A 55,907-nucleotide genomic window follows, 5' to 3' on the forward strand; every position below is an offset into this window, starting at 1 on the left:
AGTTCCAGCCCGGACCCGACGTCGCCAGCCGGTGGGAACGCCGCGCGGCATGCGACGCCTACGAGATCGTGCTGCGATGTGTCGGCCTTCCCGGACTGCGTGACTGGCCGTTCGCGGCGACCCCGACCAATGATTCCTTGACCGTCGGCCAGACCACCCCCTACGAGCACGCGGTCGTCAACGCAGACCCACCAGTCGTGTTCGTGGTGGACGCGGACAGCGCCGAGGAGCGCTTGTGGACCCAGCTGCTCGGCGACGCGATCCGCACCGGGTTGACCGAGCTGGCGACCGCGACGGGCGGCGACCTTGCCGCCGGGTGGCGGGCGTGGACCAGCGCCATCCCCGACGCCATCTGCGTCACCTTCTACGCCTTGCCGGCCAACGCGCAGCAGGCGGTAAAACTGCTCGCGTTCGACGGGATCACCGCTCACCTCGGCTACGTACCGCCCGCGAACCTGACCGCCACGCCGCCGATGCTGCACCAGCAGCTCGGCGACGTGCTCTGGTGCCTGCTCGTCACCACGCTCGCCGCCCGAGACCAGCAGACCACCGGCAGCCACATCGTGAACGCTGCCACCGCGGCAGCCGAGCACGACGACGCTCGCCACGCCGGCGAGGCGTTCCAGCAGGCATGGGCGCAGCTGCCCCTCACCGCGACGTTTCACAGGACGTCGTCCGCGCGCCGTCCAGCCACCCGAGCCGTCGCGGCCACGCTGAGCGAAGGGGCCCGCGCACGAGCGCAACGGTCCATCACGAGCTATATGGCCGGCCGCATCAGCCTGGACACGCCGGTTGACGATCTTGACCAGGTCCTCCTCGGCGAGGTCGCAGCCGGCACGGTGGAGCTACTGCTCGATGAGCTCTCGCAGTTCGGGTCAGCCGCAGCGTTGCGCACGGCCGCGGTCGCCGTCGAGCGCCTCTGGGCCACCCGGACCCGCACCGACGACGATCGGGTCCTGCGACGCGCCTTGGGCTATCCCACGGAGTCCGCCGTCGACGACGTCGCCGTCGGGAACATCGTGGCCAGCCGCGCGGCCGACCTGCTGACCGAGGCGATCGCCGGGCACTGCCCCGAAACCGGGCTGGCCATGGACCACCGGGACTGGCACCGGCTGTTCAACCTCGCCGCCGTGCTGGTCCATCTCCTCGGCAGCCGCGACCAGGCACGCGCCGGCATCAGTTCCGACGGCCACACCGACGCCGAGGACCGCGACCTACCGTTCTACGCCGAGCGCTACACCGCCGACATCCACCGCACCCACGACGCTCGCCACGGCCGGACGCTGCTCAGCGTGTCTGAACCGGACCCGGCATCACCACCGGGCCCCGACGACGGGCAATTCGTGTCGTGGAGCGACATCGTGCGTGAGCGGATTCAGGCGTCGCGGAAGTCGCCGTTGCACCAGCAAGCGGCCAGAGCCGCGCTGGCGGCCAACACCATCCTCGTCGCCGCCTACGGCACCGGCTTTGACGAAATCTTCGCCGTCCTCGCCGCCGCCGCTGATTGGGAAACCAGGGACGAGGTCGCCGAAGTCCGCGTCGTCGAGCTCGTCGAGACCGTCCGCAGCTGGTCCGGGCTGCAGCCGGATCGGCTCCACCAGGCAGTCGATCTACTGACCCTGCATGCCGGCATCGCTGCCCGGATCACGATCGGCGAACCGCCACGACCACTCGGCGAGCGCCTGTCCGGCAGACCCTTCCTCCCGGCACCCGACCGGTCGGCGACGCTGCTGGTGATGCCCCGCCGCGTCGCCTGTGCAGCCGAACTGCTCCTTGCCACCGTTCACGTTGCCCGCCTACCCTGGCCGGACGCACCAGCCGAGGTGAGCCGGGCCTTCAAGGATTGGGAGCAGTGCGAGCAGAGGGCGTTCGAAGCGGACGTCGAACGCGAAGCTACGGCGCCCAACCGAATTCTGATCCCGCGACTCAAGAAGAATCGGGCAGCGAAGTGGGGCATCGCCATTCCCGGCGAAATCGACCTCATCGTGATCGACGTCGACCAGCGTCGAGTGTTCGTCATGGAGGCAAAGGCCGGACACGTCGCCACCGACATGGAGCGGGTGCTGTACGACATCATCGACTACCACGGCACACCGGACTCGGGCCATGCACGCTGGACGGGTTTCCGCTCCCCGCGCAGCGGCCCGTATCTGCCCAAACTCATGAACAAGGCGGACGCGATCCGAGGCCAACTCGGCGCGTTGCTCCGCGCGCACGACCTGGACGCCGAGGCGGACGGCTGGCGTGTGATCGCGATGGTGGTGACCCCCGCCCCGGTCCCCGCCGCCTACGTGCCGCAACCCATAATCCCGTTCGCCACCATTGACTGCCTGTCGCAGGTCCTGGCGGATCCCGCTACGCCCGGTCCCGGGCCCCAGGTTCGATACGACATGACGTCGACGCTGGATGACGGCCGCTAGATGCATGGCGAGTCGGCGTCGACCAGCCGCATGCAATGGCACTACGGCTGTTCGCCGACGGGGACGTGGGCCGGTCGTGGTGGCGGATCCAGGCGCGCATCCGCTCCACGTCCCCCTGCCGGTGATCGCCCAGCTGCGGATGGCGCTCATCAGCCGACTCCGGCGGCGCTGCATCGGGTGGACTCTGCAGCTCCAGCTTGGTGCGCCGGACTGCGCGGAGTAGGTCCCGTCGTCGCACGGTAGCCCACGTCGTCGAGCGCAACGCCACGTCGCCGGACCCGTTAAGCCACCCCTGTCGCAGCCGACGGGCGCTCGATTCCTCCGCCCGGACGCGCGGCCGTCGCCAGCCGCTTCGCGCCCCCGCGCTGGGTCCAGGCCCAGCGGCCAGCTGCACGCGGTCGACCCTTGACTATCCACTGCGGACGGACGCGGAAACTGGTTAACACTGGCCAACTGTTGCGGGCGCCGCGGCGTTGGCAGGCTCGATGGCAAGGGAAAGTACCGGTTCCGGTCGCTAGGTGGCCGTCCATCCACCGCACGCGAACGGAGTGCGATGCGTCTGGCCGGGAGGTCCGGCCCGGCGCTCGGCCGGCCGGTCGTCTGCGCGGGGACCCCCGTGCGCCCGCGCAGACGACTGCGGCCTTGTCAGAGCGCTTTCCCCCCATTGTCCATTGTGGAAGGGGCATCGCGCTGTGCCGTCTCGTTCATCGCCGGGCACCACACCAACCCGTGGCCGCCCGGTCGCCGGGCCTGGTGTGCTCACTGGCCGCCGCGGCCGGACGCCGGAGCGGTCGCTGCCGCAGGCACCGTCATACGACCACGTTCTTGAGCCGCGGCCGGTGCCGCGCGAGCTCAGCGACAGCTCGCCGCTGCGGCGGGCGTGGTTGCGGGCCGCGTCGCTGCGGCCGGGCTGCCCGCCGGTCGTGGTGTCCTCGGCGGACGGCGGAGTGGGCCGGTCGACGATTGTCGCCTCGCTCGGCGCGGTCCTTGCCGCGGCGATGCCGGGTCCGCCCGCGGCGGTCGACGCGACCGCCCGCGGCTGGGGCGGCCTAGAGCATCGGGTGCCGCGCCGCAACGACGGCACCGTCTGGGACCTGTTCGCCGCGCTGCTCCACGCCGGCCACCTGGACCCGGCCGTGCTGGACGCGGCGATGCAGCACGGCACGTCCGGGCTGCACACCGCGATCGGTGAGGTCCGGCGCACGGCGACGCGCCGTCCGACGGTCCTCGCCGAGAGCGTGCGGGTCGTCGAAGCGTTGCGCGGCCCGTATCCGCTCGTCCTTGTCGACGCTCCGGTCGCTGACGTTGCCGGGGTGTGGCAGCTGTTCGCCGGGGCGTGCCCGGTGCTGGTGGCCCGGGCCGGCGTGGACAGCGTGCAGCACACCATGCGGCTGCTGAGCCAGCTGCGCGGTGTCGGCCTGGACGAGGCGACGGCCCGCACGGTGGTCGCGGTGACGGCGACCGTGCCGCGCCCGGCCCGGCAGGTCCGCGCCGCCGTGCGGCAGCTGGCCGCCGGGGTGTCGGCGGTGGTGAGCGTGCCGTTCGACGAGCACCTCGCCCGGCCCGAACCGGTCGACCTCGCCCGGCTGCGCAAACCGGCCCGGCACGCCCTGGTCGCGCTCACCGACGCGGTCCTGGCCGGCTGCCCGGCAGACCCCGACCAGGCCGCGGGCCTGCTGTCCAGCCCGACCAGGACGCACTCGGCCGCCGAGGACACCGGATCTGCGGACAGAAGGGCCCGCTGATGCTTACCCACGCTGCGGCCTACCTAGCCGCGAAGGCCGCGAACGCGTACGCGCTCGACCCGACACCGACGCCCACCGGTGCAGGGGACCTGCCGGGCGGGTTCGACTGGTCCAGGATCGGCCCGGACCCGAAGCAGGTGCCCCGGTCCGACCTGTTCTATTCGCTGATCAACGGGGCGCTCTTCCTCGGCGTCGCGGCAGCGCTGACCGGCCTGATCGGCGGCGCGATTGTGTTCGGGATCGGCCCCGTGTTCGGTGCCCACATCCTGTCCGACCGCGGCAAGACAATGATGTGGAAGGCATCGCTGGTGGCGATCATTATCGGGTCGCCGGTGGCCATCATCAGCTTCTTCCTCAAGCAGTAGGCGCTCGCGATGAGCGACTACCGGCCCGTCTTCGACGCGCCCGCCGGGGCTCCTCGGCCGCTGCCCTGGCTCCTGGCCGTCCTGCTGCTGCTCGGTGCCGGCGCCGCGATCGACCGGTGGGTACTGCCCCATCACCCGGCCGCGGCAGGTCCGGCCACGACTTCGACCGCCGAGCCCGGCCCACCGGCCGCCGATGCCGGACAGCTTCCGGCCACCGCCCGCGGCGCGGGAGACGCCGCCGCCCGCCTGGAGACCCTCCTCGCCGACGCTATGCAGCACCCGGCCGATGAAGCACGGCCGCGGATCGCGGCGGTCATCGCGCCCGACGCGAGTGGCCTGGCCGACCAGCTCGCCGGTGGCGCACCGGCCGCGACCCCGACCGGTGCGTCCACCGTGGTCCGCCAAACGCTGGTCGCCCGCGTCTGGACCCAGGACGCCGCCAACCCGGCCGTCCTCGCGGTCGGCACGCGGATCGAGGTGCAGACCTACGGCCTGGCGCTGCTCGGCACCGACACCAACGGCACCGGCGCCGCCCCGACCACCGCCCTGACCGGCGGGTGGACGGTGCACGACCTGACCGTCGAGCTCACCGACACCGGCTGGCGGCTCGTCGCCCTCAAGACACCGGTCCCGGCGCCGCCGCCGGACGTGCGCGGCACGCTGCGCGACGGCAGCCCACGCGACCTGCAGCTGCTGACCCGGGTCCTCGGCCCGGACAGTTGGACCCCCGGCACCCCCGCATGACCGCCCCCATCGCACACCCGGGCCGGCGGGCCGGGCTTCGGCGGCTGCTCACCGTCCTCGTCGGCGTGATCCTGGCCGTGGCGGTCGGGGCCGGCCGCGCGGCGGCCGAGCCGAGCCCGGCACCGAGCCCGCCGGTGCCGTCCACGCCACACCCGACCGGGTCGCCGACGACGCCCGCGCCACCGGCGCCCTCGGAGACGGACATCCCGGGATGCGGCGGCACCGTTCCCGGCACGGTCCAGCGGTGGTGCTTCCTGTGGGTCCGCTACACGACCAGCCCACCGGCGGGCGCCCCGTCGCACTGGATCACCGCCTGCGCGCAGGGCCTGACCAACGAGCAGCTGCAGCAGTGCCAAACCGTGGCGCTGACCCTGGACGACCGGCCCGGCGACGGCACCCCGACCGTGCTGTCCGACGTCGCGCCCGGCATCCCGAGCGCGCCCGAGCTCGTGCGCTGCGAGCTGTTCGCCGAACGCGGCGCCGCGGACCCGGGCAACGCCAACCGCTGGAACTACAAACGCGACCAGTGCCGGATCTGGGCCGCCACGTTGTCGCACCAGCTGCGCGACCCCGGCGACGGCAGCACCCCGCCGAGCACGCCACCCAGCGACGGCGACAGCGACTGCGGGCTGACCGACGTGTCGTGCCAGGTGCAGAACATCCTGAACAACGCCATCTCCAACGGCATCCAGGGCCTGGTCAACATGACCGTCAAGTGCATGGCCTGGCTGCTCGGCGAGGTCGCCAAGGCCGTGTTCGACGTGACCGCACCGCCGAAACCCGACGAGGCGTTCTACTTCACCTACAACTCCACCGCGTCGATCCTGCTGCTGTTCGTCCTGCTGTTCTTCATCATCACAGTGATCATCAACGGGCTGCGGGTCAACGGCCCCGGCCCACTCGCCACACTCGGCGGGCTGGTCCGCGCGATGCTCGGCATCCTGTTCGCCGGCGGCCTCGCCTGGATCATCGTCGCGGCCTGGGACGAGGCCACCACGTCCCTGATCAACGCCAACAGCAACCAGCGCTGGGACGCCGCACTGTGGGTCAAGGCCGTCTCCACGCTGTCCGTCGGCGGCGGCACCGCGCTGCTGGCACTGCTCATCGCCGGGCTGTCAATCATCGGGCTGCTGCTGCTCCTCATCACCCAGCTGTTCCGTTCCGAGCTCGCCGAAGGCGCCGCACTGCTCGGCGCGTTCGCGATGACTGGGCAGGTGGCGCCGGAAACGAAGCACTGGGCGCGCCGCTGGTTCTGGACCCTCAACGCCCTCGGCATGTCGCGGTTCGTGACGGTCGAGCTGTGGATCTACGGCACCCGGTCGGCGTACGAGTCCGACCTAATCACGGCCGGGAAAGGGCTGCTGATCATCTGGATGATGGTCATGACGCCGTGGGTACTGCTGCGGCTGCTGACGATCGTCGACGGCTACCTGTCCGACATCAACGCCCGCGGCGTCATGGCCGCCTTCGGCGCGCAAGCCGCGCAGGCCGCAGGCGACGCGCCCGGATCGCCCTCGTCAGGCAGCCCGGGCGAGCAAGCGGCGCAACTGATGAACGGCAACCTCGCCGACCTGCCGGGCGAGCAGCACTCCCCAGGCAACGTGGCGAGCGAGTCGGGTCGCGGCGGTGTCGGCAAGGCGGAGCCGCAACGCGAGCTGACCGACGGGCCGAAAGCGCAGGGGGCGGACGCGGTCAGCGGCGCTGGCGACGGCACCGCCGCCGGCGACCCGCACGGCGCCGGCGGTCCGGCTTCGGGCGGCAGCGAGGGTGGACCGGACGCTGGCGGGGCGGACCACCCGAACGCGGATGAGGCCGCCGGGGTCCAGCAGCACAGCCAGCAGGCCAAAGCCGACCTGAACGCCGCAACCACCACCGCCACCGGTGGTAGCAGTGCAGGTGTGCCGCCCGGCGGGACCGGCGCCGGAAACGGTCAGCCCTCGGGCACGTCCGGCACCGCGGCCGATGACGGCGATCCGGCGCCCAGCACGGGGAGCGGTGGCGGGGACGGCGGTGGTGCGGCGTCCGGCATGGCGGGGTCCACCGACGCGGACCCGCTCATCGCGGCGGCCGGCGCCGAGCACCACCAGTACGCCGAATCGATGTCCCCGTCCGGCTCAGTGCAGCCGCTGGACACGTTCATCCCGGGCGCCGAGCACGGCGGCGGATCGGGCGAGCCCGGCGGCGCGGGCGACAGCCCACCCGGTGGAGAACCCCCGACTCCGCCGACCGGCGGCGCCGGGAGCGGGGGTGGTGGTGCGGCCGGCGGCGGGGCCGCCGCGGGCGCCGCCGAGGTCCCGATCATCCCTGTCTGACCGACCCTGCCGATGCCGACCGTCCGACCGGCCTGACCTGGAGATGCCGATATGCAGTTCTCGTTTCCCCCGCGCAGCAGCCGCGGCGCGGTCATGGGCTTCACCTGGTCGCAGATCGTCATGGTCGCCTCCGGCGTGCTGTGCGGCGTCACCGGCGTCAACCTCCTGGTCAGCGGTCACCGGTGGGCTGCGGCCGGGCTGCTGCTCGCCGCGGCGCTGCTGTGGGTGTTTGGGCTGGTGCGGCTGCGCGGGCGGCGGGTCACCGAGTGGCTGCCGGTGATCGGCGGCGCGCTCGTCCAGCGGGCCGGGCGGCAGGACCGCTACCGCGGCATGGTCTTCGCCGCGGGCAGCGTCGCCGAGCACCTCGACCTGCCGGGCCAGGGCGCGGGGTACCGGTGGCTGCCCGCCGTCGCCGGCGACGGCACGACCCACGTCGGGCTCCTCGCCCACGCCCGGGAGCGGACCGTCACCGCGGCGCTGCTGTGCTACGGCGCCAACTACCTCCTCGCCGATACGGCTGTGCAGGAGCAGCGGCTCGTCGACTGGGCCGGCGTGCTGAACATTCTCGGCACCGAGTACGCCGACCTGGGCCTCGTGCGGTGGGCGCTGACCACCCGCGCCGTCCCGGACACCGGCAACCGCGCGCAGCGGTACCTCGCCGACCGGGCGATCGACACCACCAGCCGCGCCTACCAGTCCCTGGCGGAGCTGACCGCGGCGGCCGGGCCGTCCGCGCAGCGGCACGAGACGTTCGTCGTGGCCGTGTTCGACATCGCGCGGATGTCCGGGGAGATCGCCGACGCGGGCGGCGGCGACGCCGCGGTCGCCGCGGTGGTCCTGGACAAGCTCGTCGGGATCGAGGCCACCGTGTCCGAGGCGGGCGTGAGCACCGGCGGGTGGCTAAGCCCGCGCGCCTACGCCGCCGTGCTGCGCTCCCAGTTCGACCCGGCGGACCAGGCCGAGCTCGACCTGCGCGGCACCAACGCCGGGGTACCCGCCGGGGTGGCGCCGCGGCTGGCCGGCCCGGCCGCGACGGAGACGGTCGGCTGGAGCGCGCTGCGGCACGACTCCGGGTTCTCCCGCACGTTGTGGGTGGCCGAGATGCCCCGCACCCTCGTCGGCGCGACCTGGCTGACCGGCCTCTACACGAGGGTCACTGGCAGGCGGACTGTCACCCTCGTCGCCCAGCCGATCCCCGCCGCCCTGGCCAATTTGGCCGCCCGCCGCGAGCAGGTCGCCCGGGCCGGGGACGAACTCACCAAACGGAAGCTCCGCCTCGTGCGCACCGCGCGGGAGCAGGAGGAGGCGCGGTCGGTCGCGCAGATTGACCGGGAGCAGGCGGCCGGGCACACCCGCTACCGCTACGCCCTCCTGGTCACCGTCACCGCCGAGTCCATGGACGCCCTCGAACAGGACACCCGGACGGTGAAACGCATCCTGGCCCGGGCCGGCTGCGAAGCCGTCACCCTGTACGGCGAGCAGGACCAGGCGTTCCTGGCCGGGGCGCTGCCGCTCGGCCGCGGTCTGGCCCCGGTCCGCGGCTGGTGGGCGGCATGACCCGCCGTACGGACCGCGTCCGGCTGCGGCGGGAGACCGGGCTCCGCGAGCGGGTCACCGCCAGCGCCGAGACCCGCGACCTCGCCGCCGCCGAACGCGCCCTGCAGCTGGAGCAGGCGGCGATCCGCCGGGCGGAGGCGAAGCTCCTCGGGCAGCCCCGGGCCGACCGGCGCGGCGGCTACGGCCGGGCCGCGGGCCGGGTCGGGTGGCCGCTGCGGCTGCCGCCGCTCGTGACGACCAGCGCCCAGCTGTGCTCCGTGTACCCGTTCGTCGCCGACCCCGGCCTGCCGGTCGATGGCCCCCTGGTCGGCTTGGAGGTGTTCTCCCGGGCCGCGTTCACGTTCTCCGTCCACGAGCTTTACCGGGCGCGGCTGATCACCTCCCCGAACGTCGTGGTCACCGGGGAGATCGGCAGCGCCAAGTCGAGCTTGCTGAAGTGCCTCGCCGCGCGTGGGGTGCCGTTCGGGACCCGCTGCTACGTCGTAGACGTCAAAGGCGAGTACGACGGCCTCGCCGACCTGATCGGCATCCGCTCAGTCCGGATCGGGCCCGGCCTCGGCACCATCATGAACCCCCTCGCCGGCATCCGCCGCGACCCGAACCTGCCGGTCGAGCAGTGGCTGCAGATCCAGCGCACCCGTCGCCTCCTGCTCCTGGAGGGCCTGCTGGAAATCCAGCTGGGCGGGCCGCTGCAGGAGGCCGAGCGGGCCCTGATCAGCTACGCCGTCGACGCGGTCACCGGCGCCGACACCGCCGTCGACCCAGACCGGCAAGCGACACCAACCCTCTCGACGGTCCTGGACGCGATGGGCGACCCCGACCGGTGGCAGCATCAGCTGCAGCGCCTCAACTATCCGCTCGAGCAGTTCGTCGCCGACTCCCGGCGAGTCCGCCTGGCCCTGCAACGCCTCGTCACCGGCGCGCTCGGTGGCCTGTTCGACGGCGCCGGCACCGGTGCCGGAACCCGCCTCGACTTCACCCAGGCCGGCGCGGTCCTCGACCTGCGCGCGATCCGTACGTCGGACCAGATGACCGCGATGGCGATGAGCTGCGCCCAGGCGTGGCTGGAGGCCGAGCTGTCCCGCCCCGACGCCCCGCCGCGGATGTGCATCTACGACGAGTTCGCCCTCGTCGCCCGCCACCTGCCGCTCGTCAGACGGATGCGGGAGCAGCTCAAGCTCGCTCGCGCGCTCGGTGTCGCGAACGTCCTCGCCTTCCACCGGTTTTCCGATCTGGCCGCGTCGGGGTCCGCGGACTCCGAGCAGGTCCGCATCGCCCGCGGGTTGATCGAGGACACCGGGGTGCGGATCTCCTACCGGCAGGCCGCCGGTTCTCTGGAACAGGCGCGGGAGTTCCTCGGCACCACCGATGTCGAGACCGACCTGCTGCGCTACCTGCGCCAGGGCGTCGGCCTGTGGCGGATCGGGACGCGGCCGTTCGTCGTCAAACACCAGCTGTCCACGGCGGAGCGGGCGATGGTCGCCACCGACAGCCGGATGGAGACCGTGCCCGGCGTCGACGACCTCCCCGACCTCGACCACGCCCCTGAGGGCGACCGCCAGCGCCGCGGCAACGCGCCAGCTCCGGACGCCGCGGCCGGCGACGAGCGCCGGTCTGCGGCCGCACCGATCGGGGTGGCGTGATGGCGCGGCCACCTCTGTCCGCGCCCGGCCGGCAGCTGCCGCAGCGCGGCTGGACCCGCGCCGACCTGTGGACCCGCGGCGGGCTCCTCGCCGCGATCACCGTCCTGACGGTCCTCGCCGGCTGGACGCTGTGGCTGGCCGGACAGCTCGGCGGGGTCCTCGCCCACGGCACCTGGCCGGGCGCCGGCCCGGGCGACGCGGCCGTGATCGTGCTACGCCTGCCCGGCCACCTCGGCGACCCGGCCGCCGCCTGGCCCGCCGCGGCCCGCCCGGCGCTGCCGCCGCCCTGGCTGCTCTACCTGCTGTGGATCGTCGTGTTTGGCGCGCATCTCGGCGCGCTCATCACCGGTGGCGTCCTCACGGTGCCGCGGTTCGCGCACCGCACCGGGTTCGCCGGCCGGCGTGAGGTCGACGAGCTGTTGTCCGCTGACGCGGTCCGCGCCCGCGCCGACATCGTCCGGCCGGGCCTGACGATCACAGATCGCGACAGCGCCGAGGATGCCGCCGCCAAGGCCACCCGCCGTGCCGATCCGCTCGAGACCGGCCGGTTCCTCGGCGTCGATACCCTGACCGGGCAGCCCCGGTATCTGGCGAACGAATACAACCGCCTGGCGATGGGCGTGCCCCGCTTCTCCGGCAAGACGTCCAGGATCGTGATCCCGGCGATCGTCGACGCCCGCGGCGCGGTCATCACCACCAGCACCCGCCTGGAAACCGCTGAAGTCACCTTCGCCCGCCGCAACCAGTTGGGGCCGACGTTCGTGTTCGAGCCGCGCGGGACGCTGCCCGGGGTGCCGCGGCTGCGGTGGTCGCCGCTCGTCGGGGCCGGAGACCCGACCGTCGCCTGGATCCGCGCCGCGGGCTTCGCGGCCGGCGCCGGGCTCAGCACTGGGGTGGAGAACGGGGAGTATTTCCGGCAGCAGGCCGCCATGTTGATCCGGGCGCTGCTGCACGCCGCCGCGATCGACGAGCACGCCACGATGATCGACGTCCTGTCCTGGGCGCAGACCCCGAGCAACCCGCGAGCCGAACGGATCCTGCGCCACCACGGCGTGCACGCCTGGGCCGACCGGCTCGCCCTGCACCGCGAGTCGTCCGGCCGGGGCCGGGAAAGCATCCAGGCCGTCGTCTCCGGCGCCCTGGACGCCGTGTCCGACCCGCGGGTCCTGGCCACGGTCAGCCCGCCCCGCGGCGAGCACTTCGACCCGCTGCAGTGGCTGGCCGAGCGCGGCACCCTGTACCTGGTCGGCACCCGCGACGCCCAGGCGTCCGTCGCGCCGCTGCTCGCCGCGATCAGCGAGGACATCCTCTACCGCGCCCGGGAGCAGGCGTTCGCCTCGCCCGGCGGCCGGGTTGAACCGGCCCTGTACTACATCGGCGACGAGATCAGCAACGTGGCGCCGCTGACGTCGCTGCCGTCGCTCATGTCCGAAGCCGGCGGGACCGGCGTCGTCCTGGACATCCTCACGCAGAACCGCCACCAGCTGCACGAACGGTGGGGCCGCGCCGGCGGGCAGGCGATCGAAGCGTCCGCCAACCGCATCATCCACCTCGGCGGGTCCGCCGACGTCGCCGCATTGCGCGACGCGCAGGCCCTGGCCGGTCAGGTCCGCGAGGTGTCTTCCAGCCACAGCTGGGGCGGTGGCCGCGCGTCGGTGTCCGAACAGGCCCGCCGCGAACACGTCCTCGACCTCGCCGAACTGCGCACCCTCCCTATCGGCCGCGCGGTCGCGCTGATCGGGAACCTGCCGCCGGTCGAGCTGTCGATCCCGGCCTGGTACGAGCGCGACGATGCCCCCGCGCTGCGCGAGAACCAGGCAGCGTTCCGGCGCATGCTCGCCGCGGCAACCCCGAGCGCACGCCAGGGCGGGGGTCGGTTATGACCGCGGAGCCGTTCGCGTTCGAGGTGCCCGACGACGCCGCGCCGGACCTGCGCGCGGTCGCGCTGCTCGGCGCCGGCCTGGCCGAGGTCCGCTGCCTGCTCGCCGACCTCTCCGAAGCGCACCTCGCGCTGAGCCAGCAGGTCGCCGAACAACAACAGCTGCAGCAGCGCGATGGTGCCGGGTCGGGGGCGCCGACGCCGTTGCGGTGGGCCGAGCTCGATCGGCCCGGCGCGACCGCGCTGTGGCTGTGGCTCATCGACTGGGTCGGCTGGGCCAGCCGCCGCTTCGGGCTGGCCGCGGACCTGCCGCCGTGCTGGCCCGCGCACCCGCCGATGGTCGAGGAGCTCACCGCCCTCGCCGCGGCCTGGCACGCCGCCTACGACCCGCGCGCTCACCCCGAATCGCCGCTGCGCTGGCTGGAGAACTTCGCCCGCGCGCGGCAGCGGCTGCGGGGCTGGGACGTCGAGCGGTGCCGCAACGGCACGCACGTCCCGCCTGCCACCGACTCGGCCTGGCCGGACGGGTGGCGCGAGACCGCTCTGGACACCGCCGAATCCGACCTCGCCGGCCGGTCGATCCCTGCGGCTCCGCCAGCGGCTGCGGCAACCGTCGAGCCGGACGCGGCGGGCGGAGGGGGTGAGCCGTCATGAGCCAGCCGGCCCAGGTGACGTCCCGGGCCGATTGGGACGACGTCGTCGGCGCGATCGCCGAGACGGTCGACGACATCCGAGACATCGCTGCCGAGTTCCGGCAGCGCAGCGCCGACATGCGAGGGGAGCAGACCGTGACCGACCCGGACCACGCCCGCGACATCGAGGACCAGCAGCTCGACGACGACCGACGGCGCGACGAGGAACTCGACGCGCAATACGACGGCACCGCCGACGGCCGGTACGACACCGACCTGGACGCGTCATGACGACGGCCATCGCACCGGCTGCCGCCATGCCGCCAGCGCTCGCCGACGGGCCGCCCGTGGAGCCGCCGCTCGACCATGTCCGCTACGGGCAGACCCTCGACGCGGTCGAAGCGGGCCTGGACCGCGTCCACCAGGCCCTGCACCGTAGCCGCCGCGCCTCGGCCGCTGGCCGCACCCGACACCTCGCAGAGCTGCACACCCAGCTGCGGGCGCTCGGACAGCTGCTCAACGACGCGCAAGGGGGCTGGCCGCCGCCCCCACCGCCCGACGAGGCAGCATGAACCGCCGCACCGCCCGGTACGCGGTGACCGTCAGCATCCTGCTGGCGGTCACCGCCCCGACCGTCACCGCCTGCGGCGGCCGGCCCCACCCCACCCCGGCCCGACCGCCGGCCACGCACGCGACGGCCGCCACAAGCCCGGCCACGCCAGCGGACGACGGCGACGACGGGGCGCAACCCGAGACGTCGACGACACCAGACCCCGCGGCGCTCGACGTCATCGCCGCGTTCGCCACCGCATGGGCCCGCCCAGACCTCAGCCAGCAACAGTGGTACGCGGGCGTCGCCCGCACGGCCGCACCGGCCTTCGCGGCCCGGCTCGCCAGCGTCGACCCGTCCCGGGTGCCTGCCACCCGCATCACTGGGGCGCCCACGGTCACCGCCGCCACCGCCAGCTCGGTCGTCGCCGACGTCGGCACCGACGCCGGGCCGATCACCGTCACCTGCGCCCGCTACGAGGGCCGGTGGCTTGTCGTCGACGTGCAACCGCCCGAACGATCCCCGACAGCGACGCCATGAACCGGATCCTGATCGCCGCCGGCGTGGCCCTGGTGCTGGTCTGCGGCTGCTGCGGCCTGATCGTGTTCCTCGGCGTCACCGACGCCAGCGCCTGCGCCCCCGCTACAGCCGGGAGCGTCACCGTCCGCACCGACGAGCTCCACGACGTCGGGCAATGGCGGGCCGACCCGCAGGTCCGCAACGCCGCTACCATCGTCGCCACCGGCCAGCACCTCAGCGTGCCGGCCCGCGGCTGGGTGATCGCGGTCGCCACCGCCATGCAGGAGTCGTCGCTGACCAACACCCCCGGCGGCGACCGGGACTCGGTCGGGCTGTTCCAGCAACGCCCGAGCCAGGGCTGGGGCACTCGCGAGCAGCTCCTCGACCCCGTCTACGCGGCCACCGCGTTCTATCGCAAGCTGCTCACCATCCACGGCTGGGAGCAGATGCCGCTCACCCAAGCCGCCCAGGCCGTCCAGCGCTCCGCCTACCCCGACGCCTACGCCAAATGGGAACACGACGCCGAACGCGTCGTCGCCGAGGTCACCGGCACCGCCAGCATCGACGAGATCCCCGGCGGCTCCCTCGCCAACTGCGACATGATGTCCGGCACGCCGTCCGCGTCCGGCTGGGTCCAGCCCGTTCCCGGCGGCATCGTCTCCCCGTACGGCCAGCGCGACGGCCGGCTGCATGCCGGCGACGACCTCGCCGCGAAACGATACGACGTCATCGTCGCCGCCGCGGTCGGCACGGTCAGCTACGCCGCCTGCGACCACTCCACCGGCAACTGCGACGTCGACGGCAGCCCGTCCACGCCCGGCTGCGGCTGGTACGTCGACATCGACAACGGCGGCGGCATCGCCACCCGCTACTGCCACATGGTCCGCCGCCCCGACGTCACCGCCGGGCAGCACGTCGAGGCCGGGCAACGGATCGGGCTCGTCGGCACCTCCGGCCACTCCTCCGGACCCCACCTGCACTTCGAGGTCCATCACGACGTCGAATGCCCCGGCGCAGGCCGGCGCTGCAAGCTGTCGAACGCCAACAGCCAAGATCCACAACTGTTCATGTCGGCCCACGGCGCCCCGCTGGGAGCGAAGTCCTGATGACGATCACTATCCGCGCCGCGGCACCGACCCGCGCGCCGGCACCACTGACCAGCCCGACCAGGCCGAGCACCGCGGCCGAGCGCGGAGCCGAGCCCGCCGCCGCACCCCGTGGACGGGCAGCGACGTCGGTGTCGGCGCGGCAGCGGATCGGCCTCGCGCCCGCGGTCGCCCTCTACACCGGAGCTCTGCTCGGCCCGGGCGTGCTCGTCCTGCCCGGCATCGCAGCCGCGCAGGCCGGCCCCGCCTCCGTCCTGGCGTGGGCCGCGCTCGTCGTGCTCGGCATCCCGGTCGCGGCCACGTTCACCGCCCTCGCCGTGCGCTACCCGTCCAGCGGCGGGATCGCCGCCACCGCCGAACGCGCGTTCGGGCCCGACGCCCGCACCATCGTCGGTTGGTGGTTCTACGCCGCCGTCCCGTTCGCCGCGGCCGCCGCCGCGCTGCTCGGCGGGCAGTACGTCGCCGCCGCCCTCGGCGCCGGCTCCGGCGTCGCCCACGTCGTCACCGCCGCGATCCTCGCCCTCGTCATCGCCGCGAACACCGCAGGCGTACAGGTGTCCGGCCGGGTCCAGCTCGCCCTTATCGGCATCCTGCTCACCCTTCTCGCCGTCGGCCTTGCCACCGCCGCCGGGCACCTGCACCCGGTGAACTTCACGCCGTTCAACCCGCACGGGTACGCCGCGGTCGCCCGCGCCACCGCCGTGCTGTTCGTCGGCGTCGCCGGCTGGGAAGCCTGCGCGACCCTCACCGACGCCGTCCACCGCCCGCGCCGGACCCTGCCCCGGGTGACCGCCGCGACCCTCGTCGTCATCGGCACCGTGTACCTCGGCCTGGCCGTCGCCACCATCGGCACCCTCGGACCCGCCGCCGCGCAGACCGGCGTCCCGCTCTACGCTGTCGTCCACACCGCCCTCGGTCCCGCCACCCCGCCCGTTGTCGCGGCGATCGCGCTGCTGCTGACGGTCGGCGCCGCCAACACCTACCTGGCCGGCGCCGCCCGGTCCGGCGCCACCCTCGCCGCCGCCGGTGACCTCCCGGCCTGGCTCGCCCACCAGCCCAGGGGCATCGCCCGGCGTAGCCTCGCCGTCCAGGCCGCCGCCGCCGTCGCGATGACCGCCGCCGCGATGCACTGGCACATCGAGCCCGGACACCTCATGCGGCTCGTCACCGTCCTGCTCGCCGCCGTCGCCCTGGCCGGCATGACCGCTGGCGCGCTGCTGCTGCCCACCGGCTGGCACACCGCCGCCGCCCTCACCGGCACTGCCGTCACCGCCGCCGTGCTCGGCACCGCCGGACCCAACCTCCTCATCCCGGTCACCATCGCGGGCGCCGCCCTGCTCTGGCGCGCCGCCGGCCATCAGCCCGCCCCTGCCCCGCTCGCCGCAACGTCCGCGCCGTCGCTGACGGTGCGGCGCCCGCGGATGTCCCTGCCCACCGCCGTGCCGCGCACCGCGGCCGGAAGCACGGTCACCCGGCCCCGACAGCGGCCCGACGCCCCGGCACCCGTCCGGCGCAAACGCCGCCGCCGGCGCCGCAAACGCGCCGCCCGCCAGCGCCGATGACCGGCACCACGCCGTCGCCCAGCCACAGCCGAATCGTCCCGAACGGAGCTGCACCTAATGCGTGTGCTGTTCATCGTGTCCGCGTTCAACGGCCTGTCCCAGCGCGCCTGGTGCGCACTGCGCGCCGCCGGGCACGACGTCACCGTCGAGTTCGCCATCGACGACAACACGATGATCGCCGGAGCCCACCTCACCGACCCCGACATCATCATCTGCCCATACCTCAAAGACCGGGTCCCCGACCGTTCGACGGGTCGGCAGCGCCCTGCCGGGCCGTTACCCCTGCGGCGTGGTCAGGGCGCTGACCACACGGCTTAACGATGGCTGCTGAAGACCGCCCGGGAGGGTCCGGAACCGCAGAGGCTGAAGGTACTTCGTGCCTGACGGCTGGCGTGAGATCTTGCCGTTCATGTCGCGGTTCGGGTCCTGTAGCTGTTCGACAAGGCCGTATCGGGCGAGCTGACGGTGGCTTTCGTAGATGTCCCGGCCAAGTCCGTACCATCCCTCACGGGTCGTCCGGTTGGCGTATACACCCTCCTTTGACTTGTTTGGGTACCTGGTCTCCAACTCCCTGAGCATCAGGTATGTCGCGATCTCTGCGGCCGACAGGACATGGATCCAGCCGTTGAGGAAGAACGCCGTCGGTAGGTGCAACACCTCTGCGCTGCCGGCGATGGACGCGTGCGGTCGAAGCGGGTCCATCCCTATCTGCGTGTCATGCTCCGGGATCTCGTACCGATCCCTGATCCATGGGCCGCGGGTCTGACCAGACTCATGTAGAAGTTGGAAGCGCTCGTACCGTCCGGCCGATCCCGGCCTGCCGGTGAGAGACACGAGCGTGAACCTGTCGAGGAGACTCAGCGCCCGCTTCACCTGGCGGAGCATGCCCGCGTCACGATCTGCCGTCGTTGTTGTGCGGGGCAGAAAGTCGATCCATCCGGGTTGCCCCGAGGTGCTCAGCAGCGGCCGCAGATTTGTGACGACGCCGCCTCCCGGCCTGCGGCGGCACTGGGCGTCGAACAACGCGATCAAGTACAGGTGCAGTGCCCAGCCCTTCTGGGTCAGCAGGTCCGCTACCGGCGAGGAGAGGACCACCCGTTCGGTCGGTTGCGGCCACTGGGAACGCCGCAGGACAAAGCTGCGCCGAACCGCGATTTGCGACGGCAGGCGGTCGTGTTCCTGATGCACCTGGCTCAGGGCACGCGCTGCGGCCCCGTACTGGCCTCCGCACGCCCGGAGCTCCGCCGCCCGGCGACGCTGCCGTTCAGCATCTCGCTGCGCCAAGTCCGACCTCCCTCGCAACTGCGGCCGCCCACAGCGTGACCTATCTGCCCGCACATGAAGTCTCTCAGGGGGTCTCGAGATGAGGCAATGTTGCGGCGTCCGGCATAGCGCCAGGCAGGGCGCAAGATCCGTGATCTTGCCGTGCGGGCGGATCGGTCAAATGGCGGCCTGACCAGGGCACGCGCGCCATGGCACAGTGACTCCGCTGCACCGGCAGAAGGCCGATGCGGAATCCCTGTGAAAGGAGGCGTGGGTGAACCCTGCGCTAATGGCGCTGTGGGCAGTGATCGCCCTGCTGTTCGCCCTGATCTTCGGAGGGGCTGCGGCGGCGCTGTCGTGGCTCGATAGCCGGCGTGTGCCCAGGGCGCTACTGGTTGGTGGGTCGACGGCCGGTGCAACCCTGGCGCTCGCCGTTGCGGTAGCGGCCCTGTTCATTTGAGAGGCCTGTGCGTTGGCCGGGTGGGCGACTGTCTCACCCGGCGCGCGCGCCCGTCGACGCCCGTGTACGAGCGCGGCCCCGACGAGCCGCGAGACTCGCACCCCGACGAGCTCGCTACCCGGTCAGGCGAAATTGACAGCCGGTGAGCCGGTGGGCTCGCTGACTTGGCGCGCGGCTTTGACAACGGCGGCAAGACGATCAGCGGCGGTACAGCACGCCGTCGATAAGCCACTTCACGAGGACGGCGGCCAGGTGAACGGCCGCCTCGGCCTCGGCCTGGCTCTGCCGCCTCGAGTTTGGTGAGCCAGCGTGCCGGGACTGCCCCTCCCACAGCAGCGCGAGTATCTCAACCAGTCGAACCGGGCTTGCCGGTAGACCGCTGCTATCAGTGATCGCCAAAGCCCACTGTGATGCCTGATTGCGCAAGTCTCGGATGACCGTGCCCAAGGTGCGCCGCGAGTCGTTCGGGCAGACCAGTGGACACGCCACAGCTTCGACGGCGAGGACCGCTTCGTCGTAGGCCTTGTCTGGGTCCGGGTTTAGGCCGTACGCGGCGGCGAACGCGAGCCGGAGATGGTCGCCGGCGGTGGGGTCAGCGGCGACGGCCTGGTCCGCTGCTGCGGCGATGGTCGGGTCGAGCAGTACGGTCAGGCAGTGCCTGTCGACGTCGACCGTATATCGAGACGATCCGTCCGCAAGAAGTTCTGTGAGCTGCTGTACCGGCTCAGTTCGGTTGATGTCAGGCCGATGTCGCAGCAGCTCGACCATGGCCCACAACGACGTGTTCAGCTGCAGAATCGCGTCGATGACCGTCAGAATTTGATCACCATTGCACCAGGTGAGCCAGAAGATGTAGCCCTTGCCGAAGGGATCGTGCGACCAGCGGAGCCGCATGACGATTCGGCGGGCGAGTACCTCGTCACCGGCCATGGCCTCGTGGATCCAGCCGCGGAGCGGCTCGATGAGCCAGCCTGGCACCTCGTCGTACGTAGTCGTGTCGACCGGCCGCCCGCCGATCCGGTCGGCAAGCGGCTGGAACAGGGCTTCATCGGTCACGCACGAACGTTAATCGGACACCATACGTGCCGGGTAGCGAGTTCCCGGCCTGCCCGTCATACGGCAGTTGGCCCTGGGCTTGGGCAGCGTGCGTCGCGCGGCGGGACGGCGATGAATCCAACTGGCGTTAGCCATGCCTCTAGGTATTCGAACCTTCGTTCGATACAGTGACGATGGTCAGCCTCTTCGCAATCGACGAGGTCGAAATGCCTGTGCGTCATCTAGCATGCACGACGGCAACTGCTTACAGTCATGACCTATGTACGCATCGCGTCCGGGTCAGAGCTCCTAGGCCCCCTTCCAGCTGCACATGGACATCGCTGAGGAGCGGGGGCAGCTGTTCGACAGCGTGCTCTTCCATGGCGACGGCGTCCATGAGTGCATCATCCTCACGCCTCGTGGGGAGGTATGGCTCGCTGCGCTGGCGGCCGAGTACCGAGCGCTGCGGGCTGACCAGCGCACGCCGCCCGATCCCTCGTTGTTCGCCGGCCTCGGATTCGAGGTCGGAGGACTCCAGCGGCGGCTCGAGGAGGCCGTGATGCCTCGCCGCAGGCTGGGCAACTTCGACGTGGTGAGGTCCGACCTCGGCGAACTGCTTCTTGCACACTGCATCGTTGAGCACTACGGCGCGAAGCTCGGCTACCGCGGGCTTCGTGACCGAGAACTGGCTGACCTGCCGGGTAGAGGCATCGACCTGATCGGCATCGAACAGGGACTGACTGCCGACGGCTCGAAGCTGACGCTGGTCCTGGGCGAGGCGAAGGTGTCGACGGACGCCTCGTCGCCGCCACGAGTCGTTGACGCGGCTGATGATTCCCTTCGGCAGCAACACCTGCACCATATCGGCAACGTCGAAGTGACTGCGCGCAAGGTGTGGGCCGCCTCGAAATGTTGTACTGACTCTGAAACGACGACGATGCTGATGATCGCCGCGTCGCTGCTTGAGCAGGGGCAGCTCGATCGCCTTCGGGTCGTGGCGGCGTCCATGCTGGTGCGCCCGGCGGATCGCGCCACCGACGGGGACTTTGGCTCGTTTCATGTCACACCGGGCGATTTTGAGCCAGCCGCGGTGCGCTTCTTGACGGTACGACTAGCGTCTGACCTTGAAGAGGCGGTGGCGAAGCTGTACGAGCTCGCAACCCATGGGGAGGGAGGCGATCGTGACGAGACCGACGCCTGAACCCCGTGCCGGCATTGCCGGTGCCGACCTTCTCGAAGCCCTTGCTGTTCCGGCCGCCGCGCGCCGCGCTGCCGAGGCTGCGATTGAAGGGCACCTCGTTGGTGAGGCACCGGAGCTAGACGAACCCGACAAGCTCCTGCGCGATGCCGTGTTGACGGAGCGCGTCGCTGTCGATGCATACCGCCGCAGCATTGTCACATCAACTGACGACCGGGCCAGCGCCGAAACGCGTGCTTGGTTTGACCGGGCATCGAGCCTCTGGTGGTTCTCGGTCAGGCGGGAATCGCAGGATCAACAGCACCTGTTCGACGAGCGTCCTGATCCGCGCGACGGCACCATCGTCTCGAAGTTCGAGGAACTCGCGCTCCGACTCGCGATCGCAGGGCTCGTTGCGGAACAGCCGGCGCGTATCCGATTCGAGATCAACGAGCTTCTGCCTGCCCTCCGGGACCAGCAGATCGGGCCAACCAATCTCAATTGGGTGCAGTCGGTAGTCTCTGAGTCGATCCGAGCGTTCCTGCTGCTGGTGCGTAAGCGCGATGGGTGGGCCGACGTCGACGAGGCGCTGTCGATCCTTCAGTACCTGCGTGAGCGTCAGGCGGACGTCGAGGAACAGTACCTGTCGTCGGAGGCTGAGCAGGATCGAGAAGTTGGCGCTGCCTGGGTGCTGCTCGGCGCGTATCACCTCGCGCAGATGGTTACAGCGTGCGGCGAATACCTGCAAGGCACCAGCGACATCGCCTACGGCGGCCTGACTAGCCGACTGGAGCGGCACCGTGACCGTGCAGCAGAGTCCTTCAATGCAGGACGACAGACGCTGCTGGCTCACTATGCGGACTTGATCTGGATCGGCTGCCGCGAGCTTGCTCGCAGCAGCTTGTGGACCCACATTTGGTCGCTCGGCTCCGAGGTCGGAGAGTTCGCGCGGACACTCGCAAGCCGGACGGCGGCCCGTCCTATCTTGGAACTCTGGCCTGGCCAGCAGCTGGCGCTCAATCAGCGACTGCTCGACCCGTACCCTCGAGCTGTGGTGGTCGAGATGCCAACGAGCGGCGGCAAGACCCTCCTCGCCGAGTTCTCGATCGTACAGACGTTAGCTTTGCGGCCGGGATCCACCGTTGTATACGTCGTGCCGACGAGAGCGCTTGTAAATCAAGTGACGAGGACGCTCAGGTCAGATCTGGAGCCAATAGGTCTGACCGTTGAGATGACTGTTCCGGCATACGAGCTTGATCCCGCCGAAGGCGAACTGCTCAGCCAGCCGATCAATGTCCTGGTGACCACTCCGGAAAAGCTAGACTTCCTGATCCGTAACCAGCACCGGTCGGTTTCCGATCTTTCCATGGTTGTCGTTGACGAAGCGCATCATCTCGCTGACTCGGAACGCGGCGCCCGACTGGAGCTCGTCCTCGCAACGATCCGGCGAGACATCCAAAACGTGCGGTTCCTGCTCCTTACACCGTTCATCAAGAACGCTCTCGAAGTTTCAACCTGGCTCGGAGGTGGTCGAGGGGCGCCTCCAATCTCGGTGAACTGGAAACCCAATTCGCGGGTTGTTGGCGTGATTACTGTCGACGGCAGATCTCACACCGTTGACTTCACCACGCTGAACGCGGTTGGCAACAGCGACTTGGGTCCAGGAGTGAAAATCACTCTAGGTCCTGCTCAAGGTCAGGCAAGTAGCAACAGACAGGTCTGTCGGCAAGCGGCACGAGTGCTCAAGAGTCGCGGCACCACCCTAGTGTTGTGCAGAGGGCCGAAAGCCGCGATCGAGCGAGCCGCGCAGATTGCGGAAGACTCTACTCGTATCATCGACGACCCATTGCTCGATGTGGTAGTCCGGTACGTTGATCTGGAACTAGGCGCTGACAACGATCTGTCCAGGGTTCTGTCATCCGGCGTAGCCTTCCACCACAGTGGCCTCTCACACGAGACGCGTGCGATTGTCGAGCGCTTGATCTCGCTTAATCGAATCCACACTGTCTGTGGCACGACGACGCTTGCCCAAGGAGTGAACTTTCCGATCAGTAACGTCATCGTAGAGGACATCAGAAAAGGTTTCGGTGGCGACCTGAGCTACTCCGAGTTCTGGAACATTGCGGGACGCGCCGGAAGAACGATGATGGACTCCGTGGGACTGGTCGGCTTTCCCTCGGCAAGTAGCGAACAGCAGGACCGATGGCAGCGTTACATGACCGGCGAAGCTGAGGCTATCGCCAGTCAACTTGCGCAGGTCATCACTGCGGCCGACTCCATCGGCGAACACATCGGGACCAACTCGGTGCAGAACATCCCGGGGCTCAGCGAGATGCTGCAGTTCCTGGCGCACGCAGTACGAGTGTCAGGTGACGAGGCGATCGCTGAAGAGTTGGAGGATCTTCTGCGGGGGAGCCTGGTTTACCACCAGGAACGGGCGAATAATCCTCCTCGCGCGGCGCGCCTCGTTCAACTTTGTCGGCAATACCTGGATCAGATCGCAGGATCTGCAGGCATGGCAGCTCTGTCGGACCGTACTGGCTTCGCGACACCGTCTGTTGGTATGCTGCTGAACGCACTTGCCCGCGACGTGAATCTGCAACCGGCTGATTGGCATCCAGGCCAATTGTTCGGTCAGAACTTGAATCCACTGACTGAACGAGTTCGTCTATTGAGTCGGGTTCCGGAGATCAACCTCGGCGAACAGGCTCACGGTCCCTTCTCGGCCGAGAAGGCAGCGATGATTCTCCGTGATTGGGTTCAGGGTGAACCGATCCCCGAACTGGCTGCGCGCCATGGCGTCGGCCGGGGAAGCGACGAGGCCCCGGCTGCCGTCGAGTTTTCCCGCTACCTGTTTGGACGGCTGCTACACAATGCGAGCTGGGGTCTTGGTGCGCTGCGATCTGTACATCTGAGCGGCCAGCAGTCCAACGACTCCCAGTCGTTGGACCGCTACGTACCATCGATGATCTACTTCGGCGTTGCGACCAAGGAACAGGTTTGGCTCCGAATGGCCGGCGTACCGAGGCCGCTCGCTGCCGCTGCCGCAACCGCATGGACCCGTGAGGCAGGAGCGTCGCAACCCACCAGCCACGCCCAGCTGCGCCAGTTCGTATCAGGGCTCGACCCGGCGCGGTGGGCGTCCGGACTCCAGGACTCGTCACTCCGGCCCGACGACATCCCAATCCTCTGGCACGAGTTGATTCGGGCGTGACGGGTCGGCGAATGACCTGCCAGGCCCGCAGCTAGTCTTACTCCCAAGCCCGCCGGAAGCCGGTACCGAGTGCCCGGCGACTCCAGAAGACTGGAACTCGCGCCCATAAGCGATGGTCGGTGCGGCCACGTCGCAGACTGGTGGAGGGCATGGCATGGACGCCGGCTACGTCGATCATCTGAGATCACGTCTGCGGGACTTGGAGATCGCCGGCAGCAACATCATCGGCGGCGGCGGACCTCCAGACACGCTGCGCTATCGGTACTTGGGATGGCGTGACGAGGTAGAGCGTTTTCTGACAGATCAGGCTCACCGGATTCGTCTCGATCTTTCACCGCTGCAGGGTGTCCGCCACCGTGATCTTGTTGCGGAAAGGGTTCCGGACGACCAGTTGTATCGCGAGGCAACGGCGGAAGTTCGCGTCGGACTGGCCGCTCTTCAAGACTTCCGAGACGCGCTGGATGCGGCTTCAGGGGAAGATCAGCTGCCTGGAGACGACGGCGCGGAGCTGTTCATCGCCGACAGCGGGCGGGAGTACCGGTATGACCGAACGAAACCGCTTGGCAAGCCGGGCGCCTACGGGACCGTGTACATGGGGCGCGACGACAAGGGTGTTGAGGTCGCGGTCAAAGAGGTAGCGCTGCGGCCAGACGAACGCCACCGGGCTAACGACGCTCGGCAGGCAGAGCGAGAGGTGGAGATCGGGCATCGTCTGCAGCGAGGTTTGGGTGAGCACCTCGTCCCGCTGCTCGACGTTGGTCGTCGGGAAACGTCGCTCTTGCTCGTCATGCCTGTCGCTGCGGAGAGCCTCGCGGATCGGATTCAACGTTCTGGCCCGGGCAACAGCGAGGCCACGATAGAGATCATCCGCCAGATCGCCCTCGGCCTCCAAGAGTTGGCGGCACTGAACATCGTCCACCGCGACATCAAGCCGGCCAACGTGCTGATGCTGGACGGCCGCTGGTGCCTGAGTGACTTCGGCACCGCGCGCCGGCTCGACGTGGCGACCGCAACCTTGACGTGGATGGGCACCGGAACGCTCGACTACAAGGCTCCTGAGCTGTTCACAGGAGCGCCCGAACTGCCCGCAACCGACCTGTACGCCCTCGGCTGCGTGGCATATGAAGTCCTCACCGGCGAGAAGGCGTTCCCCGGTCCGGACTTCCGAGAGCAACACCAGACGCAGGTCCCCGCGCTGCCGGACGACTGCGCGCCTGCGCTCCGAGCGCTCATTCTCGACCTGCTGTGCAAGAGACCAGGTGGTCGACCTGCCGACGCACGTGAGGTCGTCCAACGAATAGCGCCGTCGGCCGGTCTCACGCGTGGCCAGCAGGGGCTGCAGCGACTTCGTGCCAAGGCGAGCCAGACCGCGGCCGCGGCAACAGCGGACGAAGCTATCCGTGCTCAACATGTCGAGCGTCAAGCCGAGGCTGCTGCAAGCTTGCAGGCGATGTGGCGCAACATGCTGGCAGAGGCACGCGCGGTCGATCACGCACTCGAGACGGACGAGACGCCAGATCTGATGACCTTCACCGTCTATGGCGCCGCGGCCAAAATGCAAGTCTTCCCCACCACCGCCCGGGTCGGGGAACTTCTTCTTCTGGCACTGATCGACGTGAGCACTGACGGGCAGCGAGACTTTCAGCCGACGATCAACTTGTTCAGCCTTTGGCAGAATGACCGTCCACGGTGGTGGCTCGCGAGACACGACTCCACCCGCTTTGCCGAGCCTATCCATGCCCTGACCCGAACGACCAACGAGCACACCAGAAGGCAGCTACTGGAGCTCGACGCACAGTCAATGATCGATACTAGAAAGATCTTTAACGCCGCGATCGAGTCGGCGACTGCGACGCGGCTGCTGGAACTCATCGTCGACTCCATGAATCCCGACGAGGACCAACACGATGACGACTACTTCACGCCGGGCAACACATCCGACAAGCCTCCTTCTGCGTAGCGGGATCGGCCGCTCGGCCTGCACTACAGCTCTGGAACGTCTTCACGGTCCAGCGTTGCGGCCATTCGCTCTTTCCCGGCGTCGGCATACTGGTGCAGGCGTTCATCGACGGGGTCCGCGTCAGATTTCGGCCGTGTGGCGTCGACTGCGCGAAGCTTCGCCGTGGCGGCGTTCAGCGCCTCACGGAGGTCCTCTGCTTTTCGGTCCACGACTCGGGCACGGCGCGCCTGCTCTGCTGCTGCGGCAAGCCCGAGGTACCGCGTCGGGAGGCTCCGCTCGTACGCCGCCGTCCACGTCGCGTGCTGTTGCTCGAGTCCGTCAACGAGCACGGCGCGTTCAGCCACGGTCTCCTGGGCGCCGGCGAGCCGCGTGCCGAGGTGCTCGACGCGGTCGTCGGCGCGCTGCTGCCGGGCGGCGCGGAGCGCCTGCTGCTCGGCGATGGCGCTGCGCCGCCGCCATAGCGGGGCCCGTGGCGGTGCGGCGATGCGGAGCCATTCCGCGCTTGCTTTGGCCGCGGCGAGGCGCTGGCGGAGGTGGTCGACGTGCTGTTCGGCGGCGGCGAGCTGGAGGTGCGCGCCGCGCAGGTCGTCGCCGACGTAGCGCGGGGCGGCACGGTCGGCGGCGCGCTGCAGGGCGACCCACTCGCGCAGCTCGTGGTCGGGTGCGGCGGCGACCTGGCCGGCAACGGTGGCGACGCCGAGGGCGATGCGGGCGCGGTGCCAGGCGGCCCACCGGGCGGGGTCTCGCTGGCTCGGTTCGGGCCCGATCGGCGCGTCGCGTGGTACGGCGTACCGGTCGCGGTAGGCGACGACGACGGCGGCCCGGCCGATCCACTGCGCGCGGCCGGTCGCGTCGTCGGGGACCGGGCCGAGCGCCTCCGCCCACGCGGGGCGCAGGTCGGCGGCGAGTTCGGCGAGGCCGGCGATGCGCCGGTCAGCGACGACCGCGACCTGGGTGAGGGTGTCGCGGAGGCCGGCGGGTGCGGTCGCGGGGACGCGGTCGGTATAGGTGGCGGTCTGGCCGGGCTGGATGGCGGCGCGGGGGTCGGCGAGGGCGTCTTCGTACATCTGCTCGACGCGCCAGGTGAGCACGGCGGCGATGTCGCGGGCGGTGTCGAGTTCCATCCAGGCGACAGCAGTGTCGAGGACCTCAGCGGGGTTGTACCCAGCCGCGGTGAGCTGGCTGAGCCGGTAGGTGAGCGCGGGCAGGGCGGGGTCGTCGACGAGCCGGGTAGCGATGGCGCTCGCGGTGCTTGCCTCCCGTGCGGTGGGGTTGGCGCCTGGGCCGGGGTGGTGGCGGCCGGCGGCGTCGGCGATGACGGCGATGTGGCTGTCGACCTCGACGCGGCCGAGGAGGTCGTCGAAGATCGGCCCCCAGACGGCGAGTTTGTCGTGGTCGGCGATGAGACGGAGTTCGGTTTCGGTGGCGGAGCGGTCGGTGGTGTCGGTGGTGAGGATCTCGGCGAGGGTGGCGACGCCGGCGCCGGGGGTCTGGCGGTGGTGGGCCTCGTCGGGGCGGTGGTGTGTGATGACGTAGAGGAGGTTAGTCAGGGCGCCGCGGGTGGCCATGACGTACAACCGGCCGCGCGTGGTGGCCTCGTCGACGAGACTGCGGACGGTGTCGACCGTGCGGCCCTGCGCGGCGTCGACCGTGGACGCGTAGGCGAGCTGGACGTGCGCAGCGAGATATTCGGCGGGCAGGACGACCTCGTCGCCGGTGCGGGTGTTGACGGCCTCGACCGCGCCGCCCAGGCCGATGGCGGTGATGCGCCAGGTGTCGCGGTTGGCGACGAACCCGGTGTCGGTTTCGAGGCGGCGGTCGTTGCGGCGGGTGACGATCCGGTCCCCGACGTTGACGCGGTTGTCGTCGGCGAGCGCGACGCTGCGGCCGCGTTCGACGAGTCCGGCCTGGATCAGAAGGTTGCGGGCTTGGGCGGCGAGGTCGGCGGCTTCGGCCTGGGTTTCGACGAGCAGGAGGCTGTCCAGGCCGTTGAGTGTGTCGGCGGCCCAGCCGGACAGCATCTGCGGCACAAGCTCGTCGTGGTCGCCGGCGACGATGCGGCCGCGGCGCTCGTACTCGACCAGGACGGTGACGTCGCCCTCGCGCAGCCGCAGCGACGCAGGGCCCTCCCACGATTCTTTGAAGCGGCGCAGGTCGGTGAGTTCGGCGGTGACGCCGAGCCCGGCAAGGTAGCGCAGCAGCCCGCCCGGGCCGACCGCGGACACCTGCTCGGGGTCGCCGACGAGGATCAATTTTCCGCCGACCTTGTCGAGCTGGCGGACGAGTTCGGCAAGATGGAGCGACGACGCCTGCGACGCTTCGTCGACGATGAGCCACTGCCCCGGGGCGAAGCTCCAGTGCTCCTCGGTGGTGGTGCCGTCGGGCGGCGTGTGCTGGCTGTGGAGCCACATCGCGATGTTCTCGGTGCGCATCGCGGTGCCATCGGGGGCGCGGGTGGCGTCGGCGAGGACGTCGGCGGCGTGCTGGCCGACGGTGAGGCCGAGCACCGGGATCCCAGCCCGGGCGGCGGCGGTGGCGACCGCGCGCTGCAGGAACGTCTTGCCGGAGCCGGCGGGGCCGATGACGCCGGTGACGGTGCGGTCGTCGCCGACCGCGCGGTGCAGCGCGGCGACCTTGTCCGGGCTGAGGTCGAGCTTGGCGGCGACGTCGTCGAGCAGCTGCGCGGGGGCGGGGGTGGCGCCGGTGCGGGCGGCATAGGCGATGACCTCGTGCTCGGCGCCGAGCACCGTCTGGGTCGACAGGTACAGGTCGCGGTGGCGGGAATAGACGCCCTGGCCGTCGCTCGGCCGGATCAGCGACGGCGCCCAGTCGACGAGCTCGGGCGGGGTGAGCACGCGTAGCCCGGCGGCGTGGGTGCGGACCGCGTCGGCGGCGAGGCGCTGCACCCGCCGCCAGTCGGCGCGCCGGTCCCCGTCCTCGGCGAGGCCGAGGACCCAGCCGATGTGCAGCTCGACGTGGTCGAGCCGGAACACGGCCCGCTCCTGCGCGAGGTTGCCGATGGCGCGTTCGACGGCCAGGTGCTCGTCGAGGCGGACCGCGGCGTTGACGATCGCGGGCCGCTGTTCCGGGGCGACGCCGAAGCGCTCGAGCGCGGCGTCGACGTCGACGAGCGAGATCGGGGTGGGGCCGGCTGCGTGGCGCGCGGCGGCGACCGCTTGGGCGGCGAGGTCGTGGACGGGATCGTCAACCTGGCCGGTCACGATCCGGTGGACGTCGGCGGCGGTGGACAGGCCGGCCGCCCCATCTTCGCGGCGTAGCCGCTGCTCCATCTCCCGGGTTGACTCCGCGAGCTCCCGCGGGGCGCGGGTGCGTAGGGTCGCGATCTGCGCGACCCTACGCCACCGCGAACCCGTCACACGGCCGCGGCTCGGCGCGGTGCCGGCAAGGTCGGCTTCGATTGCGGCGCGGCGTTTCGAGTAGCGCCGGATCGAGGCCATGGTGATGCCGACGATCTCCCGGATCGGCGAGTCGGCGCGGGCGGCGAACCGCACGCCGAGCCGGGTGTGCAGCTCGTGCTCGACGGCTCGGTCGTAGGCGATCCGCGCCCCAATCGTGGCCTGGTAGAAGGCTTTGCTGTCCAGGGCGAGCCACTTGCCGTCGGCGAGGACCTTCGAGGACACGACGATGTGTGAGTGCAGCTGCGGATCGCCGGCCCGCGACATCCGGTGGTCGAACACCGCGACGGCGAGGCCGCGGGTGTCGATCTGGACGACACCGTTGACCCCGACCCGGGTGAACGCGCCGTGCATGCGGAGGTGCTCGATGACGGCGCGGACGCCGGCGTGCTGGGCGGCCATCACCTCGGCCTTGATCCGGTCGTCGCCGAACGCCCACAGCAACGACACGCTTTTCGGCGGCGACACGGTGACGTCGAATCCCGCGACGGCTTTGCGTTCCGGCATTAGGTGGATGTCGTTCCACAATTTCGCTCGCTGTTCCACCGTCGCGTCAGCGGCCAGTTTCGCAAGCGCCTTTTCGTAGGCGGCCTGACGGTATTCGTCGGTCATCGGCCGATAGATGCGCCACATTCTGCCGAGCTGTTCCCCGGTTACCGGATGCTGGCCGTTACCGATGAGCCGCTGCAGATGCTCCGGGTCGAGGACGCCGCTGATGCCGAACAAGGTTCGAGTCTGGCCGGCCCACCAGCCGGGCGCCTCACCGTGCGCGGTCGCGTCCGACATGTACGCCACAGCCGCGTTCGCGGGGGTCGCCCGGAAGTCGTGCTGGCCGGCGGCGACCTGCTTGAGGAGGTAGGCGATACCGTCGCCGGGTGCGATTCTGACGACGGATAGCATGCGGCAAAAGTACAAGATCGTTTGACCTGATGACATTTTAATGCCATGTGGTGTGCCCGATCCAAGCCGTACAGCGGACCTCAACCACTACCCGCAAGAAAGGTTGGTGCTGGTCCACTTGATGTGGTGAGGTGGCGCTATTTGACACCACTGAATGCGCGAGTTTGCGCGTTCTCAGAACGTGGCAGTAATGACCGTGGCCTGTCTACGGTGAGGGTATGGCGAGTCGTGGTGTGAATGCGGCGGTGGCGCGGCTGCGGGAGGTGCAGGCGGCGCAGCGTCGGGCGGCGGCGGTGGTCGGCCGGAGGCAGGCCGACGTGTCGGCGGTCGTGGAGCGCCGGGCGGTTGTGCTGGCGCAGTTGGGCCAGGAGGAGGCGGAGGCACGCGCGGCGCTGGATGTGGCGCTGGTGGTTCTGGCGGATTTGGTGGGCGATGCGACGGCGGCCGGGACGGCGGATGTGCCGGTGTCGGAGGTTCGGGCGGCTCGGCGGCGGGCGGACCGTGGGGCGGTGCGGGCGGCGGGGGCTGCGGTGCGGGAGGGTTGGCCGCGCGGGGGGTCAGGGGCGGCCGATGATGAGGGCGGCGGCGAGTAGTCCGGCGGCGATGGCGGCGAGGATCCCGGCGCCGATGAGTACCCAGGTGCCGCGTATTACGGTGCGGCCAATCTTGTCGGGGGCGCGGTCGGGTGGTTGGGACATGGGCGCGCCTTCCCGGGGTACGTTCGCTGTGGTGGCCGGTGTTGCCGCCGTGCGGGTGGGATTGTCCCGCACGGCGGTGGTGGGCTACCGGCTGATGCCGTCGAGAATTCCGGCGATGATGCCGACGGCGAATGCGATGAGGGCGAGGTACGGCTCCCAGTTCGCGTGACTGGCGCGGTTCGGTTTACGGGCGGGTGGCTGGGTCACGATGGTGTGCCTTTCGGGTCTGTGGTGGGCGTGGCGCCGCTCGGCGCTGGGCCTTAGCGGCGGTGGGCGCCATGGCCGGTACGGAGGCCGAGGTGGTATTCGAGGGCGCGGGCGGCGTCACGTGCGCTGCGCTGGTCGCCTCGGGCGATTAGTGCGCGGACCTCGGCGAGGTAGGGGGCGATGATGACGGTTTCGTCGTTGCGAGCGGCAGCGCGGCCGATCGCGTCGAGACGTGCCGCCCATTGGTCGGCGGGGTCGGCCGGGGCGATGGTGAACGAGTCGGCGTGGACGTTGTCCAGTAGCGGCCCTGCGGCGTCGGACAGTTCGTATCGGGCGCGGCCGGTGCTGGTGTCGACGTGGGTGATGGTGAAGGCGCGGCCGGTAAGTTCCGCGATGGAGCCGTGATAGATCACGGTGGCGCCTACCGGCGCGGCGCGGTGGCGCCTGCGCAGCATGGCGTGTGCCTTTCGAGGGTGGCTGGCCGTTGGGTGCCGAGGGCGCCGGGCTGGTGCCCGGCGCCGCTGGGTCAGCTAGAACGGCGGCTCACCGTCGAAGGTGCACAGGTCGTCGGCGGTGACCGTGACCGGCCCGGCGTAGTACTCGGGGAAGTCCTCCGGATCGGGCGGGGTGTCACCGGTGAGGATGGCGGGGATCAGGTTGGCGTAGTGGCCCCAGCCGTGGTCGTGCATCTGATCGAGGGCGGCTTGGTAGGCGTCGGTGTCGCCGAGGTGGTAGGCGATGATCGCCCGGTCGCCGAGGGCGACGAGGTCGGCGGTGGTGAGTGCGATGGTCACGGTGGCTCCTTCTGTGCGTGGTGCTGGTTCGGGGTTCGGCCGGTACGAACGACCTGGTTCAATGATACCTAAGTTGCCATGTGCTGGCTAGGGTGTGTGTCTATGTTTCCGCTGGTGGAGTGGGGTTTGCCTGCCGCGTAGCGGCAGTCTCCGGACCTTGGTGTCTTGTGCGGAGAGCCATCCTGTCGTCTGATCTTTGATCGGCCGCGCCGGGTGGCCGGGTGCAAGTGAGCGGCTTTTTTGCTCGCTTGCGGCCGGTCGCCCGGTGTGGCAGACCCTTGGGTCAGGCGGGGGGATGGCTCGGAGCACGAGACACCCCAGCCACGACCGGTGAGGGCCGGTCGGGGTTGGGCCATCCTGGAGGCTGCCTCGCCGGCGAGGCGCGGGGTTCGGGGGCGGAGCCCCGAGAACTTCGGCTCGTGCGCGGACGGTCAGTTACGCGCCCGCGAGGTGCGGCCGCGACGGCGGCGGTGCGTGCGGGACTGTACGCGCAGTCGCAGGGCCAGGGCCGGCGAAGCTGGGCCCCGGCCCGAGTCCCGCGGGAGCTGCGGACCTGACGCCCGACGGACCGAGGCCCCCGATCCTTGTCAAGCCGTCGCGATGCGGGAGCCGCCGACGACACGTCACGACGTCGGCGCCGCTGCGCTGGTTTTGGGGGCGTTCCGCGCGCTCGGTAGCCAGGCGCGGTGTCGGGTTATCTGGTCGGTGGCGTGCGTTGCCGTCGCCGTGGCCACTGGGCGGACCCGGTCCGTGCTGTGGCGAATCTTTGCGCGGTGTCGCCCCGCCATCGGCGGTGGATTCCGCCTCTGCCGCGCTGCCGATCGTCCGGCGGTGGGAGGTAGAAGTCGTCGCCGGCGAGCAGCGTGGTCAGTGTTTCGCGGGCGTCGCCAGGGAAGGTGTAGCCGGGCAGCGCCGGTTGCCAGGTGCCGCCGTAGCGGGCGAAGACGTCATGAATGTCATTGTCGAGCTCGAAGGTTTCGTCGCCGTCGGTGACCAGGAACCGTCCGCTGCTGACGGTGGCCTGAACGGTGAGCTGGTTGCGCTCCATCGTGGCATGACGTGTGGCGGTCCAGTAGGCGTACCAGGCGGGCTTGCTGTCGTCGACGTAGGCGCTGAAGGTTCCAGTGGTGATGCGTAGGAACGCGGCGAACGCGGCAGGGGTCAGGAGTTCGGCAGGGTTGCCGTCGAGTGTGGCGCCGTGACTGCGTGGCAGGCTGGCTTCTGTAACCTTGTCGAGGTATGCGGCTTTGAAGGCGACGATGTGATCGACGCGGTACCATTCGCGTCCGGTTTTGGTGCCGTCGGGGTTGGTACGCACGCCGCGGCCGGTGAGTTCGACGTCGAACGGTTCGGGGAAGCCGGTGGTGGCGCGGTCGGCGGCGAGGTTTTTCACGGTCTGCTTGCTGCGGCTGAGGAGTTCGGCGACGCCGGCGCGGTCGGTGCACTCGTGGCCGCGGATGATGTTGATCAGCACGGCTGGCGGTCCTATCGGCGGGCGGCTTACCCGCCGCACGGGTCGTGGCGGTGGACGGGGATCACTCCGAGGAGTGTTCGTACACCCCGCCCACCAATTTTCCCGAACCAGCCCCACCCGAAGGTGCGGGGCCGATTGCGATCGATTGTACCGGGCTGGCGGGGCTTCAGTCGACGTGCCGCCGTTGCATTGCTGGGGTGTCGAGTGGGCATGTGCGGGGCGTGGAACTGTCTGGCCGGAGGCGGGGAGACGGCCCAGTGGTTCTCTCCGCGGCTTGGATACCGGTTGAACGTCAGTCTCAGCACCGCATGATCGTTTGAAGATTTCGTATCCAGGAGTTTCGACACCACCACAAGGCTGCTGCTCCGATGCCGGTCAGGCGGGCTCGATCGGGGGTGCGCTACAAATCGGTGATTATGAGGGCCGGTCCGTGTCTCCGATGGTCGGCGTCGCAAGCGGCATTCATGGATAGCTCCAGGAGGCGCCACGCGCTGCCGGAGCCACATCGCAGCTGGCCAGGGCCTTCTCGGCGATCTCCAAACACACCCCTCTTCGGTCAGGCCCGCACCGACCGACCGGCTACCTCAACGCGGGGAACGCCAACAGCGCCGACCGGATGAACTCGACGTCCTCGTCCGCGTCTTCCCCGACCTCCATGAGCGCCTCGTGCGCACCCAGCCGGTTGTCGTCCGCGAACGTCCAGTTGTTCTCAGAGTCGCCCGCCGCCCAGAACAGGACAGCCGCGTTGTACTTCACCATCGCCAACCCAGCGAACGTCAGCGGCTCGGGGTGCGGGTTGCCTTCCTGGAGCATGTCGATCAGTTTCGACTCCGCCTCCTGGCAGGCCGCCAACGCTGCCTCGAGATCGCCGGTGCAGATGTGGACCGCCGCCAGGTTGTTCGCGGTACGCGCGGTGCCGTACTGCTCCTGCCAGTCGTCCATGTTGCGGCGGGCGTTCAGCACGGTCTCGATGGACGCAGCGTCAGGGAACGGCTCAGACCTCGACTCGACGTACGGCGGCCGGCCCTCGCCAGTCAGAAGGAACTCGCGGTGGCCGTTGATACCTTCGATGATGGGAGCAGGGCCAGTCATGGCTCAAGCCTATGGACGGCGCGCGCCCACGATGTCACCGGCGGCCACGGCTGGCTGATCGACATGCTCGCGCTCACCCGACTGCGCCTGCAAACCTCCGCCGACCCCTACCAACCCGCGACAGCGGACGGAAGCGCGGTCAAAACTCGCGGAGATTGATCAACGGCCGAACCGATCAATGGAGTCAAAACTCACGAGCCGCTGGTGTCACAACTCGCGAGCAGAGCCAGCCCAGGGCCGGTCTCCGGGGAAGTGGAGGCCGGCCCCGGGGCGGTCAGTCGCGGGTGGGCTTCGGGTCGCGGTAGCTGTTGATGATGCGCAGTTCGGCGAGGTCGGCGGCGCGGTCGAGGCGGAAGTCCTGTTTGGCGCCGTAAGGCACGTACGGGGTGACGCCGCGACCGCGGCGGATGTCGGGCTGCTCGGGCTGCTCGGCGATGTCGAGGTGGTGGAGCACGGCGGTGACCTCCTGGTCGGCGTGTGGGGTGCGGCGGACCCGGTGGTGCGGGGCGGTGCCGCGCTGGCGGTCCTGGGTGGGACCGGTCGGCCGGTGCCTGGGCAAGCAGGCCGCAGGCCAGGCCGCGACGGGTCGGCAGCGCAGCGGCCGGCGCCGCGGAGCAAGCCGGGCCGGGCCGTTGGGGCGGTGCTTGCCAGGTGCCGGTCTGGCCGGTCAACCCTTGGGGCTGCCGGGCGTGGTTCCGGTCCGCGCCCGGCCTGCCGTGGACGCCGGCCCGGGTGGCGCCGTGCAGCACGTCGGCGGCGCCGACTGGACGGCAGCTCGTCCGCCGCGGCAGGCAGGCCGACGTCGGCGTGCCAGCGCCGCCGGCCTGACGTGGGCGGGCGTGCATCCTGCGGCGATCGGCGCGGAGGGACCAGGCGGTGCCGGCCCTCGGGGCCGGGCTGCGGACTCAGCCGGTGCAGGCGTGCCGGACCTGGCTGAACGGCACCGGCTCCCAGGACAGGTCACGCCACACGATCAGTAGGCCCTCCGGGCCGGCCTGCATCTGCTCGAGTTCAGTCAGCGGGATGTAGCCCCATTCAGCGTTGAACGGGTCGCCGACGCAGGTGTAGCCGTAGGCTTCGCCGGTCTGTGGGTCGTACTTGCAGATCCACCAGTCGCATGCGCCGAGGCGGTAGTGCACCAGCACGAGCTTCTCGGCGGCCGGGATGTGTTCTGTGGCGTACAGCTTCGGTAGCGTCGGCCGGTATGGGGTAGAAGTCGTGGCCGCGGCGCTCGCGCTGCTGCTCGATCAGCGGCGGCAGGTCGGCGGTGCTCACGTCGCCGCGTCCGTTGCGGCGGGTCGGGGTCCGGGCAGGAGGTGCTGGCCGCGTCCGGTGCCCAGGCCGATGCCGTGGTCGATGAAGCAGCGCACGCACATGTAGGCCCAGGGCCCGTATACGGTCTTGCCGTCGTAGGCGGCTTCGACCACGACCTTCCGCAGTTCCCAGTGCAGCGAGCATGGCGGCATCGGGCCGTTGATGTAGGTGACCTGAAGGTCCGGCTCTGCCAGGCCCTCGGGCCGGTCGGTGGGTGACATTCACAGAACTCCCTTGCACAGGTTGAAGCCCCGGCGGATGCCGGGGCTGTCGGGGGCTGACGCCGGTACGCGGTGTGGCGCACGTGTGGTGGTGCTGCGGCAGTCGGCAGGTGCGGCGTGACCGCCGCGCCGAACCGTGGGTGACGGCTCGGCGTGACGGTGCAGGCGGGTGGATCGTCAGTCGCGCTCACTGTTCACGGCGGGCGCTTCGCCGGTAGCCGTCCGGGCTGGCTACCACGAGTCCGAGCTTGGCCAGCAGCGGCAGGGTTCGCTTGGCGTCGCGGTCGCTGACCCCGGCTGTCGCGGCGATCTGCTCCGCCGGCATGGCGCGGTGTGGCTGCACCCCGTCAAGGATGCGCGCCTGCAGCGCGTCGAGGACCTCGTCGGGACGTTGTCCCGTTGGGGCTGGCTGGCCGATGCTGCCGATCTCCTCGATGATCTCCTCGACCCCGGTTACCAGGACGGTGTCCGGCTGGCGCAGCTCGATGTGGCAGCCGGCGGACATCGCCGAGTTGACCGGCCCGGGCACGACCATCGCAGCGCGCTGCAGCAACCGGGCGTACCCGAGCGTGTTGCGTGCCCCGCTGCGTGCCCCGGCCTCGATCATGACTGTGCCCCTGGTCGCGGCGGCGATGACTCGGTTGCGGGCCAGGAACTGGGTCTGGCGCGGCTGGGTGCCGGGCGGCCATTCGGTCACCAGCAGCCCGTCGGCGCCGATGTGCTCCAGGACCGCCGCGTTCGCCGCCGGGTACGCCCGGTCGATTCCGCACGCCAGCACGGCGATTGTCGCCCCGCCTCCGGCGAGCGCGCCGCGGTGTGCGGTCACGTCGACGCCAAGCGCGCCGCCGGACACGATCGTCCAGCCGCGTTCCGCGAGCCCGTAGGCGAAGTCGGAGGCGACGTACTGGCCGTATCCGGTCATCGCCCGCACCCCGGCGACTGACACGGACCGCTGCAGGGTTTCGGCGAGCCGCAGCGGTCCGCGCAGCCAGAGGCACAGCGGCGGGTCGGTGTCGCGGCGGTCGGGGCTGTGGTCGTGGCTGATGGCGGCGAGGTCGGCGAGGGCCGGCGGCCATTCGTGGTCGGCCGGCGTGACGATCCGGGCGCCGAGCCGGTCGGCGCGGCGCAGCATGTCGTCGGCGACGTGGTCCACGACGCCGGGCGCGCGGTCGTTCGGTTTGAGGGATGCGTCGACGGCCGCCGTGAGTTGCGGGCTGATGCCGACGCCGTGCAGCACCTGGTCGAGGGCTTGCAGCGGGCCGGTGCGGCGGATCAGGCTGCCGACTTCGCGGTTGCCGGGCGTGGTGAGGGCCGCCAGGACGAGCCAGGCGGTGCGGTCGGTGGTCATGGATTCCTCCGGGAGCTGGTGGACGGTGCGGTTGGTGGTGGTGGAGCCGGTCAGGCTGCCTGCCGGTTCGGTGGTCCGGGCCCGGCGGTCAGTTCGCCCGGGGCGATACGGGGCAGTCGCCCAGCGGCGGTTGCTGGGCGACGCGCAGCGCGGCGGCGCGGGTGAACACGTCGCGGTCCGGGACGGACCAGCCGTCGGCGGATCTGATCTGCCGGTTGCCGTGCTGGTCGATGAGCACGTACCAGCCGTTTTCGTTGCGGCCCTGCCTGTTCGGGTCGACCGGCCCGTACTGGGCGAGGTAGGCCGGGATGCGCACAGTGGCGGCCGCGTGCAGCTCGTGCACCCAGCGGCAGGCGGTGCTGTCCGGCCAGCCCGGGTGTTCGCACGACTGGTACTCGAGGGAGGCTGCGGCGGCGGTGACGACTTCGGGGTCGATGCGGCCCGGGTAGGGCCGGAACCGGTACGTGTCGACGTCGCGGTCGCGGAAACCGTGGGGGGCGGGGCGGGTGCCGTCGCGGTCGGCCGGGTAGCGGTAGGCGACGCTGGCGAGGTTCTCCCGCCACAGGGTTCTGCCGATGTCGTCGGCGTCGCCGGTGGTGGTGAGGCTCCAGGCGACGGCGGCGGTGATGAGCAGGTCGAGGTGGTCGCGGCTGACGATCCAGGCGCTCATGAAGGGGTCCTTTCTGGTACGCCGGCCAGTGAGCGGGCGCGGCGAAGGCCCGCCGTCGGATGACGGCGGGTGCAGTGGTGCAGGGATGGCAGCGGTGGCGACGGGCCCGGGCGGATGCAGTCCCCCGGGGCGGCGGGTGCGCGACCGCCGGTGGTGGGGCGCCGCTGCGCGCCCCACCACCGGCTGGGATCAGTGCAGGGAGAGCAGCGTCAGCAGCGGCGTCTTGTCCAGGACGCCGAGTGCGGCGACGTGCAGGGCCACGAGGGCGCCGATGTGCTTGCCCGCGTGCAGCGCGTGTTCGGCCGCGGCGCGGGTACTGCGGTGGCGGCCGGCGGGGGCCGCGTGCTGCGCGACGTGCGGGGCGGTGACGGCGGCGGGCTTGGCGGCGTCGTGGTGCTCGTTGCCGGCGGTGGAGGACATGCGGTGGGCTCCCATCGGGCGTTGCGGGTGCGGCTCACCTGCTGTGGCGCCGGGTTCGGGGTGATCCCTGGGGCGTCGGTGTGCCGCGCTGACGGGGCCGGTCAGAGCCCGCCCTGGGCCGGGGCTGCAGGCTTCCAGAAGGAAGATCTTGGCGTCGAGCGGAGCGAGACATGGGCGCCAAGATGTTCTGCGCTGGGGGCTTGCTGTCCCCGGTTCGGGTGGGCTGACCTTTGGGACCCTCAGTGGCGGTCGTCTCCGACCGCCACTGTGATCTCCAGGCCCCGGCAATGCGGATAGCGGTGGATCGCGTGCGCGAGATGGGCGGCACAGCGTGTCACCTCAGGCGGCAGTGAAGGCTTGCCCGTCGGGCGGGTCCGGGTTCCGGTTCGCTGTCGCGTCGTGGCCGTCCCCGGATGCCGGGATGGGGGTGGCGCGGCGTCGTAGCTCCCGCAGCGGCAGGGGCCGGCTGACGCCGTTGCGCCGCTCCCGGAGGATCGCCACATCGCCGAGCCGGGCGCGCAGCTGTTTCCTCCTCGGCTTCGGCGGCGGCGAACCGTTCGGGGGCGACGTCGAGCAGGTGCCGCCACTGCCGCTGACCTGCTCGGACACACGCTCCGAAACAGTTGTTGTGGCTTCTCCCGCCGTGTTGAGCTGAAGATGTGTCCCCATCACCAGTGGGAGCGCGGTGGCGTAGATCACACTCGGCTAGACATCGATTCAGCTGGCGGCCCAGCCGGCGCTCTGATGGCGTCCTTCGCGGCGGCCTGCCACAGGACGTTCAGTGTCCTGTTTGGACAGGTGTGGTCGCACGTCGGGAACCGCGCTGGCCTCGGCGCCTATCCGTGTTCGATCGCGGGGGGTGGGGCGACTTCCGCCCGGTCGATCCCGACGTACGGCACCGTGTCCGCCGGTTCGCGCTACGCCCGCCCTACCGTCGTAGGGTCCTGATGGCATAGGACGAGGATGTCGCAGCCCAACTGGATTTCAGGGGACGGCTCTCATAGCGGGCGTTCCGCACGAGCATTCTGACATCATCCAGCGGATATCTGGCCAATCATGCGGCATCGACGTACCGGCTCGACTCGACGGCATCGATTCCGTAAGCATCCAAACCATTCATTGGACCCTGACTGACCCAGACGGCGGCCTGCTCAAAGCGCGGGACCAGCGGGTGTTGTTCTTTGCTCGGAGTCGTGTGGGCCTCAGCAACTCCATGATCACCGAGACGGCCACACCCGCCTCACACCACCTCAGACCCTCCGCATACGCCCAGGCCAACGATTTCCCCCGCGACTACGCAGTGGCCCTGGTCTACGACGTGCTGGTCGAGCACGCCAGCGCCAGCCCGGGCGAGATGTTCTACTCAATCGGAGGGTCTATCGAGCGAGTATTCGCAGTTTCTTGTTCTTCGCGCTGGCGCATCTTGCGCTCGAAGACCCGCATCCGCTTGAGATCCCTTGCGTCTTTGGCGTCTCCATCGCGAGCGTAGACACGCAAACCGCCGTGCGGTTCTCCCCATTTCGCAACCGACTTTTGGATGGCCCTCAATGCCTCTGCGGCTTGGTGGATGCCATATGCGTTGACACGCAGGTTCTGCCAGTGGCTTCCCCAGTCGAGTTCGGACTCGGTTGGCTCCATCGGACGACCGCGCGAGTCGGCGTACGTCACGACGACGCGGTGCCGGTCCGGCAGGTTCGAATCCTTACGCTCGAAGCCGACATCCCAGAGGGTGCGCCACTCCTGGCCAGGCACAAGGACTGGAAGACGATCGAAGAGCCAAACGTCCTCTGTGCCGCGGCCGGCGTCCTTGGTTCGACGGATCGGCGGATTGCTCGTGATGCGAACGTCGCGTGCAATCGTGGTTCCGTAGTTCTTCACCACAAGATCCACGATCCAGTTCGCGGCCTCGTTGATCTCCATGTAGGCAACGACGTACGGCTGCGCCTGTTCTTCGCGTAGTCGGCGAGCCTCCCCGACCTGCTTGTAGGCAACGACACCTGCGCCGATCGCGATGGCGGCTGTCGTCCAGCTGGCAGTCGCCGCCCACACGTCAGGGTTAGTGTGGCCGAGCCACTGCCAGAAGGCTTCGATGAAGCTCATCCGAGGCCCGCGCTCTTGGCGATCACCGAGGCGAGCAGGTTGATGAACAGGTCCTTGCCGGATGAGCCGAGGAAGACCGCGGTCTGCTTCAACTTGGACTTCTTCTCCGGATCGGGCTCTGTATCGGCTGCCTGCTGAATTCCCGCGAGCACGCGTTCGACGATCAACTCTGCTGTCGGCCACTGCCCGGCAGCTCGCCTACCCTCAGGAAGGATCTCCGCGACGACGATGTGCTCGGCAGACAGCGATCTGGTTTCGATGTACGTTCCGCTCATCGCACGGAGAGCCTTCGCAACGTCAGCGCGATCAAGCCCGGTGTGTTCCGCGAGAGCGGGCACGTTGACCAAGTCGCTGCTATCGCTTTCCTCGACCAACTGGACTGCTGCCTCAAGGACGGGCAGCTCACGTGTGTACCAGGTCATGTCCACGGACCCGAACGATACCCATGGCCCGCCTGTGATCGATCGACCGAACCGCGGTCCACCTCTCGGGTCGTTACGTCCGCTGGTCGGGCGGCCGTTTCGGCATCCCGACTCCGGGCCGGAGCGGCTAAAATTTACCGCGATGTGCCGACCGCGCGACGAAGGGCCTGATTAGCGCGGTCGATAGATCGGAGTGCGGCGACTACCAACGGATCATCGTGCTGAATGATGACCCGCTCATTGCCCATCTCGGTCGTCATGCGCTCGCTGAAGACGATCCAGTAGGCGTCGACGAACGCATGCCAAGCCTCGACAAGTTCGTCGGGCGCGAGCAGGTCCAGTCGGCCGGTGATCGCCTCGGACGGCGCCGGGTGGTGCTTGCCCCATTCCGGCCATGTGTCCGGCCCGTAGAAGGAAACGATGTGGGCTCGGGCCGCATTGGCGTACGCCATCGCGTCGGTGCACGCGTCGACGAAGGCGTCGAAACGGCGAGCCGCGTACGTGTTCCGTGCGGCCACCCGGCCCTGAAGGAAGGGGCTGACGAGGCCGAGAGTAGTGGTAGCGACCAGGCCTGCGACGGCGACAACGACGGTGGCGTTCATGGATGGTGGAGCCTACTCGCTGTGGCGCTCCCGATGCCGGGCGACGTAGCGGCGCAGTGCTGCCTTCGGCGATGCCGTGCACCTCGCCGCGGGCGAGGATGAGCAGCAGATCGGGTCGCGGGCGCGACTTCATGCGCGAATCCCTTCATGGGCTGTGGGCTGCGGAAACGGTGCAGGCGAATGCCGCCCGGGGCCGCCGCGGCGAGCGCCGGGCCCCGGGCGGGGCGTGTCATTCGTCGGGTCAGGTGAGGTCGAGGCCGCAGGAGACGCAGACCAGGACCTGCTCGCACGGCTGGTCGGGTGGACCGATCCACACGCCGCAGGCGCGGCGGTCGTCCTCGCATAGCTCGGGCGACGGGTAGCGCCAGGTGCCGGCCACGACTCGCCGGCCCGGTGCGACGTAATCGCCGCCGTGGTGGGCGACCGACCCGGCGCGGTATCGGATCGCCCGCGGGCGGTGCGGCACGAGCAGCGGGGTGAGCCGGTCGGCGGCGCGTTCGGTGGGCGTCTGCAGCAGCTGGAACGGGACGGCCGACGGCCGGTGGAGCGGGACGAGCGCTGCTGACGTCCCCGGCGCGTGCTCCGGCAGCGGCTCCGCGACGTGGTCGCTGTCGGTGCGGGGGTGGGCCGAGTGCAGTTCGGCGAGTTCGGCGTGGTCGCCGGCGAGGAGGGCGAGCCCGGCGATGACGCGGGCGATGTCGGAAGCGAGCGCTGTTTCGTCGACGACGATGCCGACGGCGACGGGTCCGGTCTCGTCGATGCAGTCGAAGACGATGGTGCGGCTATGGATGGACATGGCGCCGGCGGCGAACTCGTGTTCGCGGGTCGGCTGGTTGGGCATCGGGAACTCCCTTCGTGCGATGGTCGGAGCGGTGCGGTCCGCCATCCCCGGCCGGCCGCGTCGGCGGCCGGCCGGGGCGGCGGTGGAGCGGGTCAGCGGTGCAGGGCCTCGAAGCCGGTGGCGGCCTCGGTGTAGGCATCGGTGTCGAAGGTCTCGCCGTCGGCGGTGGTGATCAGGTCGGCGCGGCGGCGGTTGCGGCCGGTGCCGGGGTGCGCGTCGTTGCGGCGCATGCTGACCGAGACGTTGCGGGCGGCGAGCATCAGCACGGGCGGCTCGCTGTAGCCGTCGATGGACAGCCGCGAGGCCTGGACGACCACGTCGGTGCCGCGGGTGAGCTCGACCACGCGGTCGGCGAGCTTGCCCCAGCAGATGACCGAGAAGTACATCGGCGGCGCGGACTTCGCGTTCGAGTCGCCGTCGGATTCGCGGCGGTTGACGATGTCGAACTTGGTGAACCGGAAGCCGTTGCTGGTGGTGTCGGCGACCGGGGTGGTCTGGATCGTGCCTTCGATGGTGACGTCGAACTGCTGCTGCATGGCCTGCTCCAACGGGTCGAGGATGGTGGCGGTGGAGGGTGGCGGGGCCGGTCGTTGGCCGGCCCCGCCGACGGGTCAGCTCGCGTGGGCGGGCTCGCGGCGCTCCGCGCCCTCGGGCCACAGGTCCTCGGGGATGTCGTGCCGGCCGGAGCCGGTCTTGCTGCGGCGCAGCCGGGTGGAGACGTCGGCGGCGGTGACCTGCAGCCGGGCGGCGGGCTCGCCGCTGGCGCGCTCGGTGTAGGCCCAGGCGGACAGGTCGTCGCGGCAGGTCACGGTGACGCGCTGGCCGCGCTTGAGGTCGGCGACCTGCTCGGCGAGGGCGCCCCAGGCGGTGACGTCGAACCAGGTGGTGGACACGGTGACCCACTCGTCCTGGTCGTTCTTGCGGCGCCGGTCGTAGGCGACGGAGAACTTCGCGACGGACGTACCCTGCTCGGTGACGCGCAGCTCGGGGTTGTCGCCGAGATTGCCGTCGAAGCTGAGGTTGAACCTGGACATCGGTGGCTCCCATCAGGGGTGCTGGTGCGGTCCCGGCGGGTGCTGCGAATCTGGTGATCCGGGGTTGCCGGGGTGCCGCGCTGACGGGACTGGGCAGAGCCCGCCCTGGGCCGGGGGTGCAAGCCGGCGCGCGAACGATCTTGGCGTTGAGCGCAGCGAAACGGCTTTGGCCAAGATGGTTCGTGGCGGGGGCTTGACGCCTCCGGCCTGGGTGGGCTGACCTTGGTCCGTTCAGCCGTGGCCGCCCTGGAGGACGTCGGTCCCCTGGTTCGGCATCTCGTCCGGCGGGCCAGGTGCTGTGGGCGGCCGTGACGCAGGTGCCACCAACACGCGGGTGATGTCGGGCGCGGACCGGACCGCAGTAGTGACCGTGCAAGGTGTGGGGCCACGCCGCTCCTGCCGCCTCACGGGATGGGACCGCGAGTACCGGGACGGCACCGGGCTGGATGTCCGGTGCCGCCCGAGGGTGGTCAGCGGCGGGGCCGTTGCAGTCCGGCGTGCCAGCCGGACGCGATCGTCCGCTGTGTCTCGGGCTGGCCGAGGCCGGCGGTCCGGGCTGCGTCGGTGAGCCGGGACCAGACGGTGTGCTGGTCGATGCCGCCACGGGCGGCGAGCTGCCCGAGCCGGAACGCGGCCAGGTGCAGCGCGGTGTTGCGGCCACCGGCGACGAGCCGCTGCCCGCCGCGGATCACCGGCCGCGGGGCGGCGAGAATCCGGCTGACCTCACCGTCCAGCGCGGCCTGGGTGTAGCGGTCCAGGTCGCTGATCTCGGCGTCACCGGCCGTCAGCAGCGGCGGCGGTGCCGGCGGCACGACCAGCCGGAGCAGCGGCTCGGGGCAGGCCGGCAGGCCGACGGCGCCGGTGAACGGCTGCTGGAAGGTGTAGCGGCGGCCGGTGGAGTGCAGCGACGGCGGGGCGACGGCGTAGCCACCGCGGCCGCGCCAGTCGACGCCGGGCAGCACCCCTTGGCGGTTGCCCAGCCCGGTGGCGGCGAACCACAGGTGCCAGCCGTAGCCGCTGCGGACCAGCGGCCCGGCCGGGCGCACGACGTCGAGCACGTCGAGGACCGCCCGCAGGGCGTCATTGGTGTCGATGTCGCACACGTCCAGGCGGGTACCGGTAGTGACGCCGACGTTCGCGTCGGGCCACCGACGCCACCAGCGGCGGATACGGCGCGGGTCGGTAGTGGCGTCGTGCAGTCCGTGCGGCAGCCTCGGGTGTTTGCCCGGTGAGCCGCAGTCGATGCGGCCGCTGCAGCTGCAGCGCCCGCCAACGTCGGGGGTGTGCAGCGCGACGACGGCGATGCCGGCCGCGGCGTACTGCAGGGCCGAGTCGAGCAGTTCGGCCACCGGGATCGGGGTCGTCGGGACGGTGAGCACGGCAGCCTCCTCGCGATGTGGTGTGCTGGGGACCGGCCCGACGCTGGCGCGCGGTGCGGTCGTTGATCGTCACGACCTCACCACCGGACCGGCGGTGGTGACGTGGCCCTGCTCGGCGGCCTCGCGGGCGTTCCGCTCGGCGGTGATCTGCAGGTCGGAGACGGCGATCCAGATGGTGCGGGCGAGCTGCCAGTCGACGTCGCGGTAGCTGGCCAGCTCGAACGGGATCCGGGCGCCGTCGAGGTGGATGGTGTACGCCGGCATGGTGTCGCGGATGAGGGCGTGTTTGAGTTCGAACATGCTGATCAGCACGGTGTAGGCGTCGACGGTCAGGGTGTAGGTCGACGCCTTCGGCAGCCGCCGCTGGTCCTGGCGGTTCTCCCGATAGACCGGTGCGTCGACCGGGACGCCGAGCAGTCGGGCGACGTGGCCGGCGACGGCACGGCCGAAGGTGTGCACGCCGAGCTCACCGACGGTCGGCTCCGCAGTGATGTGCATGGTGTAGGCGTCATCCGCCAGTACGGGCGGCTCCGGAGTGGACAACATGCGATGCTCCTTTGTGGACGATGTAGGGCTGGCGTGGATGCCGCCTGAGCCAGTGCACAGCGGCCCGGGCGGATCACGACGTTGCTGCTCCGTGCAGGTTCGAGGGCGCGCAATGCGCGTCGCGGCCTATCCGCGGCGGAAGACGGCGATGCGGCCGTCATCGAGCGGCACCTTGTGGACCTCGGTGCGGAACAGGTGCTCGGTGAACGCGTCGAGGTTGAAGTACCGGTCGGGTTTCCCGGCGTTGGCGAGCGCGGTGGTCCAGCCGTATCGGTCGCGTTCGGTGATGGCGAACGCGCGGCGGCTGTCGTGGACGCCGGCGTACGCATCGCCGAACGCGGTGGTGATCTCGTCGGCCGTCGGGTTGCCGGTGGTGGCGCCGTCGAGGTGCAGCCAGGTTCCGATCGCCTCGGCCGGCAGCTCGTTGACGGCGGCGAGGTGCTCCACGGCACACAGCACCGACAGGTCGAGCACTGCCCGGGACCGGCCGTAGTCGCCGTAGCCGCGGACGTCGAGGATGAGCGCATCGTTGCCTTCCGCGACGCCGGTGACCTCGGCGACGTGCAGGCGGGTGGTGTCCAGGTCGGCGCCGGCGCGGACCCAGAAGCTCAGCGTCGGGTCGGCCGGGTCCGCGACGAGGATCCGGGTGGCGATTTCGTCGCCGTGGCTGCCGGGCTGTTCCTGCCGCGGGTCGCCGGGCGTGCGGTGGTCTCGGGTGTCGCGCAGCTGGGCGAGTTCCAGCAGGGCCTGGCGGGTCAGGTTCGACAGCGCCGTCACCGCCTGCTCCTGGTGCTGCAGCTGATAGGTGGTGAGGTCGGCGGGTGGGGTGACGACGGTGGCGTCGAGGGTGAGCCACGCGACCGGGGTGCCGTCGCTGGACACCACGTACCAGATGGTGTCCGGGGTCGCGGGTTCGCTGTGGCGGCGGTAGGCGCTGGCGTGCAGCTGCTGGGCGGCGGCCGGGGCGAGGGTGCCGGGCAGGATCGCCGAAAGGTACTGGTAGCGCAGGACGCGGCCGGTCAGCCGGCCGGCGTTCACGTCGGTGCAGGCACGGATCTGTTGCCATGCCGCGGTCTGCGAGATGCGGTTCATCGCCGGGTCTCCTCGGTCAGTTGCAGGTCGGCGGGGACGGTGCTGCGCCAGGTGCAGGGCATCGGGTCGAGCACGGGCCGGTCGTCGACGGTGATGGCCAGGCCCCAGTCGTCGCGGTCGGCTTCGGTGTCGCTGCTGGTGATGGCGACATGCAGGTCGGCTGGGCCGCTGGTGGGCTGGGCCACGCGGATGGTGTAGGGCCCGGCGGTGACCGTGGCGGTGAGCAGGCCGTACCGGTCCTCGGACACCTCGGCGGTGACGTCCCACGCCTCGTTGAGCAGGGGCCGGCCGCTGCCGGCGATGAGCTGGTCGAGCAGGTCGACCACGTCGCCGCCGGACGGCTCGTGCGTGCTGTTGAGGTAGGCGGTGAGCTCGTCGATGAGGACGGTGTCCGGGTGCCGGACACCGTCCTGGGGCCGCCCGTCGTCGATGCCGGTCATGCGCCCGCTCCGACGAGTTCGCGGGCGGCGACGGCGGTGCGGATCTGGGGCGTGTCGCCGGTGATCGCCTCGACGAGCGCGGCGATGAGGTCCCGGGCGGCCGGTGGGGTGACCGCGTTGCCGGCCTGGCGGACCTGTTCGCGGCGGGTGCCCAGGATCGTGTACCCGGGGTCGAACGCCATCCCGGCCTGGATCTCGTGCACGGCGAGCATCCGGAAGAAGCAGTCGAGGGGGTCCAGCACCGCCGCCTCGCCTCCGTCGAGGACGCCGAACCGGTCCACAGTGGACAGTGCACCCATCGGCTGCTCGACCGGGCGAGGCACGCCTGTGCCGTAGTACGGGATCAGCAACTCGGGCCAGGTGAGCAGCCCATGGTGGTTCCCGGCGGCAGTGACGGTCGGTAGCGCGTCAGTCGTGGCGGGGCGGGCGACGCCGTGGTTGCGCATCGGCACGACGAGGGCGTCCTGGTGCCGGCCGGTCTGCGCCCGCAGCGGACGGTCGACGGGGCGGACGTGCGCGACGGTGGCCCGGCCCTCCAGGGCGACGACCAGCGGCGGCGTCACCAGCTCCGGCGGCGCCTTGGGGTCGGCGGGGACGGGCGGCACGGCGACGCCGTCGTTCTCCCGCGTCGTGCGGGTCGGCATCGGCGTATCGACGGGGGTGGCGTCGGTGCGCCAGGTGCCGCCGGTGGGCACCATGAGCGGCCGGGCGTAGCGGTGCAGGCCCTCGGTGATGCGGGCCATGGTCTTGTCGGCCAGCGGGGTGCTACGGTCACCGATGCGGGTGCCGGCGAGGGTCCAGTCGATCGCCGCCGCGGCGGGCAGGACCTTGGGGTAGACGCGGGCGCCGCGGCAGGCGGCGGTCGGGCAGACCCACACGTACTGGCCGTGGTCGCCGTAGCGGCCCCACGGCCGGTCAGGGTTCTTCCACGCCTGGATCGGTTTGCCGGTGACACCACAGCGTTGGCAGGTCGCGCCGGGGCGGGCCCAGCGGCGCAGGTCCGGGCAGCGGCCCAGCGAGGTGCGGTGCCCGATCGTGTACCAGCGGTCGCGTGACTGCGGTGCCCCGGCCCCGCCGGCCTGCGCGAACATCGAGTTGAGGTAAACGGTGTGCAGGCAATAGCCCAGCGTCTGCAGGGCCATCCGCCAGGCCCGGTACGGCAGCCACCGCTCGACCTCGACGACGTTCTCCACGACGAACCCGAGGTACGGGTGCCCGGCGAGGAGCTTCGCCTCGACGAACCGCACGACGTCCCACATCGTGGCCCGGGACCGCTCCGCGGCCTCGTCCGGCAGGACTTGGCCGAACAAGTCGGGGATCTGGTCGGCGGCGCGGACGCCTTTGGCCTGGGAGTGGTTCGTGCACTCCGGTGAAACCCACAGCAGGTGGGTGTGCGGGTAGCGGCGCGGGTCGACCTGGGAGATGTCGGCGCAGTCGTGCGCGGCGTGCGGCAGGTTGTAGGCGTGGGTGTCGATTGCGCGGCGCCAGTGGTTGGCGGCCATCACGGTGCGCACGCCATCGACGAGTTCGGCGCCGGAGGATGAGCCGCCGGCGCCGCAGAACAGATCGGTGAGGGTCAACGACACGAGAAGCCTCCAGAAAGGCAAAAGGCGGGAGCCCCGCGCAGTGCGCGAAGCTCCCGCCGTCGAAGGGGGCAGCAGGGAATGAGTAGGTCAGCCGACGCCGATGAGGTCCTCGTCGGTCGCCTCGGTTTCCACGGGCGGACCGTCGTCGCCGCTTGCGCCGTCTTCGTCTGCGGGTGCGGCGTCGGAGCGGCCACCAGTGGTGGCGTTCACCTCGCCGTCCTGCTCCTGGCGGTTCTCGTCCCCGTCCTCGTCGCGGCCCTCTGCGTTTGCGTCGTGCTCGGCGTCCTCGGCGTCTTCGTCCGGGCCGTCGTCGTCCTCGTCGTCGTGGGTTCGGTCCGGGTTGGTGAGGGACTCGAGCAGGACGGCCTCGGCGTCGGCGAGGGTGTAGCCGTCGGCGTTGAGCCGCTCGTACCAGAACGCGACCGCCTGCGCGTCCGCCTCTGCGGGGTAGTCGCTGGCGGCGAAGCCGAGGTTGCGCTCGTGGGCGCAGATCCACCGGGCCACGAGGGCACGACTCAGCCGGTCGATCCCGGCGGTCCGCAGCACGTCATCGCCGGCGCCGCCGAGCGTCGTGTACAGCCCGTCGACGTCTTCGAACTCGAGGTCGTGGGTGCCGGTCAGGACCTGGCGCAGCGCGTCGGGGAACAGCACCTTCGCTGCCTTCGCCGACCCGTAGTGCTCCCGGACGAAGTCGCGGCGCACGCCCGCGGCGACCTGCAGCGCGGCGAGGTGCTCGGCGCGGCGGCGCTCCCGCTCGGCGCGCCGGGCGAGCTCCTGCGCGGACAGCGTGGGCCCGAAGCTGGGCGTGTACCGGCGGTAGCCCCAAGCCTCAGGGTCTTTGCAGTACACGACCGTCTCCGCGCCACCGAACGGGCCCTTCTCCACGAACGCGGCGAAGCCGGGCATCGTCCGCACGGTGGCCGGCTCGAGGCGGTTGCCGTCGGCGTCGACGAGCAGCCGGGCGGCAACCTCGGTGCTGGTGCTGCCGAAGCCTTTCGGCTTGCTGGTGATCGGCACACCGGCCAGCACGAGCTCGGCCTTGGCGACGGCGACCGCCTTCGCGGCCTTGCGCTTGGCCAGCTCGGAGGCCAGGACGTGCTTGTAGCCGGAACCGGCGGCCAGGACGCGGTCGAGCGCCTTCAGGTCGTCGGCGAGCTGGTCCAGGGCGGCGGACTCGGTCAGCGTCATGGTGCCGTTGTCCACGGCGGCGGCGGCCGCCGCGGGCAGCTGCCGCAGCCGCAGGCTCTGCTGTACCGCCGGCAGCGGAATGGCCCGCACCTTCGCGATTGCCTCGGGCGTCCAGTCCAGCAGGGTCAGCTGGTAGTACGCCTCGGCCTCCTCCGACGCGGTCAGCCCGACCCGGTGGCCGTTCTCGGCCAGCTGCGCGATGATCTGCAGCGCCTCGCCGTCATCGGCGGCGATGATGCACGGCACCTCGGTCCACCGCAGGGCGATCGCGGCGTACTTCCGCCGATGCCCGATCACGATCATGTAGGCTTCGCCGCCGCCGTCGACCCACGTCGGGATGACCACCAGCGGGCACAGGATGCCGATCCGCGCCATCGACGCCTTCAGATCGTTCAGGTCGCCGACGTCCTTGCGGAGGTTGTTCGGGTTGTCGATCAGGTCACGCGGATCGAGGTTCTTCGCGACCAGCGGCGGCAGGGCCACCCGCCGGGTGCTGTCGTTGGGCTCGGTCTCCGAGTCATCGACGACGACGCCGTCGACGACCTCCCCGAAGCGTTCGACCGCGTCGTCGGTGCGCGGTGCGGCGCCGGGGTCCTCGATCTCGGTGGTTTCCTCATTGCCCGGGGCGAGGGGCAGGACTGCTGTGCTCATGCTGTTCGTCCTCTACTGAGTAGTTGGAACGTTTCACCGACGGTCCGGGTCCGCGTGCGGGCCGGGTGGGCGGTGCTGGCCCGATCCGTCCGGCCGGCCGATCGGCGCCGCCACGGCAAGGCCCCGCCCGCCCCTCGTCGCTGGTGCCGCGTGCGAGGGGCGTGCGGGCGGGTCCTTGCGGGGCCAGCCGGGGTCGGCCAGGATCGAGGGCCCGGCACCCGCACCCGGCCGCCGCGACACTCGACCGGCCCTCGGCCAGGTCGCGGCGGGTCTATCGCTGGTTGACGGTGCCCGCCGCTGCGGCTGCCATCTGATCGATGAGCAAGGCCCGGTCCGTCCGGCGGCAGGTGAGATACGTCGCCCGCAGCGCTGCTGCGGCGCGGAAGGCCGGGCAGTCAGGCGCGTCCGCGGACACCACGATCACCTGCCGGGCCGCGAGCGGCAGCCGCACTTCGGCTGCCGCGCCGGCCAGGTCGGCGCCGACCAGCAGCACCTCGATCTCGGTGTCGTTCGGCTGCAGGCAGTCCAGATCGCGGTACACGGTCACGGACGTCCCGGCCCGGGCCGCGCAGCGACGCACCGCCTCGTGGACCATGTCGTCGGCGGTGAGCAGCACGACCGCGGCCAGTTCCGGCCAGCCTGGCCGCTGGCCGGAGGGGGTTGTTCCGCCGGTCGCTGCGGCCGCGGCCGGTCCGCCCTGGCCGCTCCCGGCGGCGGTCGCGGTTGCGGTCGAGTCTCGAGCGCCGATGCCGTCGCGGGTCACCGCGGCCCTGCCGTCGCGTCGTCGTCCAGCGCCGGGGGCCAGGCCGGCATGAAGTCGGCGGGGCGGAGCTTGGACTGGATCGCGGCGACGACGACCGTGGTGATGAAGTTCTGCGGGTCGACGGCGGCGGTGCGCCTGGCTGCGGCCAGCGCGAGCGGGCCTTCGCCGCGCATCCAGCAGCACCAGGCGGCGAGCGCGGCCGGTGCGGCGACGTAGGGCTCTGGGATGCGGCGGGTGAGGTCGAGCCACAGGTTGCGCTGCCACATGTGGTCAGTGGTCTTGAGCCAGGCGGCTTCCCGGACGGGGCGGCGGCGCAGCAGCAGCGCCAGCCGGGCCGCCTCGAGGTCGGTGAGACGCTGGTCGAGCATGGCCCGCTCCAGCAGCTCGTCGAGTTCGACCAGTTCCGGCCGTTCGATGCGCCGCGCGTCGTGGAACGCGGCCCGGACGCGGTCCTGCGCGTCGGGGTCGGGTTCGGTCAGGGCGAGCAAGTCGGACCGGGACGGCCACGCCACCTCGCCGGCGACGGTCGCGTGCGCGGCGGTCTCGGTGGCGCGGGGGTCGAACTGGATGCCGGTGGTGGCGTCGCAGATGCAGCCGCGGTCCAGGCAGTAGTAGGCGCCGGCCGAGACGAGGCAGGTGTAGCTGATGTGGATGTGCGGGTCGACGGCGTCGACGAGGGAGGTGACGGTCCCGGTGGCGGTCAGCGGCCCGTACCCGACGATTACGACGGATTGGGCGCCGGTGCGGGTGGCGGTGTCGCGGATCTCGTCGGCAAGGTCGGCGGTCGGCGCGTCGATGCCGACGCTGCCGATGACGAGAAGGTGGTGGTCTGGGCCGAGGTAGAGCACGACGATGCGGTCGGTCGGGTGGTACTGCAGGAGGTAGGGAATCTTGCCGAGCAGGTCTTCGGGGTTGCGCAGCAGCTGTACTGCGGACGCCTCACGCATGCGAGCACTCCTGATCACGATGCCGGCCGCACCGGTTTGACGGCGACGGCCGAGCGGCGTCGAGCTCGGCAGCCGCCGGGCCCGGCCGGCACGTCCCGGACCAGCGGTGGCGTCCCGGGTCGTGCTGACCCGATGCGCGGACCGTCCCGACGGCCGCGGCCAGGCAAGGTCACCGGCCCCGCGGCCGGTTCGCATCGCGGCGGCGTCCGCGTCGCAGCGGTGCCGCGGTCGGCGCCGGGCCGGTGTGCCTTGCCGGGCAAGGGCAGGGGCGGTAGAAGCGCGGCAGGGCAGCAGCGCCCGGACGCCACCCGACCGGCCTCGTGCTCCCCGTCGCAGCGAGCTGCCAGCGGTCTGGCAGCAACAGTCCCCGGACCAGCTCGGGTACGGCGCGACGCCGGTGCTGGCCCGGCCGGTCTATCGGGGCTGCTGGTTGTCGAGGTGCAGGCGTTGCCGTTCCAGGACGACCAGGGTTAGTGCGGGGACCTGCCAGCTGTCCTCACCGGTCGGGGCGGGTGTCGTGCCGTCGGCGAGGGCGCGCAGGGCCGGAACCTGGGCGGCGTAGGCGCCGCCGAGGTGTTCCAGGTCCGTGCAGGCGCGGGTGACGAGGTCGCAGACCTGCTTCGCCCACCGGCCGGGCTGACCCCACTGGTCGCGGCGGCGGCCGTGCAGCGGCCCTTCGCACAGGTTGGAGGCCAGCCACACCACGGGCGGGTGGACGCCGACGGCGTTGGCGAGCAGGGCGACCTTGTCGTAGTCCCAGGCGGTGCTCACGCCCTGCTGGCGGCGGATCCCGGCCGGTCTCGGGCGGGTGAGCAGGTTCCAGTACACGGGGCGGACGGCGGTGGAGGCGACCAGGTCGTGCACGTCGGTGAACCCGCCGGCGGTGAGCGCGTGTGGGAGGCGGTCGGTGAGCAGGTGCGCCAGTTCGCGGCTGGCCGGCACCGCCGGGTCATCCGCCACGGTCTGCCGGACCCGCCGGCGGTTGCCTGGCGTCGGTGGCGGTGTGGCCGGGTCGGGCAGGGTGCCGCCGTCGGCGACGTCGGCCAGCAGGCCGAGCAGCAGCCCGCCGAACTCGGTGAGCATGTGCTCGAGGCCGCGGCTGCGGTCGCCGTGGTCCGGGCTGGGGATCCAGCGGCCGCCGCCGCGGTGCCGGACCCGGTGGGCCGCCTCGTGGAACAGCACCGACAGGGTCCGATGCCGGTCGGTGAGGACGTCGCGGTGGACGGCGACGTCACCGGTGCGTGGGGTGTAGAACCCGTCGGCACAGGGGGATTCCTCGCTGGCGCTGTAGACGCGGACCCGGTCCAGAGCGAACGGTCCGATCACCCGGCACACCAGCGCTGACGGCGCCGGCGTCGGCGTGCACATCCCGGTCAAACAGCCCGCCGAAGGCCGTGCGCTGGACATCGACACCCGCACCTGCAATTTGCTGCTGCGGTCCCTACGCTGCCTCGGCGAACTCCGCGTTGCCCTGCTCACGCAAATCTGGCGATGCCATCGCGACCTGTGCTGACAGCGGCGCACCTGGCCGTTCAGGCCACCAATCAGTGGATCATCGTGCTGTCTCGCCGGTACCGATGGGCGAGCAGAACCGATCGCACACCACGATGGTGGCGTCATCGAAGATTTTGCCCCTGGGCCACCGTTCACCGGCCGCATCCTCGCGTTCAGCGGTACGGACGGCCTGCAGGACCGACTCGCCGCCGTGCGTCGTAGCGACTTCGACTAGCTTGCCCCAGCTCCACAGACCGAACCGATCTACGAGTCGGCTCGCCCCGTCGCTCAAGAGGAGCACGGATCGCAGTCGACTGCTCGGCAGCCGGCCGGTAAGCCCATGCTGTGCCGCCTCCGGTGCACTGGCAGCCACCCAGAAGCCATCCGGCTGGTTGCGGTGCTGCCGTAGACGCTCGACGTAGCTACGGCGAGCCTCGTTGTGCTCGGGGGTGCCACCCACGAGGGCGTCCATCGCCGCACGGTATTGCCTGCCAACAGCCGCTTCGCGCGTGTCGGAGATGACGATGGGTTCCTCTCCGGTATCGATGATCAGGACAGAGTCGGCGAGGACCAGGTATCCCAGGACCCCGGCGGCCTCGTGGACGATGATGACGGTCGAGGACGGCGTGCCGGGGTGTTCGAGATCGCATGTGCCGCGGTGGGCATCGGCGACAGAGCCGATCGCGTCGGCGAGCACCACCGGAAGGTCCGGCTCCGACTCGTCGAGGAGCCGTATCAACAACTGCGCGCCGAGCTGACGGACGTACCAGGCGACACCGTGGATGCAGCCGCCATCGTCGACCCCTGACAGTCCCGCGCCGTCAAGGAGGATGGCGACGTTCGCGGTGACGACGGCGAAGTCTTCGTTGTCGTGTCCTGGTGCCGTCTCGGAGGTGATCGTGGGGCGCATCAAATTGTATGTGCTTCCTGCAGGTAGACGCGGCTGAGCGGTTTCACGAGGAGCGGTTCGCTGGTCTCCGGATCGAATGTAGTGCCGAGCAGCATCGAGAAGCAGCGGGATCCCAGTTCGGCGTCCAGCTCGGTCAGGTGCTGGGCGAGGTACTGCACGACGCCGAGAGAGCCTTGCGGGTGGATGCCGGTGAAGATAGTGAGTGTGCCCTGGCGATCGGGTCGCGGAAGTCGGCCGAGGTAGGCGACGTCCGATGCTCGTGGCGGAACGCTGTCCAGGCCGGACCGGTGCAGTGTGTCGGTATCGGTTTCGTGCAGCGTCCATACATTGTCCGGCGCCATGATGAAGCGTAGGTGTTGGTCCTGGTTCAGTACAGCGGCCGTGTGTGGAGAGAGCCTCGGTCCGCAGATAACGATGAGGTTCGGTCGGTTGAGATCGACCGAACCACCGATCGGCACGGTTTCGTAGCCGGGTACCACGCCGTGGGCTTGGGCGATCTCGCCGAGCCGTTGCGCGCCGAGGACGTCCTCCACGGCGACGACAGGCCGGGCTCGGATAGCTTCCTGCTTGAGTGGGGTGATGATCGTCCACACTCCGGTACTCAAGAACGACGCGGTGTCGCTTTGAGAGCTAACCTCGGCGCCGTGTGTGCTGGCAATCGGGATAGCCTGCAGTTTGGTTGAAAGCCGGTGCTGGGCGCCCAAGAGTTGACGGCGTGCGCGTTCATTTTCCAAAGCTGGCCAGAGGCGCGTCAGCGTGCCGGATGCGCCGAGGACGGTGTCGCACCGTACGACGAGATCATGTGTCGGCCACCGCCGTCCTCGCTCGACTTTGGCGATCATGGCGCTACTGACATGAACCAACTTTGCCAGGCCGGCCTGTGACAGCTGTCGCCGTTCACGGTGGATCTTGAGACTGTCGCTGAACGTGCGTAGTGGCGTTGGCGACGCCTGAACGTGACCGATCGGCATCCGCGTCCCCCTGCGCTCGTCGTCCGCTTCGGTAGCGATAATGATACCTAAAGCAATAGTCAAGATCAGAGATCTCATAGGCGTGCATGTCTCCGCAGCTGGCGATTGGTGGGCCTGAGAGTGTGTTTGAGAAGTGGTCTATTTGTCGTCGGGCCAGCGCCAGCGTTGCTGACGGGTGGCTGGCCGGCCTCGGGCGATGCGGCTGGTCATGGTGTTGATCGCGGCCCAGCGGATCATGGCTTCG

At 70.6% G+C, this 55,907-nt stretch carries 53 protein-coding genes (1 of these 53 only partly in view); 20 read left to right on the forward strand and 33 right to left on the reverse strand.

Translation table 11 applies throughout. The annotated features are described in order from the left end of the window. From ABD901_RS42855 to ABD901_RS42925, 15 genes are all read left to right on the forward strand, one after another. Window positions 1–2,420 carry the 3' portion of a hypothetical protein gene (locus ABD901_RS42855; RefSeq protein WP_345136694.1) on the forward strand. The gene continues 1,483 nt to the left of window position 1, outside the view, so 2,420 of the gene's 3,903 nt are visible here — the last part of the coding sequence; its start codon lies beyond the left edge, outside the window; it ends in the stop codon at window positions 2,418–2,420. Window positions 2,421–3,259: 839 nt separating this feature from the next. Next, a complete protein-coding gene (locus ABD901_RS42860) occupies window positions 3,260–4,165 on the forward strand; it encodes a CpaE/TadZ family protein (protein ID WP_345136696.1) in 906 nt (301 codons plus the stop codon). Then, window positions 4,165–4,530, forward strand: coding sequence for a hypothetical protein (locus ABD901_RS42865; protein ID WP_345136698.1), 366 nt, complete (start codon window positions 4,165–4,167; stop codon window positions 4,528–4,530). The genes ABD901_RS42860 and ABD901_RS42865 overlap by 1 nt, the downstream gene beginning before the upstream one ends. A 9-nt stretch (window positions 4,531–4,539) precedes the next feature. Beyond that, entirely contained in the window at window positions 4,540–5,274 is a 735-nt protein-coding gene (locus tag ABD901_RS42870) for a hypothetical protein (protein WP_345136701.1), read from the forward strand. Next, window positions 5,271–7,586, forward strand: coding sequence for a hypothetical protein (locus ABD901_RS42875; protein ID WP_345136703.1), 2,316 nt, complete (start codon window positions 5,271–5,273; stop codon window positions 7,584–7,586). The genes ABD901_RS42870 and ABD901_RS42875 overlap by 4 nt, the downstream gene beginning before the upstream one ends. Window positions 7,587–7,637: 51 nt before the next feature. After that, complete coding sequence (locus ABD901_RS42880) at window positions 7,638–9,143, forward strand: SCO6880 family protein (RefSeq protein ID WP_345136705.1); 1,506 nt, start codon at window positions 7,638–7,640, stop codon at window positions 9,141–9,143. Next, complete coding sequence (locus ABD901_RS42885) at window positions 9,140–10,786, forward strand: hypothetical protein (RefSeq protein WP_345136706.1); 1,647 nt, start codon at window positions 9,140–9,142, stop codon at window positions 10,784–10,786. The genes ABD901_RS42880 and ABD901_RS42885 overlap by 4 nt, the downstream gene beginning before the upstream one ends. Beyond that, on the forward strand, window positions 10,786–12,669 hold the full coding sequence (locus ABD901_RS42890) for a type IV secretory system conjugative DNA transfer family protein (protein WP_345136708.1): 1,884 nt from the start codon (window positions 10,786–10,788) through the stop codon (window positions 12,667–12,669). Before ABD901_RS42885 ends, ABD901_RS42890 begins: the two co-directional genes overlap by 1 nt. Beyond that, entirely contained in the window at window positions 12,666–13,319 is a 654-nt protein-coding gene (locus ABD901_RS42895; RefSeq protein ID WP_345136709.1) for a hypothetical protein, read from the forward strand. Before ABD901_RS42890 ends, ABD901_RS42895 begins: the two co-directional genes overlap by 4 nt. Continuing rightward, the gene (locus ABD901_RS42900; protein ID WP_345136710.1) at window positions 13,316–13,588 is read left to right on the forward strand and encodes a hypothetical protein; all 273 of its coding nucleotides are present in this window, start codon (window positions 13,316–13,318) and stop codon (window positions 13,586–13,588) included. The genes ABD901_RS42895 and ABD901_RS42900 overlap by 4 nt, the downstream gene beginning before the upstream one ends. Beyond that, the gene (locus tag ABD901_RS42905) at window positions 13,585–13,869 is read left to right on the forward strand and encodes a hypothetical protein (RefSeq protein WP_345136712.1); all 285 of its coding nucleotides are present in this window, start codon (window positions 13,585–13,587) and stop codon (window positions 13,867–13,869) included. The genes ABD901_RS42900 and ABD901_RS42905 overlap by 4 nt, the downstream gene beginning before the upstream one ends. After that, window positions 13,866–14,387 (forward strand): hypothetical protein, encoded by a 522-nt coding sequence (locus tag ABD901_RS42910; RefSeq protein WP_345136714.1) that lies wholly within the window; start codon window positions 13,866–13,868, stop codon window positions 14,385–14,387. The genes ABD901_RS42905 and ABD901_RS42910 overlap by 4 nt, the downstream gene beginning before the upstream one ends. Next, window positions 14,384–15,472 carry a peptidoglycan DD-metalloendopeptidase family protein gene (locus tag ABD901_RS42915; RefSeq protein ID WP_345136716.1) on the forward strand — a complete coding sequence of 363 codons (1,089 nt, stop codon included), beginning with the start codon at window positions 14,384–14,386 and terminating at the stop codon, window positions 15,470–15,472. The genes ABD901_RS42910 and ABD901_RS42915 overlap by 4 nt, the downstream gene beginning before the upstream one ends. Next, the gene (locus ABD901_RS42920; RefSeq protein WP_345136718.1) at window positions 15,472–17,034 is read left to right on the forward strand and encodes an APC family permease; all 1,563 of its coding nucleotides are present in this window, start codon (window positions 15,472–15,474) and stop codon (window positions 17,032–17,034) included. The genes ABD901_RS42915 and ABD901_RS42920 overlap by 1 nt, the downstream gene beginning before the upstream one ends. A 57-nt stretch (window positions 17,035–17,091) precedes the next feature. Then, window positions 17,092–17,352, forward strand: coding sequence for a formyl transferase (locus ABD901_RS42925; protein WP_345136720.1), 261 nt, complete (start codon window positions 17,092–17,094; stop codon window positions 17,350–17,352). Here ABD901_RS42925 and ABD901_RS42930 read toward each other — a convergent pair. Beyond that, window positions 17,311–18,222, reverse strand: coding sequence for a hypothetical protein (locus ABD901_RS42930; RefSeq protein WP_345136722.1), 912 nt, complete (start codon window positions 18,220–18,222; stop codon window positions 17,311–17,313). The two genes, ABD901_RS42925 and ABD901_RS42930, sit on opposite strands and share 42 nt — an antisense overlap. Before the next feature lie 349 nt (window positions 18,223–18,571). Here ABD901_RS42930 and ABD901_RS42935 point away from each other — a divergent pair, with 349 nt between their 5' ends. Beyond that, window positions 18,572–18,757, forward strand: a complete 186-nt coding sequence (locus tag ABD901_RS42935; RefSeq protein ID WP_345136724.1) for a hypothetical protein — start codon at window positions 18,572–18,574, stop codon at window positions 18,755–18,757. A 198-nt stretch (window positions 18,758–18,955) separates the two neighbouring features. On the opposite strand, the gene ABD901_RS42940 is transcribed toward ABD901_RS42935, so the two are convergent. After that, window positions 18,956–19,813 carry a hypothetical protein gene (locus ABD901_RS42940; protein WP_345136726.1) on the reverse strand — a complete coding sequence of 286 codons (858 nt, stop codon included), beginning with the start codon at window positions 19,811–19,813 and terminating at the stop codon, window positions 18,956–18,958. A gap of 310 nt (window positions 19,814–20,123) precedes the next feature. Between ABD901_RS42940 and ABD901_RS42945 the strand changes: the two genes are divergently transcribed. The 3 genes from ABD901_RS42945 (at window position 20,124) to ABD901_RS42955 (ending at window position 26,143) form a co-directional block, all read left to right on the forward strand. Next, a complete protein-coding gene (locus ABD901_RS42945) occupies window positions 20,124–20,993 on the forward strand; it encodes a Hachiman antiphage defense system protein HamA (RefSeq protein WP_345136728.1) in 870 nt (289 codons plus the stop codon). Further along, window positions 20,974–24,183, forward strand: coding sequence for a DEAD/DEAH box helicase (locus ABD901_RS42950; RefSeq protein WP_345136730.1), 3,210 nt, complete (start codon window positions 20,974–20,976; stop codon window positions 24,181–24,183). Before ABD901_RS42945 ends, ABD901_RS42950 begins: the two co-directional genes overlap by 20 nt. Window positions 24,184–24,337: 154 nt before the next feature. Continuing rightward, complete coding sequence (locus tag ABD901_RS42955) at window positions 24,338–26,143, forward strand: serine/threonine-protein kinase (RefSeq protein WP_345136733.1); 1,806 nt, start codon at window positions 24,338–24,340, stop codon at window positions 26,141–26,143. A gap of 23 nt (window positions 26,144–26,166) precedes the next feature. Here ABD901_RS42955 and mobF read toward each other — a convergent pair whose 3' ends face one another. Then, a complete protein-coding gene (gene mobF / locus ABD901_RS42960) occupies window positions 26,167–30,459 on the reverse strand; it encodes a MobF family relaxase (protein ID WP_345136735.1) in 4,293 nt (1,430 codons plus the stop codon). A gap of 218 nt (window positions 30,460–30,677) precedes the next feature. Here mobF and ABD901_RS42965 point away from each other — a divergent pair, with 218 nt between their 5' ends. Beyond that, complete coding sequence (locus ABD901_RS42965) at window positions 30,678–31,052, forward strand: hypothetical protein (protein ID WP_345136737.1); 375 nt, start codon at window positions 30,678–30,680, stop codon at window positions 31,050–31,052. Here ABD901_RS42965 and ABD901_RS42970 read toward each other — a convergent pair. The 30 genes from ABD901_RS42970 to ABD901_RS43115 form a co-directional block, all read right to left on the reverse strand. Further along, on the reverse strand, window positions 31,017–31,157 hold the full coding sequence (locus ABD901_RS42970; RefSeq protein WP_345136739.1) for a hypothetical protein: 141 nt from the start codon (window positions 31,155–31,157) through the stop codon (window positions 31,017–31,019). The two genes, ABD901_RS42965 and ABD901_RS42970, sit on opposite strands and share 36 nt — an antisense overlap. An 84-nt stretch (window positions 31,158–31,241) precedes the next feature. Beyond that, window positions 31,242–31,364 (reverse strand): hypothetical protein, encoded by a 123-nt coding sequence (locus tag ABD901_RS42975; protein WP_345136741.1) that lies wholly within the window; start codon window positions 31,362–31,364, stop codon window positions 31,242–31,244. 53 nt (window positions 31,365–31,417) lie between these two features. Continuing rightward, window positions 31,418–31,819 carry a hypothetical protein gene (locus tag ABD901_RS42980; protein ID WP_345136744.1) on the reverse strand — a complete coding sequence of 134 codons (402 nt, stop codon included), beginning with the start codon at window positions 31,817–31,819 and terminating at the stop codon, window positions 31,418–31,420. 75 nt (window positions 31,820–31,894) lie between these two features. Then, complete coding sequence (locus tag ABD901_RS42985; protein WP_345136747.1) at window positions 31,895–32,158, reverse strand: hypothetical protein; 264 nt, start codon at window positions 32,156–32,158, stop codon at window positions 31,895–31,897. Window positions 32,159–32,852: 694 nt separating this feature from the next. Then, window positions 32,853–33,632 (reverse strand): hypothetical protein, encoded by a 780-nt coding sequence (locus ABD901_RS42990; RefSeq protein WP_345136749.1) that lies wholly within the window; start codon window positions 33,630–33,632, stop codon window positions 32,853–32,855. 579 nt (window positions 33,633–34,211) lie between these two features. Then, the gene (locus ABD901_RS42995; protein WP_345136752.1) at window positions 34,212–34,724 is read right to left on the reverse strand and encodes a hypothetical protein; all 513 of its coding nucleotides are present in this window, start codon (window positions 34,722–34,724) and stop codon (window positions 34,212–34,214) included. Between the two features lie 274 nt (window positions 34,725–34,998). Continuing rightward, entirely contained in the window at window positions 34,999–35,283 is a 285-nt protein-coding gene (locus ABD901_RS43000; RefSeq protein WP_345136754.1) for a hypothetical protein, read from the reverse strand. Window positions 35,284–35,629: 346 nt separating this feature from the next. Continuing rightward, window positions 35,630–35,869, reverse strand: coding sequence for a hypothetical protein (locus tag ABD901_RS43005; RefSeq protein WP_345136756.1), 240 nt, complete (start codon window positions 35,867–35,869; stop codon window positions 35,630–35,632). 126 nt (window positions 35,870–35,995) lie between these two features. Next, on the reverse strand, window positions 35,996–36,259 hold the full coding sequence (locus ABD901_RS43010) for a hypothetical protein (RefSeq protein ID WP_345136758.1): 264 nt from the start codon (window positions 36,257–36,259) through the stop codon (window positions 35,996–35,998). 187 nt (window positions 36,260–36,446) lie between these two features. After that, window positions 36,447–37,607 (reverse strand): DNA-processing protein DprA, encoded by a 1,161-nt coding sequence (locus ABD901_RS43015; RefSeq protein ID WP_345136760.1) that lies wholly within the window; start codon window positions 37,605–37,607, stop codon window positions 36,447–36,449. Between the two features lie 88 nt (window positions 37,608–37,695). After that, entirely contained in the window at window positions 37,696–38,277 is a 582-nt protein-coding gene (locus ABD901_RS43020) for a hypothetical protein (RefSeq protein ID WP_345136763.1), read from the reverse strand. A 189-nt stretch (window positions 38,278–38,466) separates the two neighbouring features. After that, the gene (locus ABD901_RS43025) at window positions 38,467–38,697 is read right to left on the reverse strand and encodes a hypothetical protein (RefSeq protein WP_345136765.1); all 231 of its coding nucleotides are present in this window, start codon (window positions 38,695–38,697) and stop codon (window positions 38,467–38,469) included. Between the two features lie 339 nt (window positions 38,698–39,036). Further along, entirely contained in the window at window positions 39,037–39,396 is a 360-nt protein-coding gene (locus tag ABD901_RS43030) for a hypothetical protein (protein WP_345136767.1), read from the reverse strand. Window positions 39,397–40,056: 660 nt separating this feature from the next. After that, a complete protein-coding gene (locus tag ABD901_RS43035; RefSeq protein WP_345136769.1) occupies window positions 40,057–40,797 on the reverse strand; it encodes a hypothetical protein in 741 nt (246 codons plus the stop codon). After that, window positions 40,794–41,225: a hypothetical protein gene (locus tag ABD901_RS43040; RefSeq protein ID WP_345136771.1), complete on the reverse strand. Its 432-nt coding sequence runs from the start codon at window positions 41,223–41,225 to the stop codon at window positions 40,794–40,796. Before ABD901_RS43040 ends, ABD901_RS43035 begins: the two co-directional genes overlap by 4 nt. A 128-nt stretch (window positions 41,226–41,353) precedes the next feature. Beyond that, complete coding sequence (locus tag ABD901_RS43045) at window positions 41,354–41,821, reverse strand: hypothetical protein (RefSeq protein WP_345136773.1); 468 nt, start codon at window positions 41,819–41,821, stop codon at window positions 41,354–41,356. Window positions 41,822–42,062: 241 nt separating this feature from the next. Continuing rightward, window positions 42,063–42,662, reverse strand: coding sequence for a hypothetical protein (locus ABD901_RS43050; RefSeq protein ID WP_345136775.1), 600 nt, complete (start codon window positions 42,660–42,662; stop codon window positions 42,063–42,065). Between the two features lie 92 nt (window positions 42,663–42,754). Next, entirely contained in the window at window positions 42,755–43,198 is a 444-nt protein-coding gene (locus ABD901_RS43055) for a single-stranded DNA-binding protein (RefSeq protein WP_345136777.1), read from the reverse strand. A 75-nt stretch (window positions 43,199–43,273) separates the two neighbouring features. After that, window positions 43,274–43,696, reverse strand: a complete 423-nt coding sequence (locus ABD901_RS43060; protein ID WP_345136779.1) for a single-stranded DNA-binding protein — start codon at window positions 43,694–43,696, stop codon at window positions 43,274–43,276. A 470-nt stretch (window positions 43,697–44,166) separates the two neighbouring features. Then, window positions 44,167–45,075, reverse strand: a complete 909-nt coding sequence (locus ABD901_RS43065; protein ID WP_345136781.1) for a bifunctional DNA primase/polymerase — start codon at window positions 45,073–45,075, stop codon at window positions 44,167–44,169. A 69-nt stretch (window positions 45,076–45,144) separates the two neighbouring features. Next, a complete protein-coding gene (locus ABD901_RS43070) occupies window positions 45,145–45,621 on the reverse strand; it encodes a hypothetical protein (RefSeq protein ID WP_345136783.1) in 477 nt (158 codons plus the stop codon). Window positions 45,622–45,747: 126 nt separating this feature from the next. Continuing rightward, the gene (locus ABD901_RS43075; RefSeq protein ID WP_345136785.1) at window positions 45,748–46,713 is read right to left on the reverse strand and encodes a hypothetical protein; all 966 of its coding nucleotides are present in this window, start codon (window positions 46,711–46,713) and stop codon (window positions 45,748–45,750) included. Then, window positions 46,710–47,153: a hypothetical protein gene (locus ABD901_RS43080; RefSeq protein ID WP_345136788.1), complete on the reverse strand. Its 444-nt coding sequence runs from the start codon at window positions 47,151–47,153 to the stop codon at window positions 46,710–46,712. The genes ABD901_RS43075 and ABD901_RS43080 overlap by 4 nt, the downstream gene beginning before the upstream one ends. Continuing rightward, entirely contained in the window at window positions 47,150–48,739 is a 1,590-nt protein-coding gene (locus ABD901_RS43085; protein WP_345136790.1) for a DNA cytosine methyltransferase, read from the reverse strand. The genes ABD901_RS43080 and ABD901_RS43085 overlap by 4 nt, the downstream gene beginning before the upstream one ends. Window positions 48,740–48,826: 87 nt before the next feature. Further along, window positions 48,827–50,578 carry a ParB/RepB/Spo0J family partition protein gene (locus tag ABD901_RS43090; RefSeq protein WP_345136792.1) on the reverse strand — a complete coding sequence of 584 codons (1,752 nt, stop codon included), beginning with the start codon at window positions 50,576–50,578 and terminating at the stop codon, window positions 48,827–48,829. A gap of 271 nt (window positions 50,579–50,849) precedes the next feature. Then, on the reverse strand, window positions 50,850–51,341 hold the full coding sequence (locus ABD901_RS43095; RefSeq protein ID WP_345136794.1) for a hypothetical protein: 492 nt from the start codon (window positions 51,339–51,341) through the stop codon (window positions 50,850–50,852). Next, the gene (locus ABD901_RS43100; protein ID WP_345136796.1) at window positions 51,338–52,288 is read right to left on the reverse strand and encodes a DUF4192 domain-containing protein; all 951 of its coding nucleotides are present in this window, start codon (window positions 52,286–52,288) and stop codon (window positions 51,338–51,340) included. Before ABD901_RS43100 ends, ABD901_RS43095 begins: the two co-directional genes overlap by 4 nt. Window positions 52,289–52,702: 414 nt before the next feature. After that, window positions 52,703–53,614 (reverse strand): hypothetical protein, encoded by a 912-nt coding sequence (locus tag ABD901_RS43105; protein ID WP_345136798.1) that lies wholly within the window; start codon window positions 53,612–53,614, stop codon window positions 52,703–52,705. A 226-nt stretch (window positions 53,615–53,840) separates the two neighbouring features. Then, entirely contained in the window at window positions 53,841–54,692 is an 852-nt protein-coding gene (locus tag ABD901_RS43110) for a hypothetical protein (RefSeq protein ID WP_345136800.1), read from the reverse strand. Beyond that, complete coding sequence (locus ABD901_RS43115; RefSeq protein WP_345136802.1) at window positions 54,692–55,741, reverse strand: helix-turn-helix transcriptional regulator; 1,050 nt, start codon at window positions 55,739–55,741, stop codon at window positions 54,692–54,694. Before ABD901_RS43115 ends, ABD901_RS43110 begins: the two co-directional genes overlap by 1 nt. Window positions 55,742–55,907: the final 166 nt, after the last annotated feature.

Source organism: Dactylosporangium darangshiense, assembly GCF_039537565.1.
In the GTDB taxonomy this organism is placed as follows: domain Bacteria; phylum Actinomycetota; class Actinomycetes; order Mycobacteriales; family Micromonosporaceae; genus Dactylosporangium; species Dactylosporangium darangshiense.

Bases quoted from the DNA above. Each gene is read 5' to 3' on its own strand.
- ABD901_RS42865 (WP_345136698.1), top strand. From the start codon at position 4,165: ATGCTTACCCACGCTGCGGCCTACCTAGCCGCGAAGGCCGCGAACGCG.
- ABD901_RS42870 (WP_345136701.1), top strand. From the start codon at position 4,540: ATGAGCGACTACCGGCCCGTCTTCGACGCGCCCGCCGGGGCTCCTCGG.
- ABD901_RS42875 (WP_345136703.1), top strand. From the start codon at position 5,271: ATGACCGCCCCCATCGCACACCCGGGCCGGCGGGCCGGGCTTCGGCGG.
- ABD901_RS42880 (WP_345136705.1), top strand. From the start codon at position 7,638: ATGCAGTTCTCGTTTCCCCCGCGCAGCAGCCGCGGCGCGGTCATGGGC.
- ABD901_RS42885 (WP_345136706.1), top strand. From the start codon at position 9,140: ATGACCCGCCGTACGGACCGCGTCCGGCTGCGGCGGGAGACCGGGCTC.
- ABD901_RS42890 (WP_345136708.1), top strand. From the start codon at position 10,786: ATGGCGCGGCCACCTCTGTCCGCGCCCGGCCGGCAGCTGCCGCAGCGC.
- ABD901_RS42895 (WP_345136709.1), top strand. From the start codon at position 12,666: ATGACCGCGGAGCCGTTCGCGTTCGAGGTGCCCGACGACGCCGCGCCG.
- ABD901_RS42900 (WP_345136710.1), top strand. From the start codon at position 13,316: ATGAGCCAGCCGGCCCAGGTGACGTCCCGGGCCGATTGGGACGACGTC.
- ABD901_RS42905 (WP_345136712.1), top strand. From the start codon at position 13,585: ATGACGACGGCCATCGCACCGGCTGCCGCCATGCCGCCAGCGCTCGCC.
- ABD901_RS42910 (WP_345136714.1), top strand. From the start codon at position 13,866: ATGAACCGCCGCACCGCCCGGTACGCGGTGACCGTCAGCATCCTGCTG.
- ABD901_RS42915 (WP_345136716.1), top strand. From the start codon at position 14,384: ATGAACCGGATCCTGATCGCCGCCGGCGTGGCCCTGGTGCTGGTCTGC.
- ABD901_RS42920 (WP_345136718.1), top strand. From the start codon at position 15,472: ATGACGATCACTATCCGCGCCGCGGCACCGACCCGCGCGCCGGCACCA.
- ABD901_RS42925 (WP_345136720.1), top strand. From the start codon at position 17,092: ATGCGTGTGCTGTTCATCGTGTCCGCGTTCAACGGCCTGTCCCAGCGC.
- ABD901_RS42945 (WP_345136728.1), top strand. From the start codon at position 20,124: ATGGACATCGCTGAGGAGCGGGGGCAGCTGTTCGACAGCGTGCTCTTC.
- ABD901_RS42955 (WP_345136733.1), top strand. From the start codon at position 24,338: ATGGACGCCGGCTACGTCGATCATCTGAGATCACGTCTGCGGGACTTG.
- mobF (WP_345136735.1), bottom strand. From the start codon at position 30,459: ATGCTATCCGTCGTCAGAATCGCACCCGGCGACGGTATCGCCTACCTC.
- ABD901_RS42965 (WP_345136737.1), top strand. From the start codon at position 30,678: ATGGCGAGTCGTGGTGTGAATGCGGCGGTGGCGCGGCTGCGGGAGGTG.
- ABD901_RS42970 (WP_345136739.1), bottom strand. From the start codon at position 31,157: ATGTCCCAACCACCCGACCGCGCCCCCGACAAGATTGGCCGCACCGTA.
- ABD901_RS42980 (WP_345136744.1), bottom strand. From the start codon at position 31,819: ATGCTGCGCAGGCGCCACCGCGCCGCGCCGGTAGGCGCCACCGTGATC.
- ABD901_RS42995 (WP_345136752.1), bottom strand. From the start codon at position 34,724: ATGACTGGCCCTGCTCCCATCATCGAAGGTATCAACGGCCACCGCGAG.
- ABD901_RS43010 (WP_345136758.1), bottom strand. From the start codon at position 36,259: ATGTCACCCACCGACCGGCCCGAGGGCCTGGCAGAGCCGGACCTTCAG.
- ABD901_RS43015 (WP_345136760.1), bottom strand. From the start codon at position 37,607: ATGACCACCGACCGCACCGCCTGGCTCGTCCTGGCGGCCCTCACCACG.
- ABD901_RS43020 (WP_345136763.1), bottom strand. From the start codon at position 38,277: ATGAGCGCCTGGATCGTCAGCCGCGACCACCTCGACCTGCTCATCACC.
- ABD901_RS43025 (WP_345136765.1), bottom strand. From the start codon at position 38,697: ATGTCCTCCACCGCCGGCAACGAGCACCACGACGCCGCCAAGCCCGCC.
- ABD901_RS43035 (WP_345136769.1), bottom strand. From the start codon at position 40,797: ATGAGCTTCATCGAAGCCTTCTGGCAGTGGCTCGGCCACACTAACCCT.
- ABD901_RS43045 (WP_345136773.1), bottom strand. From the start codon at position 41,821: ATGAACGCCACCGTCGTTGTCGCCGTCGCAGGCCTGGTCGCTACCACT.
- ABD901_RS43050 (WP_345136775.1), bottom strand. From the start codon at position 42,662: ATGCCCAACCAGCCGACCCGCGAACACGAGTTCGCCGCCGGCGCCATG.
- ABD901_RS43055 (WP_345136777.1), bottom strand. From the start codon at position 43,198: ATGCAGCAGCAGTTCGACGTCACCATCGAAGGCACGATCCAGACCACC.
- ABD901_RS43060 (WP_345136779.1), bottom strand. From the start codon at position 43,696: ATGTCCAGGTTCAACCTCAGCTTCGACGGCAATCTCGGCGACAACCCC.
- ABD901_RS43070 (WP_345136783.1), bottom strand. From the start codon at position 45,621: ATGTTGTCCACTCCGGAGCCGCCCGTACTGGCGGATGACGCCTACACC.
- ABD901_RS43075 (WP_345136785.1), bottom strand. From the start codon at position 46,713: ATGAACCGCATCTCGCAGACCGCGGCATGGCAACAGATCCGTGCCTGC.
- ABD901_RS43080 (WP_345136788.1), bottom strand. From the start codon at position 47,153: ATGACCGGCATCGACGACGGGCGGCCCCAGGACGGTGTCCGGCACCCG.
- ABD901_RS43090 (WP_345136792.1), bottom strand. From the start codon at position 50,578: ATGAGCACAGCAGTCCTGCCCCTCGCCCCGGGCAATGAGGAAACCACC.
- ABD901_RS43100 (WP_345136796.1), bottom strand. From the start codon at position 52,288: ATGCGTGAGGCGTCCGCAGTACAGCTGCTGCGCAACCCCGAAGACCTG.
- ABD901_RS43110 (WP_345136800.1), bottom strand. From the start codon at position 54,692: ATGCGCCCCACGATCACCTCCGAGACGGCACCAGGACACGACAACGAA.
- ABD901_RS43115 (WP_345136802.1), bottom strand. From the start codon at position 55,741: ATGAGATCTCTGATCTTGACTATTGCTTTAGGTATCATTATCGCTACC.